Annotated in this window: 37 protein-coding genes and 1 pseudogene (1 of these 38 only partly in view); 23 read left to right on the forward strand and 15 right to left on the reverse strand. The window is 67.7% G+C overall.

What is annotated here, in order from left to right:
- The 3 genes from ASE63_RS13640 to ASE63_RS13650 all read left to right on the forward strand — a co-directional run.
- A protein-coding gene (locus tag ASE63_RS13640) for a globin-coupled sensor protein (protein ID WP_056801896.1) crosses the window boundary here: on the forward strand, positions 1–730 show its final stretch. The gene continues 737 nt to the left of window position 1, outside the view; 730 of the gene's 1,467 nt are visible here — the last part of the coding sequence; its start codon lies off the left edge, out of view; it ends in the stop codon at positions 728–730.
- Positions 731–841: 111 nt separating this feature from the next.
- Positions 842–1,843, forward strand: coding sequence for a D-cysteine desulfhydrase family protein (locus tag ASE63_RS13645; protein WP_056801898.1), 1,002 nt, complete (start codon positions 842–844; stop codon positions 1,841–1,843).
- Between the two features lie 105 nt (positions 1,844–1,948).
- A complete protein-coding gene (locus tag ASE63_RS13650; RefSeq protein ID WP_056801901.1) occupies positions 1,949–2,650 on the forward strand; it encodes an SDR family oxidoreductase in 702 nt (233 codons plus the stop codon).
- 7 nt (positions 2,651–2,657) lie between these two features.
- Here the strand turns inward: ASE63_RS13650 and ASE63_RS13655 are convergent, their stop codons facing one another.
- Positions 2,658–3,446, reverse strand: a complete 789-nt coding sequence (locus ASE63_RS13655; protein ID WP_056801904.1) for a class I SAM-dependent methyltransferase — start codon at positions 3,444–3,446, stop codon at positions 2,658–2,660.
- A 206-nt stretch (positions 3,447–3,652) separates the two neighbouring features.
- Between ASE63_RS13655 and ASE63_RS13660 the strand changes: the two genes are divergently transcribed.
- The 4 genes from ASE63_RS13660 (at position 3,653) to ASE63_RS13675 (ending at position 8,096) form a co-directional block, all read left to right on the forward strand.
- Positions 3,653–4,792, forward strand: coding sequence for an ABC transporter substrate-binding protein (locus ASE63_RS13660; protein WP_056801905.1), 1,140 nt, complete (start codon positions 3,653–3,655; stop codon positions 4,790–4,792).
- A gap of 7 nt (positions 4,793–4,799) precedes the next feature.
- Positions 4,800–5,864 (forward strand): iron ABC transporter permease, encoded by a 1,065-nt coding sequence (locus tag ASE63_RS13665; RefSeq protein ID WP_056801906.1) that lies wholly within the window; start codon positions 4,800–4,802, stop codon positions 5,862–5,864.
- Positions 5,858–6,634, forward strand: a complete 777-nt coding sequence (locus ASE63_RS13670; RefSeq protein ID WP_056801907.1) for an ABC transporter ATP-binding protein — start codon at positions 5,858–5,860, stop codon at positions 6,632–6,634. Before ASE63_RS13665 ends, ASE63_RS13670 begins: the two co-directional genes overlap by 7 nt.
- A gap of 79 nt (positions 6,635–6,713) precedes the next feature.
- Positions 6,714–8,096, forward strand: coding sequence for a PLP-dependent aminotransferase family protein (locus ASE63_RS13675; protein WP_056801908.1), 1,383 nt, complete (start codon positions 6,714–6,716; stop codon positions 8,094–8,096).
- 48 nt (positions 8,097–8,144) lie between these two features.
- Here ASE63_RS13675 and ASE63_RS13680 read toward each other — a convergent pair whose 3' ends face one another.
- The 5 genes from ASE63_RS13680 to ASE63_RS13700 form a co-directional block, all read right to left on the reverse strand.
- Positions 8,145–8,546: a DUF983 domain-containing protein gene (locus ASE63_RS13680; RefSeq protein ID WP_056801969.1), complete on the reverse strand. Its 402-nt coding sequence runs from the start codon at positions 8,544–8,546 to the stop codon at positions 8,145–8,147.
- Between the two features lie 107 nt (positions 8,547–8,653).
- Positions 8,654–10,051: a dihydrolipoyl dehydrogenase gene (lpdA, locus tag ASE63_RS13685; RefSeq protein WP_056801910.1), complete on the reverse strand. Its 1,398-nt coding sequence runs from the start codon at positions 10,049–10,051 to the stop codon at positions 8,654–8,656.
- A 165-nt stretch (positions 10,052–10,216) separates the two neighbouring features.
- A complete protein-coding gene (locus ASE63_RS13690) occupies positions 10,217–11,548 on the reverse strand; it encodes a dihydrolipoamide acetyltransferase family protein (protein WP_056801920.1) in 1,332 nt (443 codons plus the stop codon).
- Positions 11,548–12,564, reverse strand: coding sequence for an alpha-ketoacid dehydrogenase subunit beta (locus tag ASE63_RS13695; RefSeq protein ID WP_056801922.1), 1,017 nt, complete (start codon positions 12,562–12,564; stop codon positions 11,548–11,550). The genes ASE63_RS13690 and ASE63_RS13695 overlap by 1 nt, the downstream gene beginning before the upstream one ends.
- Before the next feature lie 3 nt (positions 12,565–12,567).
- Entirely contained in the window at positions 12,568–13,800 is a 1,233-nt protein-coding gene (locus ASE63_RS13700; RefSeq protein ID WP_056801924.1) for a 3-methyl-2-oxobutanoate dehydrogenase (2-methylpropanoyl-transferring) subunit alpha, read from the reverse strand.
- A gap of 199 nt (positions 13,801–13,999) precedes the next feature.
- Between ASE63_RS13700 and ASE63_RS13705 the strand changes: the two genes are divergently transcribed.
- On the forward strand, positions 14,000–14,500 hold the full coding sequence (locus tag ASE63_RS13705; protein ID WP_156410344.1) for an Lrp/AsnC family transcriptional regulator: 501 nt from the start codon (positions 14,000–14,002) through the stop codon (positions 14,498–14,500).
- Positions 14,501–14,515: 15 nt separating this feature from the next.
- On the opposite strand, the gene phnN is transcribed toward ASE63_RS13705, so the two are convergent.
- Both phnN and nadC read right to left on the reverse strand, forming a co-directional pair.
- A complete protein-coding gene (phnN, locus tag ASE63_RS13710) occupies positions 14,516–16,570 on the reverse strand; it encodes a phosphonate metabolism protein/1,5-bisphosphokinase (PRPP-forming) PhnN (protein ID WP_056801926.1) in 2,055 nt (684 codons plus the stop codon).
- A 16-nt stretch (positions 16,571–16,586) separates the two neighbouring features.
- On the reverse strand, positions 16,587–17,420 hold the full coding sequence (gene nadC / locus ASE63_RS13715) for a carboxylating nicotinate-nucleotide diphosphorylase (RefSeq protein ID WP_056801928.1): 834 nt from the start codon (positions 17,418–17,420) through the stop codon (positions 16,587–16,589).
- 348 nt (positions 17,421–17,768) lie between these two features.
- On the opposite strand from nadC, the gene ASE63_RS13720 reads away from it, so the two are divergent.
- From ASE63_RS13720 to ASE63_RS13765, 10 genes are all read left to right on the forward strand, one after another.
- On the forward strand, positions 17,769–18,746 hold the full coding sequence (locus ASE63_RS13720; protein ID WP_082609928.1) for a TAXI family TRAP transporter solute-binding subunit: 978 nt from the start codon (positions 17,769–17,771) through the stop codon (positions 18,744–18,746).
- Positions 18,747–18,750: 4 nt separating this feature from the next.
- Complete coding sequence (locus ASE63_RS13725; protein WP_056801932.1) at positions 18,751–20,688, forward strand: TRAP transporter fused permease subunit; 1,938 nt, start codon at positions 18,751–18,753, stop codon at positions 20,686–20,688.
- 278 nt (positions 20,689–20,966) lie between these two features.
- Positions 20,967–21,797 carry an alpha/beta fold hydrolase gene (locus tag ASE63_RS13730; protein WP_056801935.1) on the forward strand — a complete coding sequence of 277 codons (831 nt, stop codon included), beginning with the start codon at positions 20,967–20,969 and terminating at the stop codon, positions 21,795–21,797.
- 116 nt (positions 21,798–21,913) lie between these two features.
- On the forward strand, positions 21,914–22,300 hold the full coding sequence (locus ASE63_RS13735) for a cytochrome c family protein (RefSeq protein WP_056801936.1): 387 nt from the start codon (positions 21,914–21,916) through the stop codon (positions 22,298–22,300).
- Between the two features lie 488 nt (positions 22,301–22,788).
- Complete coding sequence (locus ASE63_RS13740; protein WP_056801937.1) at positions 22,789–24,378, forward strand: ABC transporter substrate-binding protein; 1,590 nt, start codon at positions 22,789–22,791, stop codon at positions 24,376–24,378.
- Positions 24,379–24,544: 166 nt separating this feature from the next.
- Complete coding sequence (locus ASE63_RS13745) at positions 24,545–25,516, forward strand: ABC transporter permease (RefSeq protein ID WP_200962565.1); 972 nt, start codon at positions 24,545–24,547, stop codon at positions 25,514–25,516.
- Complete coding sequence (locus ASE63_RS13750; RefSeq protein WP_056801940.1) at positions 25,513–26,349, forward strand: ABC transporter permease; 837 nt, start codon at positions 25,513–25,515, stop codon at positions 26,347–26,349. Before ASE63_RS13745 ends, ASE63_RS13750 begins: the two co-directional genes overlap by 4 nt.
- Entirely contained in the window at positions 26,346–27,986 is a 1,641-nt protein-coding gene (locus ASE63_RS13755) for an ABC transporter ATP-binding protein (RefSeq protein WP_056801941.1), read from the forward strand. Before ASE63_RS13750 ends, ASE63_RS13755 begins: the two co-directional genes overlap by 4 nt.
- A gap of 125 nt (positions 27,987–28,111) precedes the next feature.
- Positions 28,112–29,401 carry an ArgE/DapE family deacylase gene (locus ASE63_RS13760; protein ID WP_056801943.1) on the forward strand — a complete coding sequence of 430 codons (1,290 nt, stop codon included), beginning with the start codon at positions 28,112–28,114 and terminating at the stop codon, positions 29,399–29,401.
- 285 nt (positions 29,402–29,686) lie between these two features.
- Complete coding sequence (locus tag ASE63_RS13765; RefSeq protein WP_244491404.1) at positions 29,687–30,115, forward strand: NUDIX hydrolase; 429 nt, start codon at positions 29,687–29,689, stop codon at positions 30,113–30,115.
- Here the strand turns inward: ASE63_RS13765 and ASE63_RS13770 are convergent.
- From ASE63_RS13770 to ASE63_RS13800, 7 genes are all read right to left on the reverse strand, one after another.
- On the reverse strand, positions 30,087–31,811 hold the full coding sequence (locus tag ASE63_RS13770; RefSeq protein WP_056801945.1) for a Na/Pi cotransporter family protein: 1,725 nt from the start codon (positions 31,809–31,811) through the stop codon (positions 30,087–30,089). The two genes, ASE63_RS13765 and ASE63_RS13770, sit on opposite strands and share 29 nt — an antisense overlap.
- A gap of 148 nt (positions 31,812–31,959) precedes the next feature.
- Entirely contained in the window at positions 31,960–32,982 is a 1,023-nt protein-coding gene (locus ASE63_RS13775; protein ID WP_056801973.1) for an ABC transporter ATP-binding protein, read from the reverse strand.
- Between the two features lie 41 nt (positions 32,983–33,023).
- Entirely contained in the window at positions 33,024–35,240 is a 2,217-nt protein-coding gene (locus ASE63_RS13780; RefSeq protein WP_056801947.1) for an iron ABC transporter permease, read from the reverse strand.
- Between the two features lie 145 nt (positions 35,241–35,385).
- The gene (locus tag ASE63_RS13785; RefSeq protein WP_244491405.1) at positions 35,386–36,327 is read right to left on the reverse strand and encodes an ABC transporter substrate-binding protein; all 942 of its coding nucleotides are present in this window, start codon (positions 36,325–36,327) and stop codon (positions 35,386–35,388) included.
- A 174-nt stretch (positions 36,328–36,501) separates the two neighbouring features.
- Positions 36,502–37,302 carry an inositol monophosphatase family protein gene (locus ASE63_RS13790; RefSeq protein WP_056801952.1) on the reverse strand — a complete coding sequence of 267 codons (801 nt, stop codon included), beginning with the start codon at positions 37,300–37,302 and terminating at the stop codon, positions 36,502–36,504.
- A 2-nt stretch (positions 37,303–37,304) separates the two neighbouring features.
- Positions 37,305–38,306, reverse strand: coding sequence for an inositol 2-dehydrogenase (gene iolG / locus ASE63_RS13795; protein WP_056801954.1), 1,002 nt, complete (start codon positions 38,304–38,306; stop codon positions 37,305–37,307).
- 40 nt (positions 38,307–38,346) lie between these two features.
- Entirely contained in the window at positions 38,347–39,129 is a 783-nt protein-coding gene (locus tag ASE63_RS13800) for an SDR family oxidoreductase (RefSeq protein WP_056801980.1), read from the reverse strand.
- 242 nt (positions 39,130–39,371) lie between these two features.
- Between ASE63_RS13800 and purU the strand changes: the two genes are divergently transcribed.
- The 5 genes and pseudogenes from purU to ASE63_RS13825 form a co-directional block, all read left to right on the forward strand.
- Complete coding sequence (purU, locus tag ASE63_RS13805; RefSeq protein ID WP_056801956.1) at positions 39,372–40,235, forward strand: formyltetrahydrofolate deformylase; 864 nt, start codon at positions 39,372–39,374, stop codon at positions 40,233–40,235.
- 203 nt (positions 40,236–40,438) lie between these two features.
- Complete coding sequence (locus ASE63_RS13810; RefSeq protein ID WP_056801958.1) at positions 40,439–42,199, forward strand: peptide ABC transporter substrate-binding protein; 1,761 nt, start codon at positions 40,439–40,441, stop codon at positions 42,197–42,199.
- Positions 42,200–42,360: 161 nt separating this feature from the next.
- Positions 42,361–43,320 carry an ABC transporter permease gene (locus tag ASE63_RS13815; protein WP_056801982.1) on the forward strand — a complete coding sequence of 320 codons (960 nt, stop codon included), beginning with the start codon at positions 42,361–42,363 and terminating at the stop codon, positions 43,318–43,320.
- Entirely contained in the window at positions 43,286–44,227 is a 942-nt protein-coding gene (locus ASE63_RS13820; protein ID WP_056801960.1) for an ABC transporter permease, read from the forward strand. Before ASE63_RS13815 ends, ASE63_RS13820 begins: the two co-directional genes overlap by 35 nt.
- 130 nt (positions 44,228–44,357) lie before the next feature.
- Positions 44,358–46,199 (forward strand): annotated as a pseudogene (locus ASE63_RS13825) (ABC transporter ATP-binding protein); the annotation flags it as partial.
- Positions 46,200–46,280: the final 81 nt, after the last annotated feature.

Consider the following 46,280-nt stretch of genomic DNA (forward strand, 5'->3'; position numbering starts at 1 on the left):
CTCCAGCGAAACCATGCACCGGGCCGATGCGGCCCTGACCCGCTCGCTGGATGCGACCGCGAACATCGAGGCGGTCGCGTCCGCCACCGACCAGCTGACGGAATCCCTGACAGGAGTGAGCGAGCGCATCGCCTCGTCCTCCAGAATCTCGACGCGAGCGGTCAAGGAGGCGCAGCACATCAACGAGCAGGTCAGCGAACTGACGCAGTCGGTCGACCGGATCGGCGGCATCGTCGACGTGATCCGCGAGATCGCCGGTGGGACCAAGCTCCTGGCCCTCAATGCGACCATCGAGGCGGCGCGCGCCGGCCAGACCAGTCGCGGCTTCTCCGTGGTCGCCAGCGAGATCAAGACCTTGGCCGTCCAGACGGCGGAGGCGACCGCCGAGATCGATTCCCAGATCGGGGCGATCCGCGAAGCGACCCGCAATGTCGCCGCCGCCGTCGGCGGCATCCGCCAGACGATCGCGGACATGAACGACATCGCCTCGCTCATCACGGCAGCGGTCGACCAGCAGGCCGAGGCGACCCGCAAGACCGCCTGCAAGCTGCAGCAGGCGTGGCTGGGCTCGGCCGAGGTGGCCAACAACGTCATGGGCGTCACCCGGCAGGCGTCGGAATCGAGCGGGGCCTCCGCTGCGGCCCTGTCGGCGACCACCGAACTCGCGCGCCAGGCGCAGAGCCTCACCGTCGATGTAGAACAGTTCCTGGAGACGGTCGGCGCGGCCTGAACGACCAGCGGCTTGAGCGGAACGACCATGCGTCGGCTCGCTGCGTGCGGCCCTTCCGGCCGCATCCCGTCACGGATACAGCTGGAACGCATTCGCCGGGAGCCTGATGGAATGAAGCCACGCGACACGATCTCACTCGCCAGCCTGCCGACGCCGTTCGAGCCGCTGCCGCGCCTGTCCCAGGCCCTCGGCCGGGACGGCCGGGTACCCTCGATCTGGATCAAGCGCGACGATTGCACGGGCTTCGCCGGCGGCGGCAACAAGGTGCGCAAGCTCGAATATCTGGTTGCGGACGCGTTGAGGGAAGGCGCCGATGTCCTGGTGACGATGGGTGCGCTGCAATCCAACCATGCCCGCCAGACCGCAGCCGCCGCCGCGCGAAGCGGGCTCGGCTGCGTCCTGCTGCTGGCCGACACGGTCGCGGCACGAGCCGATTCCTATCGCAGCAACGGCAACATGCTGCTCGACCGGATCTTTGGCGCGGAGCTTCGCCTGCTCGCGCCGGGGGCCGACGCCATGGCCGCGGCGGAGGAGATTCTGGCGCAGTTGGTCGCGCAGGGCCGGCGGCCCTATTTCATTCCGGTCGGCGGCTCGAACGCGCTCGGCAGCCTCGCCTATCGCGATGCCCTGGCGGAGCTTGCGGCGCAGGCCGGCGTGCTCGACCTGAAGGTCGAGCATATCGTGCTGCCGACGGGCAGCGGCGGAACCCATGCCGGCATCCTCGCTGGTGTCTCTCAGCTCGGCCTGCCCTGCCGCGTCCATGGCATCAGCGTCTCGCGCTCGCGGGAGCAGGCGAGCGAGATCGTGTCCGGGCTGGTTCGGGAGATCTTCGCCATCGAAGGCCGTGACGGCAGCGAGGCGATCGAGCCGCAGATCGACGAGGCGCAGATCGGGCCCGGCTATGGCCAGCCCACCGCGGCCATGGTCGAGGCCGTCGAGCTGACCGCACGCAGCGAAGGCATTCTTCTCGACCCGGTCTATACCGGCAAGGCCATGGCCGGCCTGATGGCGCTGGTCAGGTCCGGGGCCATCGCTCCGGAGGAAACGATCGTGTTCTGGCACACCGGCGGTGCGCCGGGCCTCTTCGCCTATCCCGAGGTGTTCAATCGCTGAGCCACCACGTCAGGCTCCAAGGCATGCCGGTTCCGTGAGAAGTCGGCTTGCTCTAGAAGCTGAGCGTTTCCAGCGATCCGACCCGCACATGACGAGGACCTGCAGATGACCCAGAAAGTAGCGATCGTCACCGCCGGCGGCAGCGGCATGGGGGCGGCCACGGCCCGCCGCCTCTCCAGGGACGGCTACCATGTCGCGATCCTGTCCTCCTCCGGCAAGGGCGAGGCGCTGGCGAAGGAGTTGGGCGGGATCGGCGTCACCGGTTCGAATCTCGTCCAGGACGACGTCAAGCGCCTGGTCGACCTGACGGTCGAGCGCTGGGGCCGCGTCGACGCGCTGGTCAACAGCGCCGGCCATGGGCCACGGGCCGCCATCCTCGACATCCCGGACGAGGACTGGCATCGCGGCCTCGACGTCTATTTCCTGAGCGCTGTCCGGGCGATCCGGCTGGTGACGCCGATCATGCAGGCGCAGAAATCCGGCGCCATCGTCAACATCTCGACCGCCTGGGCCTTCGAGCCGGACGCGATGTTCCCGACCTCGGCGATGGCGCGGGCCGGGCTCGCTGCCTTCACGAAAATCTTCGTCGACAAATACGCACCCGACAACATCCGCATGAACAACGTCCAGCCGGGCTGGATCGACAGCCTGCCGGCCACCGACGAGCGCCGCCAGCGTGTGCCGATGCAGCGCTACGGCACGAGCGACGAGATCGCGGGCACGATCGCTTTCCTGCTCTCTGCGGATGCCGGCTACATCACCGGCCAGAACATCCGCGTCGACGGCGGCGTCACGAAGTCGATCTGATCCGGGCTCAACCCGGCTTGCGCGCGCAGACCAGGAAGCGGTCCTGGCTGGCGCGCTCCAGCCGCTGGTAGAGCGGCATGAAGCGGCCCTGTGCGCGGTGGATGGCGCGCAGGTCGCGGTCGATCACGATATCGGCGAAGCCGGCCTCGGAGAGCAGCCGCGCGACCTCTTCCGGCCGGCAGCCGCCCGAGAAATAGACCCGCGAGACGATGTTCTCATGCGTCGCCATATAGGGCGCCGGCGGCCTCGGGTTCGAAAGGCGCTTCGCGAGGCGCGCCAGCAGCCGCAGCACCTTGCCGTTGCCGGGGCGCGGATTGGTCATGTCGGTATCGACGATGGCGACGCGCCCGCCAGGCTTCAGCACGCGGAACCATTCGCGGAAGGCGGAAGGCGGGTCCGGCAGCGTCCAGACCAGATGGCGGGTCGCCACGACATCGTAGCTGTCGCCTTCTTCCAGCGTGTCCTCGGCATCGCCGGCATAGAGCCTGATCGGCTTGCCGGCCGTCTTGGCGCGGGCGCGGGCGAGCATCGCCTCGGAAAGATCGAGCCCCGTGACGCCGTAGCCGAGTTCGGCCAGCAGCAGCGAGATCACCCCGGTGCCGCTGGCGAGATCGAGTGCTTTTGCGCCGCCGGCTTCGGCTCGGCCGATATGGCCGGCGAAGAGCGCGAGCCAGGCCTGCCGCTCCTCGGGCGAGAAGATCTCGTGGCCGGGCTGCGTGTCGAAGGTCTCCGAGCGCATCGACCAGAAGTCGCGGATCTCGTCCTTCAGGCTCATGTTGTGATGCAGCGTCGTCATGGCCGGGCGCTTTCTGGCTTGTCCGAGGCGGGAGCGAGAACCACGAAAGCCGGTGCCGAGGCAAGTGGCTTCGCAGCCCGCCGACGGCACCCCCCCGGAGGCCACCGTCATCTCTTTGTTTTGTTTAAATTAATTCTAAAACATAGTCCTTGACCCATCCGGGGGGCGGACCTAGGAGCCAGCGACTTCGCCCCGGAGGTCTCCTCATGCCAATCCTGCGCGCCGTCCTGGGGACGGTCCTGCTGGCGGGCTCGCTGCTCGCGGGCTCCATCCCTGCATTCGCCGAGAAGGTTTCGGTCACCGATGTGCTCGGGCGCAAGGTCGAGGTCGAGGCGCCTGTGCAGCGCGTCATCCTCGGCGAGGGCCGGCAGATGTATTTCGTTGCCGCGCTCGACAAGGAAGACCCGTTCAAGCGCGTCGTCGCCTGGCGCGACGACCTGCCCAAGGCCGACCCCGACAGCTACAAGCAGTATCTCGCGGGCTATCCCCAGATCGCCAAGCTGCCGAGCTTCGGCGGGATGAAGGAAGGCGCCTTCGACATCGAGCAGGCGATCGCGCTCAAGCCCGACGTGCTGTTCATGAATGTCGAGGCCAAGATCGCCAGCGACGAGGCCAGTCTGGTCGAGAAGCTCGCCGCCGTCGGCATCCCGGTGGTCTATGTCGATTTCCGCGAGAAGCCGTTCCAGAACACCGAGCCGTCGATGCGGCTGATCGGCAAGCTCTTCGGCAAGGAAAAGCTCGCCGAGGACTTCATAGCCTTCCGCGCCGCCGAGATCGCCCGCGTCACCGAAAGGATCGCCAAGACACAGAACCTCAGGCGCCCGCTGGTGATGGTCGAGCGCGCCGGCGGGTATTCCGACGATTGCTGCATGTCCTTCGGCAACGAGAATTTCGGCAAGATGGTCGAGATCGCCGGCGGCACGAATTTCGGCTCGACGCTGATCCCGGGCACCTTCGGCACGGTCAATCCCGAGGCGGTGGTCGCCGCCAACCCGGACGTCGTGATCGTCACCGGCGGCAACTGGGGCGCCTTCGTGCCGGGCGGCGCCTGGGTCGGGCTTGGGCCCGGCAGCGATCTGGTCGAGGCGCGCCGCAAGCTCGCGGCGCTGGCCGCCCGCCCCGCCTTCGGCCAGACCCAGGCCGTGAAGAACGGCCGCGTCCACGCGATCTGGCACCAGTTCTACAACAGCCCCTACCAGTTCGTGGCGATCCAGGAGATCGCGAAATGGCTGCATCCCGAGCTGTTCGCCGATCTCGATGCCGACGCCACGCTGAAGACGCTGCATGAGCGCTTCCTGCCCTTGCCCTACGAGCCCGGCTACTGGGTCACGGTCGAGCGCAAGTGAGCGGCCGATGACCGCGACCGCCGCCCGCGAGGCTCAATACGGGCACCAGGCCTATCGTGCGCTGACGTTGCGGCGGCGCCTTATCCTGCTCGGCATGGCGGTGGTGCTGCTGGCGAGCCTCGTCGTCGACCTGATGCTCGGCCCGGCGCGCTACGATGTCGGGCAGGTGCTCTCGACGCTGTTTGACCCGGCTTCCGCGCCGGCGGCACTGCGCGTGGTGATCTGGGACATCCGCCTGCCGGTGGCGCTGATGGCGGTCGTCACCGGCGCCTCGCTCGCGGTCGCCGGCGCGCAGATGCAGACGATCCTGAACAACCCGCTGGCGAGCCCCTTCACGCTCGGCATCTCGGCTGCGGCGAGCTTCGGGGCGGCGCTGGCGCTGGTCTTCGGCGTCGGCCTTCTGCCGCTCGCAGCGGACTACATCGTGCCGATCAACGCCTTCGTCATGGCGATGGGCGCTGCCCTCATCATCCACCTGCTGAGCCAGGCGCGCGGCGTCACCACCGAGACGGTGATCCTGCTCGGCATCGCGCTGGTCTTCACCTTCAACGCGCTGCTGGCGCTGCTGCAGTTCTTCGCTTCCGAGCAGGCGCTGGGAGCCGTGGTGTTCTGGACGCTGGGCTCGCTGACCAAGGCGAGCTGGCAGAAGCTCGCGATCACCACCGCGGTGCTGGCCTTCACCCTGCCCTTCTTCCTGCGCCGCGCCTGGGCGCTGACGACGCTGCGCCTCGGCGACGACAAGGCGGCGAGCTTCGGCATCAACGTCAGGCGGCTGCGGCTCGAGATCATGCTGCTGGTCGCCTTGCTCGCCGCGGTGCCGGTCTCCTTCGTCGGCACGATCGGCTTCATCGGCCTCGTCGGCCCGCATATCGCGCGCATGGTCATCGGCGAGGACCAGCGCTTCTTCCTGCCAGCCTCGGCGCTGGCGGGAGCTGCGATCCTTTCCGCCTCCTCGGTGGTCTCGAAATCGCTGATCCCGGGGCTGATCTTCCCGATCAGCATCGTCACCTCGCTGATCGGCGTGCCCTTCTTCTTCAGCCTGATCATGACCAGCCGGAAGCGCTCATGGTGAAGCTCGCGCTGAGCGGCGTCGGCGTTGCCTATGGGCGGCGGCGCGTGCTGCAGGACATCGACGCGCAGGAGCTCCGGGGCGGCGAGGTCGTCGCCGTGATCGGCGCCAACGCGGCCGGCAAGTCGAGCCTATTCCGCCGCATCGCGGGCCTGGCCTCCGGCGAGGGCGAGGTCAGAATCAGCGGCCAGAGCCGCGTCCAGGGACGGCCTGCGCCGAGCACCTGCTACCTGCCGCAGGACACGGCCGTGAATGCCGTGCTCACCGTCTATGAATCGATCCTGCTGGCGCTCAAGCAGGGCGGTTCCTGGGCGGTCAGCGACGACGAGCTGCACCGCATCGACCGCGTGCTGCGCGAGCTCGAGATCGAGGAGCTCGCCTTCCGCGGCCTCGGCGAATTGTCCGGTGGTCAGCGCCAGCTCGTCTCGATCGCCCAGACGCTGGCGCGGGAGCCCGATATCCTGCTGCTCGACGAGCCGACCAGCGCGCTCGACCTGCACCGCCAGTTCGAGGTGCTCTCGCTGGTCCGCCGGCTGGCGCATGAGCGCGGCATGCTGGTGCTGGTCTCGATCCACGACCTCAACCAGGCGCTGCGCTTCGCCGACCGGGTGATGGTGCTGGCGCATGCGCGCCTCGTGGCGCTGGGTGACCCGCGCACGATCGTGACGCCGGCCCTGCTCGACGATGTCTATGGCGTCCGTGCCCGCGTCGAGACGCTCGCCAGCGGCGAACCCTATGTGCTGGTCGAGGGTTCGAGCCGGCACGCCGTCTAGGCCTCCCCGACCGGCTTGCCTGCCGCCCTGATCCAGACAATATAGCGCTTTGTATGGCTGTGGCGCTGGAGCACCGGAAATGGCGCAGGACGAGGCTGTTGCGGGCTGGATCGGGCGCCTCGATCCTCTGGCCGGACCGCGCTATCTCCAGATCGCCGACCGCATCACCGAGGCTGTCGCGGCAGGGACGCTGCGCCCGGGCGACCGGCTGCCGCCGCAGCGCCGGCTGGCGGAACTGCTCGACCTCGACCTGACGACGATCACCCGCGCCTATGCCGAGGCACGCCAGCGCAACCTGATCGACGCCGTGACCGGGCGCGGCTCCTTCATCGCCTCACGCCCCGAGGCCTCCGGGCCGCCCGTCGATCTCAGCATGAACATCCCGCCGGCGCCCAAGGGTGTGCGGCTGACGGAACTGATGCAGCGGGGGATCGCCGAGGTGCTGGCGCGTTCCAGCGCCGACCTGCTGATGACCTATCATGTCGGCCCGGGCGCGCTCGCCGACCGGGCGGCGGGCTGCACCTGGCTCGCCCCCGTGCTGGGGCGCTTCGATCCCGGGCGGTTCCTCGTCGCGCCGGGTGCCCAGACAGCGCTGGTCGCGCTGCTGAGCGCCTTGTCTCGGCCGGGCGATGCGCTGCTCTGCGAGGCGCTGACCTATCCCGGCTTGCTCTCCGCGGCGCGGCTTCGGGGCCTGAAGCCCGTGCCGGTCGCGGGCGACGAGGAGGGCTTGCGCCCCGATGCACTCGCGGATGCGGCGCGTACCCATGGCGCGAGGCTGCTCTGCCTGACGCCGACGATCCAGAACCCGACCGCGACCACCATGCCGGAAGCGCGCCGGCGCGAAATTGTGCGGGTGGCGCGGGCGCTGGACCTGACCATCATCGAGGACGATCCCTACAGCCTGCTCGCGGGCGACGCCCCGCCGGCGATCGCGGCGCTGGCCCCGGAACGGAGCTGGCATGTGGCGACGCTTTCGAAGGCGCTGACGCCTGGGCTGCGTACCGCTTTCGTTGTCGCTCCCGAGGGTGGCAGCCCCGATGTGCTGATCGAGGCGCTGCGCGCGATCGCGCTGATGCCGGCCCCGCTAATGACGGCGCTGGCGACGCATTGGATCAGGATCGGCGCCGCCGCCGACCTGCTCGACGGCGTGCGCCGGGAGGCGGCCGCTCGGCAGGCGCTGGCGCGCAGTATCCTGCCGGCATCCGGCCGGAGCCATCCGAACGGGCTGCATATCTGGCAGCCCTTGCCGGCGCATTGGGATCGCCACCGGCTGATCGAGGCAGCCCGCGCCGAGGGGCTGGGCGTGACGCCGTCGGATACGTTCAGCGCCGGCGGGGCATCGCCCGATGCAGTGCGCATCTCGCTTGGCGGCGTGCCCGACCGGGCGCGGCTAGGCGACGCGCTGAAGACGCTGGCAGCGATCATTGGCCATGAGCGGGCTCCTGCGCCGCAGGCCGTCTGACGGCTTAGCCGTCATCAACTCACGCAAGTGAGGTGATGACGGGGAGGCTCAGCCTTCCGGCGTCTCCCGGGGTTTCGGCTTGGCCAGCCTGCCCTCCTCGGCCTTGTGGAAGAACTGCGCGGCCACCAGCCAGCCCTTCAGGGGCTGCAGCGGCGGGATGCAGGTCAGCAGGATCAGCGGCAGCGTGGTGACGAAATGCACCCAGGTCGGCGGGTCATAGGTCAGTTCCATCCAGAGCGGGAAAGCGGCCGCCGGCACGCAGACGAACATCATCACGAAGAAGGCCGGGCCGTCCGCCGGGTCTGCGAAGGAGTAGTCGAGGCCACATGCTTCGCAGGAGGGTCGCAGCTTCAGGAAGCCGTCGAACAGCTTGCCCTCGCCGCAGCGCGGGCAGCGGCCGCGCAGGCCGGTCTTCAGCGGCGACAGGGGCGGCCATTGCTCGCCGGACATCACGATCTCCCGAAAGCGCGCCGTTGCGGCACGCGCTTTCACATGGGAGTCATAAAAGACAATGTCAACATTGTATGCATGCAAGCGGCGCACCTGCGACAATCCGCTCAGATATGGATGGCGTGCCCGAGCGCCTTGAGCGCCGCCTCCTGGAAGCCCTCGCCCAGCGTCGGATGGGCGTGGATCGTGCCGGCGACATCCTCCAGCGTCGCGCCCATCTCGATGGCGAGGCCGAAGGCCGTCGAGAGCTCGGAGACGCCCGAACCGACCGCCTGGATGCCGAGGACGAGCTGCGTCTGCGCCTGCGCGACGATGCGCACGAAGCCTTGCTCGCCGTCCTTGGTCATGGCGCGGCCATTGGCGGCGAAGGGGAACTGCCCGACCTTGATCTCCTGGCCGGTGCGGCGCGCCTCCTCCGGCGAGAGGCCGACCGAGACGATCTCGGGATCGGTGAAGCAGATCGCCGGGATGCCGCGCTTGTCCCAGGCGCGCGGCAGCCCGGCGGCGATCTCCGCCACCATCTCGCCTTGCGCCATGGCGCGATGCGCCAGCATCGGCTCGCCGGTGACGTCACCGATGGCGTGGATGCCGCGCATCGAGGTCTCGCAGCGCTCGCCGATGCGGATGAAGCGGCCGTCCATGTCGAGCACCAGCTCCTCAAGGCCGAGCCCGGCCGTGGCAGGCGCGCGCCCGACCGTGACGAGGATCCTGTCGGCAGCGATGCGGCGCTCCTGGCCCTCGGCCGTCTCGATCAGCAGGGCATCGCCCTTGGGCGCGAGGCCGCGTGCCTTGGCACCGAGCAGGACGTCGACGCCGAGCGCCGTCAGCCGCTTGGCGACGGGTGCGGTCAGCTCGGCATCGTAGAGCGGCAGGATGCGCGATTGCGCCTCCACCACCGTGACCTGGCTGCCGAGCTTGGCGAAGGCGATGCCGAGTTCGAGCCCGATATAACCGCCGCCGACCACGGCGAGCTTCTTCGGCACCTCTGCGAGCGCGAGCGCTTCCGTCGAGGAGATCACATTGCCGCCGAAGGGCAGGAAAGGCAGTTCGACCGGCACCGAGCCGGTGGCGATCACGATCCGCTCGGCCCGGATCACCCGCGGTCCGGTCTCGGTCTCGACGACCACGGTCTTGCCGTCGCGGAAGCGGGCGCGGCCATTGACGATCTTGACCTTGGCCTTGCGCAGCAGAGCGCCGACGCCATTGTTGAGGCGCTGGACGATGCCGTCCTTCCAGGCCACGGCCTTGCCGAAATCGAGCGCCGGCGTACCGGCCGTCAGTCCGAAGGGCGTCTTGCCGGCGGCGGCATGGGATGCCTTCTCGAACTCCTCGGCGACATGGATCATCGCCTTGGAGGGGATGCAGCCGACATTCAGGCAGGTGCCCCCGAGCTTGCCGCCCTCGACGATGACGGTGTCGATGCCGAGCTGCCCGGCGCGGATGGCGCAGACATAGCCGCCGGGCCCGGCGCCGATGACGAGCAGCTTGCAGGTGATCTCGGTCATGGGCGGGTTCTCCGGTGCCTGCTGCCGTCGTAGTTCGATGCTCCACCCGTCATTGCGAGCGAAGCGAAGCAATCCAGAAGGCCGTAGAGCCCTGCCGCCCCGTCATTGCTTCGCTGACGCTCGCAATGACGGGGAGCGGATTGCAGGACAAGAAGCTCCATCACCTCACCCATCGATGAACAGCGTCGCCGGGTTCTCCAGCAGCTCCTTGAGGCGCTGCACGAAGACGGCCGCATCCCAGCCGTCGACGACGCGATGGTCGAAGCTGGAGGAGAGGTTCATCATCTTGCGCGGCACGAAGGTCGTGCCGTCCCAGACCGGGCGCACCACCATCTTGTTGACGCCGACGATGGCGACCTCGGGGTGGTTGATCACCGGCGTCGTGGCGATGCCGCCGAGCGCGCCCAGCGAAGTGATGGTGATGGTCGAGCCGGTCAGCTCGTCGCGGGTCGCGATGCCGTCGCGGGCGCGCTCGGCGATGCGGTTGAGTTCCAGCGCGCAGCCGAAGATGTCGCGCGCCTCGGCATGCTTCACCACGGGCACCATCAGCCCGCCCGGCGTCTGCGTTGCGATGCCGAGATGGATGCCGGCATGCTGGCGGACGATGCCGGCCTCGTCGTCATAAAGCGCGTTGAGGTTCGGCTGCTCGGCCAGCGCCTTGACCATGGCGCGCATCAGGAAGGGCAGCAGCGTCAGCTTCGGCCGCTCGGCTGTAGGCTTCCGGTTCAGCGTCGCACGCAGATCCTCGAGCGGGGAGACGTTCACCTCCTCGACGATGGTGATATGCGGAATGCGCGCCTTGGACAGCGCCATCTTCTCGGCGATCCTGCGCCGGAGGCCGACGATCTTGACCTCGGTGACGGCGCTCTTCTGGCTGAGGCCCGGCGCATGGCCGGGCTCCGGACCGCGCAGCAGGAAGGCATCGAGATCCTCGTGCAGGATGCGCCCGGCCGGGCCTGTGCCGGCGGCCTGGCGCAGGTCGATGCCGGCCTCGCGCGCCCTGAGGCGCACCGCCGGCGAGGCCAGCGGCTTGTCGCCCGGCGCGCGACGCGGTGCGGCCAGAGCTTGCGGGGTCGCAGCCGCGATCGCCCGAACCGGCTTCGGCACCGTCATGGCGCGCGGCGGTTCGGAATTATCGGCCTCGGCGGTTGGTTTTGCGACGGGTTTGACCGGCTCTGCGGCAGCTTCAGGGGCGTCGCTCCCTGTAGCCTCGCCCGGCTCCGGCTCTTCTGCCACCTCCGCGGCTGCTCCCTCGCCCGCGACCTTCAGCTTCACCAGCGCCGAGCCGATCGCGACCGTGTCGCCGATCTCGGCACCGATCCAGGTGACCTCGCCATCGACGGGTGCCGGAATCTCGACGGTTGCCTTGTCGGTCATCACGGCGGCGAGCAGGTCGTCCTCGCGGATGATGTCGCCGACCTTGACGTGCCACTCGACCAGCTCGGCCTCGGCGATGCCTTCGCCGACATCGGGAAGCTTGATGATGCGCTCGGCCATCAGCGGCTCTCCACGATCTCGGCAAGCGCCCGGCCGACGCGGGCCGGGCCGGGGAAATAGGCCCATTCCTGGGCATGCGGATAGGGCGTGTCCCAGCCCGCCACGCGCCGGACCGGCGCCTCGAGATGGTAGAAGCAGGTCTCCTGCACCAGCGCGGCCAGCTCCGCGCCGAAGCCGGAGGTCAGCGTCGCCTCGTGCAGCACCATGCAGCGGCCGGTCTTGGCGACGGAGGCGGTGATCGTGTCGAGATCCAGCGGCACCAGGCTGCGCAGGTCGATCACCTCCGCATCGATGCCGGTCTCCTGCGCCACGGCCTCCGCGACATGCACCATGGTGCCGTAGGTGACGATGGTGCAGGCCGATCCCTCGCGGCGGATCGCCGCCTTGCCGAGCGGCAGGGCAAAATGGCCCTCGGGCACCTCGCCGAGCTCATGCTTCGACCAGGGCGTCACCGGCCGGTCGTGATGGCCGTCGAAGGGGCCGTTATAGAGCCGCTTCGGCTCGAGGAAGATCACCGGGTCCGGGTCCTCGATCGCGGCGATCAGCAGGCCCTTGGCGTCGTAGGGGTTGGACGGCACCACCGTCTTCAGGCCGGAGACATGGGTGAAGAGGGCTTCCGGGCTCTGGCTGTGGGTCTGGCCGCCGAAGATGCCGCCGCCGGTCGGCATGCGGATCACGATCGGGCAGGTGAAGTCGCCGTTCGAGCGATAGCGCAGCCGCGCGGCTTCGGAGACGATCTGGTCATAGGCCGGATACATGTAGTCGGCGAACTGGATCTCGATGCAGGGCCGCAAGCCATAGGCCGCCATGCCGATCGCCGTGCCGACGATGCCGGCCTCGCTGATCGGGGCGTCGAAGCAGCGCGTCACGCCATATTTCTGCTGGAGGCCGTGGGTGCAGCGGAAGACGCCGCCGAAGAAGCCGACATCCTCGCCGAAGACCACGACATTCTCGTCCCGGCCCATCGAGACGTCCATGGCGGAGCGGATGGCCTCGATCATCGTCATGCGCGGCATGGATCAGACTCCAAGCTGCTGGCGCTGGCGGCGCAGATGCGGCGGCAGCTCGGCATAGACGCCCTCGAACATGTCGCGGGCCGAGGGCTTGCCGCCGGCATGCAGCGTGCCGAAGCTCTCGGCCTCCTTCTGGGCCGCGATGACGGTCGCCATGACCTCGGCCTCGGCCTGCTTGTGGCGCTCCTCGGTCCACGCGCCGATGGCAATGAGGTGTTCCTTCAGACGGTGCAGCGGGTCGCCCAGCGGCCAGCCGTCGGATTCGTGCTTGGGGCGGTAGGCGGAAGGGTCGTCCGAGGTCGAGTGCGCGCCGGCGCGGTAGGTAACGTATTCGATCAGTGTGGGACCCAGATTGCGGCGGGCGCGCTCGATCGCCCATTGCGCCACCGCATAGGTCGCGAGGTAGTCGTTGCCGTCGACCCTGAGCGCCGGGATGCCGAAGCCGAGCCCGCGCGCCGCGAAGGTGCCGGAGCCGCCCCGCGCGATGCCTTGGAAGGTCGAGATCGCCCACTGGTTGTTGACGACGTTCAGCACCACGGGGGCCTTGTAGGTCGAGGCGAAGACGAGCGCAGCGTGGAAATCCGATTCAGCCGTCGAGCCGTCGCCGACCCAGGCGGCGGCGATGCGCGTGTCCTGCTTGATCGCCGAGGCCATGGCCCAGCCGACGGCCTGGACGAACTGCGTCGCGAGATTGCCGGAGATCGAGAAGAAGCCGTGCTGCTTCGAGGAATACATCACCGGGAGCTGGCGACCCTTCAGCGGGTCGCGCTCGTTGGAATAGATCTGGCACATCATGTCGACGAGCGGATAGTCGTCGGCGATCAAGAGCCCGGCCTGGCGATAGGTCGGGAAGTTCATGTCGCCGGGCTCGAGCGCGATCCGGAAGGCGCAGCTCACCGCCTCCTCACCGGTGTGCTGCATGTAGAACGAGGTCTTGCCCTGACGCTGGGCCATCTGCATGCGGGCGTCGAAGGAGCGCAGCGTCATCATGTGGCGCAGCCCCCGGATCAGGTCCTCCTTGGAGAGATCCGGGACCCAGGGGCCGACGGCCTCGCCCTCGCGGTTCAGCACGCGGATGATCGAATAGGCGAGATCGCGGATCTCTTTCGGATCGACATCGACCGGCGGGCGGGCGACGGAGCCGGCCTTCGGGATCACGACATTGGAGAAGTCCGGCCGGTCGCCCGGCCGGCTCGCCGGCTCCGGCACGTGAAAGCGAAGACGGGTTTCAGACGTCATGATCGCGCTCCATCCCTATCCATCGCAGCATTCCGCCGTCCGTCGCGGACGGCAAGCCGTATCCTGTCGCGGAGCTTTCCACCCGCTTGCCGGCAGGCTAGCCCGGCTCGGGACAACAGTTCTTCTCGAAAATGGTTGCGCGACGAACCATTCGCGGAAATAGATTCTGCGTTATCGCATCAAGACAGGATGATTTTCCGTGATACCGCGCAACAGGCGATCGGACGAGCCGGATCAGACCGATCTACGGATTCTCTCCGCGCTGCAGGAGGACGGCCGGCTGACCACGAACGCGCTGGCCGAGAAGGTCGGGCTCTCGCCCTCGCCCTGCTGGACGCGGGTCAAGCGGCTGGAGGAGAGCGGCGCAATCGAGAAATATGTCGCGGTGCTCGACCACAAGGTGCTGGGCTACGACAACATCGTATTCGTCGAGATCACGCTCGACAAGCATGACGACAAGATCCTCGACCAGTTCGGCGAGGCGCTGACGCGTATCCCCGAGATCGTCGAGGCCCATCTGGTCACCGGCGAATACGACTACCTGATCAAGGTCGTGGTCAGCGGCACGGCGCATTACGAGCGCTTCCTGCGCGAGACGCTCCACCGCATCCGCGGCATCCGGCAGACGCGCACCAATTTCGGGCTCAGGACGCTGAAGCGCGCGATCTCGATCGACCCGCTCAAGATGCCGAGACCCTGAGGCCGGGCGGGTCGCTCAGCCGAGCACGAACCCGTCATCGGCGGCTGCCATCGCGACTGCAGCCTCGAGGTCCGGCGCCGCCGAGGCGTGGATCACGAAGAGCGCCTCGCCGGCCGCGACCTCGTCGCCGACGCGGCGCAGCAGGTCGATGCCGGCGCCCTTGTCGAAGGGGGCGCCGGCGCGGCGCGCGATGCCGCCGATGCGCCAGCCGTCGATCTCGCCGATCCGCCCCGGGCGCGGGGCCCTGACCGGATGCATCAACGCGGCCGGCTTCGGCATCGGGTCGCGGCGGCCCTGCGCCGTCACGATCCGGTCCAGTGCGGCGCGCGCCGCACCCGAGGACAACAGCGCCGCGGCCCGCGCACGGCTGTGCGCCAGCGTCCCGACCGCAGGGTCCCAGGACAGGATGCGCCCGGCGAAGTCGAGCGCCTTCTCGCGCAGGTCGGGCGGCGCCTCGGCATCGCCTTCCAGCACGCGGAGCACGTCGCGGACCTCGAGCGCCGGGCCGATGCCGCGCCCGATCGGGGCCGCGCCGCAGGTCGCGACGGCCTCGACATGCAGGCCGACATCGCGGCCGACCGTCTCGAACAGCCGGCCGAGTTCCTCGGCCTCCTCCCGGCTGCGCAGCTTGGCCCGCGGGCCATAGGGCAGGTCGACCGCGACATGGGTCGCGCCGGCGGTGAGCTTCTTCGAGATGATCGAGGCCACCGACCAGCGGTTCGAGTCGATGCCGAGCGGCCGGGTGATCGCGTTCATCACGTCGTCGACCGCGGAATGGTTGAGCCGGCCGTTCCAGGCGATGCAGGCGCGTGCCTGCTCGACAGTGCGGCGAACCTCGTCCGCGGTGAGATCGACCCGCGCCAGCACCTCCATCGCATCGGCCGTTCCGGCGGCCGAGGTGATGGCGCGCGAGGAGGTCTTCGGCATGGCGAGGCCATGGGCGGCGACAATGGGCGCGACGATCAGCGTGATGCGACTGCCGGGGATGCCGCCCATCGAATGCTTGTCGACGACGATCGGCTCGTCCCAGCGCAGGGGCGTCGAGAACGAGGCGCGGACGCGCGCCAGCGCACCGACCTCGGCATCGCTGAGCGAGCGGGTGGCGGCGACGAGAAAAGCGGCGATCTCGCTGTCGGGATAGCGGCCCTCGGCGATGTCGCGCAGCAGCGTGGCATAGTCGTTGCGGCCGAGTTCGCGGCCCTGGATCTTCGCCCGCAGCGCGTCGCGGCTGTGCTGCGGCGGCGTCCGCGTCAGCTCGATCTCGCTGCCAGCCGGCAAGCCGAGTTCCGCGAAGGCCTCACGCGACAGGCCAATCTCGCCGGGTTCCAGCAGCCAGCCGGAATCGACGACATTGATCCGCGCGCGGATGCTGCGAGGTTGCCCCTCCCCCGCGAGCCGCCCGGCGACATCGACCTTGCCCGGCCCGTCGAAATCCGCGACGCCGAGGATGCTGTCACCAGGCAGATAGGCGATGTTGTCGCGCCAAGCATCGATCGGGACGGGCTTGAGCGTGAGGCGCCGCGTCGCCGCATCGATCGCGGCGAGGAAGTGCTCGACGCCCTCCTCGACCGCACCGTTGTTCTCGACGACCAGCGTTTCGATCCCATCAGGCAGGTCCGGCGTCCGGCGTGCGAGGCGGGCCGCGATGTCCTCCGGCGTCTCCCGGCCGCGCGAGGCGAGCCGCCGCGCCAGCACCTCGGGCGAGGCCGTGACGTTGATGATGATCAGCCGCGGCACTGCGCCGGCCAGCGCCTTCAGCACGCCGCGCGAGCCGTTGGCGACGATGTGCCGGCCGCGCAGGAGCTCGTCGCGCAGCGAGGCACGCAGGCCATAATGCAGGCCATGCGCGTTCCACGATGCGAGTAGCCCGCCCGCCGCCTGCAGGGCCGCGAACTCCACCTCGCCGATCGCCTCGTGATCCTCGCCGCCGGCATCGGCCGGGCGGGTGATCAAGCGCCGCGCGAAGGCGAAGCGGCCGCTATCGGCCAGCGCCTTGCGGGCGCCGTCCATCAGCGTGTCCTTGCCGGCGCCGCTGGGGCCGACGACGATGAAGAGGATACCTGGCCGCATGGTCTGCAAGATCGCTTCAGGCCTCGTCGAGGCCGATATCGACCGCAGGGGCCGACTGGGTGATCTTGCTGGTCGAGATATAGTCCACGCCGGTCTCCGCAACGGCTCGTATGGTCTCAAGGCGGATGCCGCCGGAGGCTTCGAGCTTGGCCCGGCCGGCGATATACGCGACCGCCTCTTTCATCTCCGGGATCGGCATGTTGTCGAGCATGATCACGTCGGCCCCGGCCGCGACGGCCTCGCGCACCTGTTCCAGCCGGTCGCATTCGACCTCGATTTTCGTCAGCACCGGCAGCCGGCGGCGGGCGCGCTCGACCGCCTGGGCGATGCCGCCGCAGACGGCGATGTGGTTATCCTTGATCATCACGCCGTTATCGAGGCCGAGGCGATGGTTGAGGCCGCCGCCGCAGGCGACGGCATGCTTCTCGAGCATGCGCAGGCCCGGCGTCGTCTTGCGGGTGTCGAGCAACCGCGCCCGGGTCCCGGCGATGATGTCGACATAGCGCGCCGTCTCGGTCGCGATCGCGGAGAGGCGCTGGACGATGTTGAGCGCCGTGCGCTCGGCGGTGAGGATGCCGCCCGCCGGCCCCTCGACATGCAGCAGCGTCGCGCCCTTCGAGACGCGCTCGCCATCGGCCGCCTCCAGCCTGATCGACAGGGCCGGCTCGTAGCGGCGGAAGACGGCGGCGGCGACCTCGATTCCGGCCAGCACCAGCGGCTCGCGGGCGTTCATGCGAAAGGCGCCGGTCTCGCCGGGTTCAATCATCAGCTGGACGGTGAGGTCGCAGGCGCCGATGTCCTCACGCAACCAGAGATCGATCAGTCGCTCGGTGGAGAAGCGGTCGTACATTCGCTCAGCCCTTGGCTTCAGCCTCTGAAACGCTCCGCCCTGGCGCGGGCGTCGCCCGGAGCGAATAGCACGAGAGCGAAAGGCTTGAATGGCTGATTTTCATGACTGTTTGCATACAAACCGGCCGACGCTGCGGACGGCGAAGTGACTGAGCGTCGGGAGGTTCGAATCCACGCCTTTCGGGTATCGCTGCGCCGGCACCGGCGGGTCCCGGCATTGACAAGCCATATGCACACCAACGAGCCTCCCCTCGCCCGGCGCAGGACATGCAGACCGGCAGGCGGGTTGAACCTCATGGCGGCATGCAGCTAGGCCGGGGCGTCAGGCGCGCCGCGCCGGGAGGAATCCATGAAGAGACTGGCTATCGCGTCGATGGCGGCGGCGGCTTTCATGCTCGCGGCGGGCCTAGCCGCCGCGCAGGCGACCCGGAAGATCACCCTGACCGGCGGCTCGGTCGGCGGCGCCTGGAGCGCCATCGGCAACGCCATCGGAGAAACGATCCGGCGCGAGGCGCCGGGCGCGGCCTTCAGCTACGAACCCGGCCGTGAGGCCGCCAACATCCTGCTGGTCTCGCAGGGCAAGGTCGAACTCGGCATCGCCCATGCGCAGCTGATCAAGCGGGCGCAGGCCGGCGAGGACCCGTTCAGGGCGCCGGTCGGCAATCTGCGGGCGCTGGCGCTGATCGACCCGCAGGCGGCCGTCCAGATCCTGGTGCGCGAGGATTCCGGCATCGAGAGCCTCAATGGCATCCTCGCCGCGAAAAAGCCGGTGCGCATCGCGCTCAACCAGCGCGGCACGCTGATGGCAGTGACCGGCGAGGAGGTGTTCCGGGCCTATGGCATTACGGCCAGGGACATCGAGGGCTGGGGCGGGCGCATCCACCATGTCGATTACAATGCCGGTCTCGAGATGATGAAGAACGGCCAGGTCGACATCATCATCAACATGCTCGCCTTCCCCTCGGGCCAGATCAGCAGCGCGACCCGCGAGATGAAGGTCAGGATGCTCGGCATCGGGCCGGAGGTCGCGGCGAGGCTCGGCAGCCAGCTCGGGACGGCGCCGATCACGATCCCGGCCGCGACCTATCCCTTCCAGCCGCAGGCCGTTCCGACGATCACCGGCAGCGTCGTGCTCTTCGCCGCCGCCGAGATGAAGGACGCGGATGCGGCCGCGATCGTCACCGGCATGCTCAGGCATTTCGACTATCTCAAGCAGGCCCATGCGACGCCGGCGCGGCTGGAGCCGACCGACCTCGCCACTGTCGCACCGCTCAAGCTCCATCCCGGCGCCGAAGCCGCCTATCGGCAGGCCGGCGTGCTGAAGTGATGCGATGCGCTTCCTGCTGAAGCTCCTGGCAACCGGCCAGCCGCGCAAGCTCGGCGCCGCCGAGCAATGGACCGTCCATGGCATCGGCGTCGCGACGGGCCTGCTGCTGCTGGCGATCGCCTTCGGCTGGTACGTCAAGCGCGAGATCGCGCTGTTTCTCTTCCTCGGCGCCGTGCTGGCGCTCGCCTTCCTGACCACGACCGGCAACCCGGCGCGCCCGACCGGGCGATCCTGGCCGGCCTTAGGGCTCGCGGCGCTGTCGCTTATCGCCTGCGGCTATTTCGTCGTCATGCAGCCCGTGCACGAATTGCGGCTGCCGATGATCGACGAGCTGTCGGGAGCCGACATCGCTGCTTCCATCGTGCTTGTCGCGCTGGTGATGGAGGCGACGCGGCGCTGCATAGGCATGATCCTGGTCGTGCTGGTGACGGGCTTCCTGGCCTATGCCGTCTTCGGCGACCGGCTCGGCGGCTCCTTCGCGCATCGCGGCTTCAGCGCGCAGGAGATCGTCGACCATCTCGTCTTCTCGACCAACGGCCTGTTCGGCCCGGCGCTCGAGGTCGCGGCCTTCCTCGTCTTCGTCTTCGTGGTCTTCGGCTCGCTGCTCGACCGGGTCGGCGGGGCCGATTTCTTCTACGACGTCGCCAACAGTATGGTCGGCCGGCAGGTCGGTGGCGCGAGCAAGGTCGCCGTCGTCTCGACCGGGCTCTACGGCTCGATCTCGGGCTCGCCCACCGCAGACGTCGTCACCACCGGCTCGTTCAGCATCCCGCTGATGATCAAGACCGGGATGAGCCGCACCCATGCGGGAGCGATCGAATCCGCGGCGTCGGCCGGCGGCGGGCTGCTGCCGCCGATCATGGGCTCGGCCGCCTTCCTGATGACCGACTTCACCGGCATCCCCTATGCAACGATCGCGCTGGCCGCGCTGCTGCCTGCGCTGCTGTTCTACCAGTCGGTTTTCCTCGCCGTGCATTTCAAGGCGCATCGCGACGGCATGAAGCCGATGTCCGAGGCGCCGCCGCCGTCGCTCCTCGCGATCCTGCAGCGCAACTGGGCCTATCTCGTGCCGATCGGCCTGCTGGTCTGGGGCGTGCTGAGCCTGAACCGGCCCGCCTTCGCCGGCGCCATCGCCGTCGCCGCGCTGCTGCCGGCGGCGCTCTGGCGCGACCGCAGCCCGCGCCAGCTGCTGCGCACGATCTTCTTCGGACTGAGCGACGGCATGCGCGGCATGATCGGCGTCGGCGTCGCCTGCGCCATCGCCGGCCTCGTCGTCGGCACGCTCTCGATGACCGACCTGACCGGCAAGATCAGCTCCGGCCTGTTCCACATGGCCGGCGGCAGCCCGCTGCTGACCATCATCGTCGCGGCATTCGTGATCATCGTGCTCGGCATGGGCATGCCGACGGCCGCGGTCTACGCTCTCTCGGCGGTGCTGGCGGCGCCGGCCCTGATCACGCTCGGCCTCGAAGTGCTGCCGGCGCATCTCTTCATCGTCTACATCGCCTCGATGTCGGCGATCACGCCACCGGTCGCGGTCGCGGCCTTCGCCGCAGCCTCGATCGCCAAGGCCAATCCGGTGTCCATAGCGCTGGTCGCCTGCCGGATCGCGATGGTCGCCTTCATCCTGCCCTTCGTCTTCATGTACCAGCCGGCACTGCTGCTGATCGGCACGGGCTGGGAGATCGTGCTCGCCGCCGGCGCGGCGGCGCTCGGCGTGCTGGCGCTCAACGCGGCGATCGAGGGCTACTACATCGCCCGGCTCAACCTTCCGAAGCGCTGCCTCCTCTTCGCCGCCGGCATCGCGCTGTTCCTGCCGCTGGAGGCTGCGCATATCGCGGGCGCGTCGCTGCTCGCGGCGGTGACGGCCTGGCTCCGGATCGCACGCGGAACCGGGAATACCCTCCCGGAACCGGCAAAAGCCGCCGCGCCTCCTCTGTAACGTCAGGCAGCCCGCGCATCATCCCTTCGACGGATAACCAAAGGTCAAACCGCGTCGCGTTCCGAGCCACCGGCCCCGGGAATGCAGGAATAATGGCGAAAGCGCGACAACCGGCCGCACGCCGCCAGCCCTGCGCCAATTGCGTCTCGCCCCCGCCATCGCGAGCATGGCGGCGGCGGGCCGGCTGCGTCATCTTCCGCGGTTCCGGCAGGCCCGTGCGGGCCACGGCCGGCAAGTCGCGACAAGCGCAGCGCATGCGCCGTACAGGGAGCCCTTCCATGGCCCAAGACGAAAACGACCTTCCCGGTCCGGCGAGTTTCGAGGTGCCTCTCGCGGACGGCGCCATCCTGCGGGCCGTCACGCAAGGCAAGGGGCGCCCCCTGCTGCTCGTCACCGGCCTCAGCGGCACCGCCGCCTTCTGGGAAAGCACCGCCGCGACGCTGGCGCGATCCTTCCGGGTCATCCGCTTCGACCAGCGCGGCATCGCACCGAGCACGCGCGGCGCGGCGGCCTGCACCATCGACGAACTCGCACGCGACTGCCTTGCCGTGCTCGACAAGGCGCGCATCGACAGCGCCGTCGTGCTGGGCCATTCGACCGGGGGCTGCATCGCGCAATCCCTGGCCAGGCAGGCACCGCGGCGCATCGACGGGCTGATCCTGAGCGGGAGCTGGCTGAAGCCGAGCCACTACATGGCCGGCTATTTCGGCGCCCGCCGCGCCATCCTCGGCACCCACCCGGAAGCCTATGCCGCGACCTCCGTGCTCTGCACCTATCCGCCGGCCTGGATCGAGGCGAACTGGCATGTCTACGAGGCGGCGCTCGCCGCCGCGCCGGCCACGGCCGAGGCGCAGGGGGTGATGCGCGAGCGCATCGATGCGCTGCTTGCCTTCGACGGCTCGGCCGGGGCGGCCGAGCTCACCATGCCGGTGCTGGTGCTGGGCGCGCGCGACGACATGGTCGTGCCGGCCTTCCTGCAGGAGGAACTCGCGGCCGCCCTGCCGGGTTGCGGCAAGACGATGCTCGACAGCGGCGGCCATCTCTTCCCGGCCTCGCGGCCGGACGCCTTCACCTCCACCATCGCCGACTGGATCGGCCGGCTCGGCTGACCGCGGCGGGGGCACCGCGTCGAATTGGCGTATAGGCACGGTGGCTTTACTTTGGATTATTCCAGGTCGAAGCTCACCGGCGTGCCGTCCGGTCCACGCAGCAGCAAGGACATCCCATGAAGACCATTGCCCGCATCGCGCTCCTGGCAGTCCTGATCGCCCCGCTGCCGGCAGCCGCACAGGACATCGCCGCCGGCGAACGCTCCTGGAACAAGTGCCGCGCCTGCCACCAGATCGGCGAAACCGCGAAGAACCTGGTCGGCCCGCAGCTGAACGGGCTGTTCGGCCGCCATTCCGGCGCCGTCGAGGGCTACAGCTATTCGGCCGCCAACAAGAACTCCGGCATCACCTGGGATGAGGCCGTCTTCGCCGAATACATCAAGGACCCCCGCGCGAAGATCCCGGGCACCAAGATGGTCTTCGCCGGGATCAAGAACGAGAAGGAGATCCAGGACCTGACCGCCTTCCTCAAGCAGTTCGACAAGGACGGCAAGAAGCTCTGAGCAGCCGTCTCGAGATCATCCTCGCCGCCATTCCGCATCGGCGCCGCTGGTGCGGCTTTCCCGGAATGACGGCGAGGGATGAGGACAGGCACTCGCAGAATCTTGAGATCCGTCGCTTTTTTCGAGTGAGCCTCTCAGGATGAGGCCTCGGGATTGCCATGCCGATTGCGGTCACCGCATCTGCGCCTGCGCTGCCTATCCTTGACATAGCCACAGCCTATTGGACCGGCCGGGCGCTTCGTTCCTATCCTGCGGCAGGCATTGCCCCGCACCATCTGCGTGAGGCCATGACAACGACGCGGCCGTATGGCCCGAAACTTGCGGTCGCGAACTTTGCCGCTTCGGACTGGCCGCTGCGAACTCGCCGTTGCACGGCAGCCTCCCCGCAACGGCTATGGCCTGTGCGGCGGCGCCAAGCTGTGATCTATTCGCCGGGCGGCGAAGCCTGAGGGGGCACGCCGGCCAGACGACTACGAGGGAGAATGACGATGACTTCAACGATCCGCCGGCGCCTCGCCCGGACGACGGCCATCTGTGCGCTCGGCCTGGCCGCGCTCGGCTTTGCACCGCTTTCCGTCTCGGCGCAGGCGCCGAAAACGGGCGGCACCGTCCATGTCGTCGTCCAGCCCGAACCTCCGATGCTGATGCAGGGCCTCAACCAGAACGGCCCGACCAACATGGTCGCCGGCAACATCTACGAGTCGCTTCTGCGCTATGACGAGAAGCTGCAGCCGCAGCCCTCGCTGGCCAAGAGCTGGGAGATCTCGCCCGACGCGAAGGTCTACACCTTCAAGTTGCAGGAGGGCGTGAAGTGGCATGACGGCAAGCCCTTCACCGCCGACGACGTGGTGTTCAGCCTCGACAAGTTCCACCGCGAGGTGCATCCGCGCTGGCGCCCGGTGGTCAGCGCCCAGGTCGAGAAGATCGAGAAGGTCGACGACCTCACCGTCAGGATCACGCTGAAGCAGCCCTTCGGCCCGATGATCACGACGCAGGAGGTCGCCTCCGCGCCAATGATCCCGAAGCACATCTATGACGGCACGGATTACCGCGCCAACCCGGCCAACAACACGCCGATCGGCACCGGGCCCTTCAAGCTCAAGGAGTGGAAGAAGGGCGCCTATATCCACCTCGTGAAGAACGAGGACTACTGGGCCAAGGGCAAGCCGGCGCTCGACGAGATCTACTGGCAGATCATCCCCGACGCCGCCGCGCGCGCCGTCGCCTACGAGACCGGCAAGGTCGACGTGCTGACAGGCGGCTCGGTCGACGTCTACGACGTGCAGCGCCTGGCCAAGCTGCCGAACAGCTGCATGACCACCAAGGGCTGGGAGATGTTCGCGCCCCATGCCTGGCTGACGGTCAACATCGCCAAGGGCGGCCCGCTCGCGAACAAGCAGTTCCGCCAGGGCCTGATGTACGCGATCGACCGCGAATTCGGGAAGGACGTGGTCTGGGATGGGCTCGGCAAGCTGCCGACCGGCCCGATCTCGTCGAAGACCAAGTTCTACTCGGCCGACGTGCCGAAATACACCTACGACGTCGCCAAGGCCAAGGAACTGATCAAGGCGTCGGGCTACAAGGGCGAGCCGCTCAAGATCCTGGCCCTGCCCTATGGCGAGGTCTGGAGCCGCTGGGCCGAGTCGATCAAGCAGAACTTCGCGGATGCCGGCGTCAACGTCTCGATCGAGACCACCGACGTGCCGGGCTGGACGCAGAAGGCCTCGAACGGCGATTTCGACCTGACCTTCAACTTCCTCTACCAGCTCGGCGACCCCGCGATCGGCGTGGCGCGCAACTACATCTCGACCAACATCGTCAAGGGCAATCCCTTCGGCAACCAGGGCGCCTATGTGAACCCGGAGGTCGACAAGCTCTTCGCCGACGCCGCGGTCGCGCCGAACGACGCCGCGCGCCAGGAGCTCTACACCAAGGTCCAGCAGGTCCTGGCCGAGGACCTGCCGGTGCTCTGGCTGCTCGAGATGGAGTTCCCGACGATCTATCGCTGCAACATCAAGAACCTCGTCACCACCGCGATCGGCGTGAACGACGGCTTCCGGGACGCGACGAAGGATTGACCGGGCGGCCCCTTGCCGGGCGGCCATATGCGTTTCGTCATGGTCGGGCTTGTCCCGACCATCCTCGTCTTCGCTGGTCGCGTTTTGTGTTCAAGACGTGGATGCTCGCCACAAGGGGCGAGCATGACGGGCAGAGCCCGTCTTTCCGGATGCTGACTTCATGAATCTGCTTCAATTCCTCTCCGGCCGGCTGGCGAAGGGCGTGCTCACGCTCCTCGCCATCGCCGTGCTGAACTTTTTCCTGATCCGCGCTGCGCCGGGCGACCCGGCGCAGGTGCTGGCGGGCGAGGCCGGCGCGGCGGATGCGGTGCTGCTCGAGCAGTTGCGCGAGCGCTTCGGGCTGAACGAGCCGCTGCTGACCCAGCTCTGGATCTATCTCAAGGGCTACATGACGCTGGATCTCGGCTTCAGCTACCGGCAGCAGCAGCCCGTGCTCGCCCTGGTGCTGGACCGGCTGCCCGCGACGCTGCTGCTGACGGGCGCCGCCTTCCTGATCTCGCTGGTGCTCGGCACGGCGATGGGCGCGCTCGCGGCGCGGCGGGCGGGCAAATGGTCGGACAGCCTGATCACCGCGCTCGCCCTGATTTTCTATGCGACGCCGCTGTTCTGGGTGGCGCTGATGAGCCAGATCGTCTTCGCGCTGAAGCTTGGGATCGTGCCGAATGTCGGCTACGAGACTATCGGTGCGAACTATACCGGCCTCGCCCGCGCGCTAGACATCGGCCGCCACCTCGTCCTGCCGGCGCTGACGCTCGGCCTGTTCTTCACCGCGCTCTATGCGCGAATGATGCGGGCCTCGATGCTCGAGGTCGCGGGGGCGGACTTCGTCAAGACGGCGCGTGCCAAGGGTGTCTCGCCGCCCCGGGTATGGCGCCGGCACGTCGCCCGCAACGCGATCCTCCCGGTGGTGACGCTGGCCGGCCTGCAGGCGGGCCAGCTCGTCGGCGGCGCCGTGCTGACCGAGACCGTCTTCGCCTGGCCCGGCATCGGGCGGCTGATGTTCGATGCGCTGGTGCAGCGCGACTATTCGGTGCTGCTCGGCGTGTTCTTCGTCTCTTCGGCGATGGTGGTGGGCTTCAACATCCTCACCGATCTGATCTACCGGATCGCCGATCCGCGCATCGAGGCCGGGGCATGAACTTCCTCAAACGCTTCTGCCGCAATCGCGGTGCCGTGCTCGGCCTCGTCATCCTGCTCGCGGTCGTCGTCTTCGCGCTGCTGGCGCCGACGCTGTTCCCGCAATCGCCCTGGCGGCCGGTCGGGCGCCCCTTCCTCGCGCCCTTCACGATCGAGCGCTTCCCGCTCGGCACCGACACGCTCGGCCGCAATCTCGCGGCAGGGCTCGTCCATGGCGCGCGGGTCTCGCTGATGATCGGCGTGGTCTCGACGCTGGTCGCCCTGCTGATCGGCGTGCCGCTCGGCGCCATCGCCGGCTATGCCGGTGGCTTCGTCGACGACGCGCTCATGCGCTTCACCGAGTTCTTCCAGACGATCCCCTCCTTCGCGCTGGCGATCGTGCTGGTCGCGATCCTGCAGCCGCAGCTGGGCTCGATCGTGCTCGCCATCGGCGTCGTCTCCTGGCCGCCGATCGCGCGGCTGGTGCGCGGCGAGGTGCTCTCGCTGCGAACGCGGGAATATGTCCAGGCGGCGGTGACGATCGGCCAGTCGACGCCGCGGATCATCTTCAGCCAGGTCCTGCCGAACACCATCGCACCCATCATCGTGATGGGCTCGCTGATGATCGGCTCGGCGATCCTGCTCGAATCCTCGCTCTCCTTCCTCGGCCTCGGCGACCCGAACCTGATGAGCTGGGGCTATATGGTCGGCGCCGGGCGCACCCGCCTGCTCGACGCCTGGTGGATCTCCTTCTTCCCGGGGCTCGCGATCTTCCTGACCGTGCTCGCCCTCAATCTGGCGGGCGAGGGCCTCAACGACGCGCTGAACCCGCGCCTGGCGAGGGGGCGCGAATGAGCGAGGCTCCCACCAAAACCATGCCCGTGCTCGCGATCGAGACGCTGACGCTGGCCCTGCCGGCGATGGCAGACCGCGCCCATGCAGTCGAAAACGTCACGCTCACGATCGCGTCAGGCGAGACGCTCTGCATCGTCGGCGAATCCGGCTCGGGCAAGTCGATGATCGCGCATGCGGTGATGGGGCTGCTGCCGAAGGCGGTGAAGCCGGCCGGCGGCGCCATTCGCCTCGCGGGGCGGGACCTGCTCGCCCTCGACGAGGATGCGATGCAGGATGTGCGCGGCCGCGAGGTCGGCATGATCTTCCAGGAACCGATGACATCGCTCAATCCGGTGATGCGGGTCGCGGACCAGATCGTCGAGACCTTCGAGGCGCATGGGCTCTTCGGCAAATCCGAGCGCTACAGGCGCGCGGTCGACCTCCTGACCGAGGTCGGCCTGCCCGATCCGCCGCGCCTCGCCAAGGCCTATCCGCACGAGCTTTCCGGCGGCCAGCGCCAGCGCGTGATGATCGCGATGGCGCTCGCGCTCGAGCCCAAGCTCCTGATCGCCGACGAGCCGACGACGGCGCTGGACGTCACCACGCAGGCGCAGATCCTGAAGCTCATCGACAATCTGCGCCACAAGCACGGCACGGCGGTGCTCTTCATCACCCATGACATGGGCGTCGTCGCAGAGATCGCCGACCGGATCGCGGTGCTGGAAAAGGGCGTGCTGGTCGAGGAAGGCACCGCCGACCAGGTGCTCGGTGCACCGCGCCACGCCTATACGCAAAAGCTGCTCGCCGCCGTGCCCTCGCTGACCCCGCCGGAGCGGCCGGCCTTGCCGGACAGCAGGCCCGTGCTCAAGGTGGAAAAGCTCGGCAAGGTCTATCGCAAGCGGACGCTCTTCGGCGTGGCGCGCGAGGTGAAGGCGGCCGACGATGTCTCCTTCTCGCTGGTCCGCGGCGAGACGCTCGGCCTCGTCGGCGAATCCGGCTCGGGGAAATCCACTGTCGGGCGCTGCTGCCTGCGATTGATCGAGCCCGATTCCGGGCGCATCACGCTGAGCGGCGAGCGCTCGGGCGATCTCGTGCTCAGCGAGCTCAAGCCCGCGGCCCTGCGCGCCCAGCGCAAGCGCATCCAGATGGTGTTCCAGGATCCCTTCGCCTCGCTCAATCCGCGCCAGACTGTCGGCCGCATCATCTCGGACGGGCCGGTGGCGCATGGCGTGGCGCGCAAGGACGCTCTCGCCAAGGCGCGCGAACTGCTTGAGCTAGTCGGCCTCTCCGCGAACGCGATCGACCGCTACCCGCATGAGTTCTCGGGCGGCCAGCGCCAGCGCGTCGGCATCGCGCGGGCACTGGCGCTCGAACCCGACGTGCTGGTGGCCGACGAGGCCGTCTCGGCGCTCGACGTCTCCGTGCAGGCGCAGATCCTGACGCTGATCAAGGACGTCCAGCAGCGGCTCGGCCTCGCCATCCTGTTCGTGACGCACGACCTGCGCGTCGCCGCCCAGATCTGCGACAAGATCGCGGTGATGCAGCGTGGCCGGATCGTCGAGGCCGGCCCAACGGCCGCGCTCTTCGCCAATCCGCAGCACGCCTATACGCAGCAATTGCTCGCGGCGGTGCCGGGTGGCGGGCGTTTCGGGACGTGAGCGATCGTCATTCTCGGGCGGAGCGGAGCGAAGACCCGAGAATCCCGTGACGAGCAGACACTGGTTTTCAAGATGGTCGGGTCAGGCCCGACCATGACGCTACCGATGCCCCAGGAGACCCGACCATGCCGCTCGACCCCGCCCTTCGCGACAAGATCCTCGCCTCCGTCGAGGCCGGCTTCGCCGAACAAGTCGCCTTCACGCAGGAGCTGATCCGCTTTCCCTCGCTACGCGGCGAGGAGCATGCCTGCCAGGACTTCGTCTACCGGGCGATGAAGGAGCGCGGCTTCACCATCGATCGCTTCAAGATGGACGAGGCGGCGATCAAGGCCCATCCCGGCGGCGGGCCGTTCTCCGAATTCCACTCCGACGCGCCAATCGTCGTCGGCATCCACCATCCCCGCGAGGAGAAGGGTCGCTCGCTGATCCTGCAGGCGCATGTCGACGTGGTGCCGACCGGACCGGCCGACCAGTGGACCTATCCGCCCTTCGATCCCGTCATCGACGGCGACTGGCTCTACGGCCGTGGCGGCGCCGACATGAAGGCCGGGGCCGGCGCCAATTTCGCCTGCCTCGACGCGCTGAAGAGGATCGGCCTGCAGCCGGCGGCGACGCTCTATCTGGAATCGGTGGTCGAGGAGGAATCGACCGGAAACGGCGCGGTGATGACGCATCTGCGCGGCTATCGCGCCGAGGCGGCGCTGATTCCCGAGCCGGAATACGAGATGCTGGCACGGGCCAATGCCGGCGTGATCTGGTTCCAGTTCGAGGTGCGGGGCGTGCCGGCACATGTCCGCGAGATGGGCACAGGCGCCAACGCCATCGACGCTGCCTATCGCGTCATCGCGGCGCTGCGCAAGCTCGAGGAGGAGTTCAACGCCGAGAAGGCCGGCCGCGAACATTTCGAGGACCAGGAGCATCCGATCAACCTGAACATCGGCAAGATCGAGGGCGGCGACTGGGCCTCCTCGGTGCCGTGCTGGTGCCGGGTCGATTGCCGCGTCGGGCTCTATCCGGGCGTGACGGCCAAGGAGATCGCCCAGCGCATCGAGGACTGCATCCGCACCGCCTCGCGAAGCGACGCCTTCCTCGCCAACAACCCGCCCAAGGTGACGTTCAACGGCTTCTGGGCCGAGGGCTATGTGCTGGAACCCGGCAGCGAAGCGGAAGCCGTGCTCGGCCGCGCGCATGAGGCCGCGCTCGGCAAGCCGCTGAAGAGCTTCATGACAGCGGCGTATCTCGATACCCGCGTGCATGCGCTCTACGACAAGATCCCGGCGCTCTGCTACGGCCCGATGGGCGAGAACATCCATGCCTTCGACGAGCGCGTCAGCCTGGCCTCGCTGAAGCGGATCACCGGCTCCATGGCGCTGTTCGTCGCCGAATGGTGCGGCGTGGAGCCTCTGAAGGCCTGAGCACCGAAACACCGGCGTCGCAGGCCCTCTCCAGCGGCCGCGCCGTCATGCTCTGTCAACGCCATTCGCGCGCAGCCTGCGGTGACGCAACGTCCACCAACGCTCATTCCAGAATTCGACAGATTTAGCGTCAGCGCATCTGGAATTTTCTGGCCACCCTCCCCATATTCTGCAATGTTTGTTCCGTTCGCATGAATCGAATCATGCGACGAGAGGGGGTGGGTTCCGAAGCGGATGAAGAAGGCGGGCAAGAAGGGGGGGCGGACACGGGCGCAGATCGCTGCGATGCCCGTTCGCCTCGGGGTGGACGGCTCGCCCGAAATCCTGCTCGTGACCTCGCGCACGACCCGCCGCTGGATCGTCCCGAAGGGCTGGCGGATGAAGGATCGCAAGGACGCCGAGGCCGCCGCCATCGAGGCCTTCGAGGAAGCCGGCGTTGTCGGCCGCGTCAGCGACACTCCGGCAGGGAGCTACAGCTACTGGAAGCGGATGGCCGACCATTTCGTCCTGTGCGAGGTCACGCTCTATCTGCTTGAGGTCGAGCGCCAACTCGACAGCTGGGCTGAGAAGGACGAGCGCCGCAGCCAGTGGTTCAAGCTGGCTGACGCCGCCGATCTCGTCGACGAGCCGGAACTGCGCAGCGCGATCCGCAATCTCTCAGCCGAAGGGCTCGACCGCGCCGCGCTCAGTGCCCGGATTGCGGCGCCGGTATGAGCATCTCGCGCTCCTGACGCGCCCGCGCCTCCTTGGTCTCCATCAACCGGCTCTCGCGCAGGGCATTCGCACTCTCCAGGATCGGATAGCCGATCGAGGCGATATGGCCGTGTATCCGCTTGAGATCGCGGATGATGTCGAGATGGATGGCGCTGGTCTCGATCGATTCCGGCCGGCCGCTGCGCAGCCTCTGGAAATGGCTCTCCGCCGCCCGGCGCTCGGCGTCGCGGATCACCGCCTTGTCCGAAAAGAGCTGGCGCGCCAAGGCAAGATCCCGCGTGGCGAAGACGTTGAGCGCGAGTGCCAGCGCCGCCGCGACCTTGTGGTGGAACTCGCGGATCTCGGCCAGCCCCTCCGGCGAGAAGCTGTAGCGCTTGCGGATCTTCTTTTCGGCCAGCTCGCGCAGGTTCTTGTCGATGATGTCGCCGATATGCTCGAGATTGGTGATCAGCGTGATGATCTCGAAGAGCCGACGGCTCTCCTCCTCGCTCAGCTCGTTGCGCGAGACCTTGACCAGATAGAGCTTGATCGACTCGTGGATGGTGTCGACGCCGTCATCGGCCTGGGCGATGGCGCGGGAGAGCTTGAGCTCGTCCTTCTCCAGAAGGGTCATGGTGTCGCGCAGCATCACCTCGACACGGTCGCCCAGCCGCAGCGCCTCGCGCATGGCGCCGGCCAGCGCCTCGGTCGGGCTGTCGAGGGCGTTCGGGTCGAGATAGCGCGGCGCCACCGCCTCGGCGGTCGCGTCCTTGCCCGGCATGAAGCGCTCGACCAGCTTCGAGACCGGCCCGACGAAGGGCAGGAAGATCAGTGCGCCGATCAGGTTCAGCGCGACGTGGAACTCGATGGCGAGGCGGGCATCGGCCGAGGGCATCGCCATCAGCCAGGCCGATAGCGGGCCGACAAAGGGCAGCACTGCGAGCGCCAGCAAGAGCCGGGTCAGCAGGTTGCCGACAGCGGCGCGGCGCTGGCCGGCCGGCGAGCCGAGCTGGTCCAGCACCGGGATCAGCGCATTGCCGAGATTGGCGCCGATCACGAGCGTAAGCGCCGTGGATGGTGGGAACAGGCCGGAGGCGGCGAAGGTCGCGATCAGCAGGATCACGGCGATGCTGGAATGGGTCAGCCAGGTCGCGGCGACGGCGACGAGCACGGCGAGCAGCGGCTCGCTGGCGATGGCGCCAAGCAGCACCCGGAAGGTATCGGACCGGGCCAGCGGGGCTGCGGCCGCGTTCAGCTCGATCAGGGACAGCAGGATCAGGCCGATGCCGACCATGACGCGGCCGATATTGCGCGCACGGTCCATCGCCTCGTTCGAGAGATAGAGCGCGACGCCGATCGCCAGGCACAGCCCCCAGAGCCAGCCGAGATCGAGCGAGATGAGGAACGCCGCGAGCGAGGTGCCGAAATTGGCGCCGAGCAGCACGGCGAGCGCCATGGCGGGCGCGATCAGGTTCTGCCCGGCGAAGGAGGAGACCAGCAGGGTCGTCGCGGTCGAGCTCTGCAGCACCATGGTGACCGCCGCGCCACTGCCGAAAGCTGCGAAGCGGTTCTTGGTAAAGGCCTGGAGCGCCTTGCGCAGGGACGAGCCGAAGGCCCGCATCGCCCCGGTCCGAACCAGCCGGACCGCCCAGATCAGCAGCGCTACACCGCCCGCGAGATGGATCAGGATCAGGGTCGCGCTGTCGCTCGTGTTCATCGCTGCTGGGGCTTTCTTCGGATCAGGGTGGCACCGTACCCCCAAATCGTCGCTTTTTCATTAGCCAACTTATCACTTCTGCCTGCAAAAGATGCTGATTTTGCGGCAAGTTCTGCGGATTTCTGCGGCGAAATGCGGCTGTTCCGGCTCAAGCCGGCGGAATCAACGTCACGCCCGATCCGGCAAAGCCGAGATTGACGGCGGTGCCAGGCTCCAACATGGCGCGGTGGCCGTACTGGATGACGAAAAGCTCGCCGACGGGTGTCTCGATCATGATGTCGAGATGGTTGCCGAGATAGGCGCATTTGCGGACCGTTCCGGGCAGGGAGGCTGAGCCCCCGGCCTCCAACAGCAGCAGGCTCTCGGGACGTATCGCGACCTTTGCCGGGCCGGGCGCCAGCCCGCGCGCCGGCAGCGAAACCCGGGCGGGGCCGATCGCGACATCGGCGCGGCCATCGGCCACGGCCTCGACCGTGACGTCGATCAGGTTGGCGTCGCCGATGAAGTCAGCGACGAAGGCGTTCGCCGGCTCCTCATAGAGCGCGCGCGGCGCCCCCTGCTGCGCGATCTTGGCGTTCGACATCACGATGATCTTGTCGGAAACGGCAAGCGCCTCCTCCTGGTCATGGGTAACATAGGCGACGGTGAGGTTCAGGTTCTGCTGGAGTTCGCGGATCTCCTCGCGGACGCGGCGGCGGAGTTTCGCGTCGAGATTGGACAGCGGCTCGTCGAAGAGCAGGACCTGCGGCTCCAGCACGAGGGCGCGCGCCACGGCGACGCGCTGCTGCTGGCCGCCTGAGAGCTCCGAAGGATAGCGGTTCTCGAAGCCCTTCAGCCCGACCAGCGCGAGCTTCTCCAGCGCCATCTCGCGGGCACGCTCCTTGCCCAGCCCCTTGACGGTCGGGCCATAGGCCGCGTTCTCCAGCACGCTCATATGCGGGAACAGCGCATAGGACTGGAAAACCATGCTGACGTCGCGATCGGCCGCCGACAGCCTCGTGACGTCCTGCCCGCCGATCAGGATCTGGCCTTCGCTGGCGATCTCGAGGCCGGCGATCATGCGCAAGGTCGTGGTCTTGCCGCAGCCGGAGGGGCCGAGCAGCGTCACCAGCTTGCCGGCCTCGACCGTGAAGCTGACATTGTCGACGGCCGTGACGGCGCCGTAGCGCATCGAGACGTTGCGGAATTCGACGGATGCGGGGCCGGCCTTGGTCAACTCGCTGCTCCCTGGCTGATCGGGTCGGAAACGGAACTGGAGAGCGCGACCACCTTGCGCCGGCCGAGCCTGCGCTCGCCCACACCGAGCTGGATCAGGCCGATGCCGAGCGCCATGAAGACGATCAGCACCGAGGAATAGGCGATGGCGAGGCCGAACTCGCCGGCCTCGACGCGGCCGACGATATAGGCGGTCGCGAGGTTGTACTCGGCCGAGACCAGGAAGATCACCGCGCTGACCGCCGTCATCGAGCGCACGAAGGAATAGACCAGCGCCGAGACCAGCGCCGGCCGCAGCAGCGGCAGCACGACACGCCAGAGCGTGGTGAAGCTGCGGGCGCGCAGCGTGGTCGAGGCCTCATCCAGGCTCTTGTCGATCTGCGAGAGGCCGGCGATGCCGGAGCGCACGCCGACCGGCATGTTGCGGAAGACGAAGGCGACGACGAGGATCAGGCCGGTGCCGGTGATCTCGATCGGCGGCACGTTGAAGGCGAGGATATAGGCGACGCCGAGCACCGTGCCGGGAATGGCGAAGGAGAGCATCGTCGCGAATTCGAGCGTGCCGCGGCCGGCGAATTTCTGGCGCGTCAGCAGATAGGCGGTCAGCAGGCCGATGATCGCCGTCAGCGGCGCCGAGATCGCCGCGACCTTCACCGTGGTGAAGAAGGAGTTCCAGGCCGAGCCCTGGAAATAGATGCCGTTGCTGAAATCGATCGCGAAGCCGGTGAGGTAGTGCTCCAGCGTCGGCGTATGGTTGCGGCCCATCGACTTGACGAAGCCACCGACCAGGATGACGAGGTAGATCACGAAGGTCAGCGCGACCCAGGGCACGATCGCGGCGGCCGCGAGCCAGGTGATGCGGCGCGGCAGCGGCGTCGGCAGGCCGGAATCGCCCTTGCCGGTCACGGTCGTGTAGGACTTGCCGCCGAGCCAGCGCTGCTGCACCCAGAAGGCGCCGAGCGTAAAGGCGAGCAGGATGATGGCGAGCACCGCCGCCTGCCCCTGGTTATAGGCCGCCCCGACCACGGCGAAGAAGATTTTTGTCGAAAGCACTTCGAAATTGCCGCCGAGAACCAGCGGGTTGCCGAAATCGGCCATGCTCTCGACGAAGCCGAGCAGGAAGGCATTGGCGATGCCGGGCTTGAGCAGCGGCCAGGTCACGGTGCGGAAAGTCTGCCAGCGCTTGGCGCCGAGCGTCTGCGAGGCCTCCTCCAGCGCCGGCGAGATGCCCTGCACGACACCGATCAGCACGAGGAAGGCGATCGGCGCGAAGGCGAGCACCTGTGCCAGCAGCACGCCGGGAAGGCCATAGAGCCAGCGCGAGCGCGGCACGTCGAACCATTCATAGAGGAAGGTCGAGACCACGCCGGCGCGGCCGAAGAGCAGGATCAGCGCCAGCCCGATGACGAAGGGCGGGGTGATGATCGGCAGGATCGTCAGCGCCCGCATCACCTTCTTGCCGGGCATGCCGGTGCGCAGGATCAGGAGCGCGCAGGCAAGCCCGAGCAGAGTGGTGATGACGCCGCAGAGCACGGCCAGCACCAGCGTGTTCCAGGCGACGCCGCAATTGACGTTGGCGGTGAGGCAGCCCAGCCCCCAAATCGAGGAATCGAAGAAGCGAGCGATGAAGGCCGCGGGCGCGAAAGCGCCGTCCTGGTCGACCAGCGCGCTCTTCAGGATGGTCGCGACGGGGTAGAAGATGAAAAGCCCGATCAGCAGGATGACGATGCCGATAGAGGAGGTCGTGAACAGGTCGCCCCGGCAGATGCCGCGATAGGCGAGGCCATGGCAGAGCAACAGCAGCAGCGCGAAAATCGTCAGGAAAGCGCCGCCGCCCATGCCGCGCTGCACGCCGCCGCTGCCGCCGAGCAGCGCCGCCAGCCAGGGAATGCCCTGGCCCTCGAGCGCGATGGCGAAGCCCTGGGCGAAGAGCAGAAGCAGGCCGAGCGCTCCCGACCAGATCAGCACCGTCGCGACGCGAGCGGCGTCGCGGCTGCCGAGATAGGCCGTCGCCGCCGTCAGCGCGACGCCGACCGGCAGCAGCCAGGGTGCCTGGCCGGACAAAGCGAGCGCCAGCGCGCTGCCGGCCTTGCCGAGCGGATAGCCTTCGAGCCAGCCCAGCCGCGTCAGGGCCATGCCCTCGACGAAATACCAGGGCAGCACGGCATAACCGAGCCAGCCGAGCAGCAGCACCAGCCTTGTCGCGGAGCGCATCCTTGCCCTGTCCCCTCAATTCACTTGCCGGCCGGTTCACCGGCTCTTCGTGGCCTGCTGATCGTTCCGCTCCCTCGCCGTCATCCCGGGCAAGCCGGGGATGACGGCGAGGTTCAGCAGAAATACTGCGGCGGACCATTGCGCCCTATTTCGGCAGCGCCTTCACTTCCTTGTCCCACTTGGCGAGCAGGCGGGTGCGCTCGGCGGAGGAGCCGTATTTCACGAAGTCGTAGTTGATCAGCTTCATCTGATCCATTTTGGGTGACTGCGCCGGCACAGGCGCCGCCTTGTTCGACGGCACCTGATAGGACTTGGCCGGCGCCGCCAGCGCCTGGGCCGCGGGCGTCAGGGCCCAGTCGTAGAACTTCTTGGCGTTGTCGAGATTGCGCGCGCCCTTGACGATCGACATCGAGCCGATCTCGTAGCCCGTGCCCTCGCAGGGCGCGACCGGCTTGATCGGATCGCCCTGCACGGCGAAGACCACCGCGTCATGGATGAAGACGATGCCGACGGCGGTCTCGCCGAGGCTCGCCGCCTTGGCGGGCGCGGCGCCCGACTTGGTGTACTGGCTGACGTTCTTGTGCAGCGCCTTGAGATAGTCGAAACCCTTCTCCTCGCCCATGAGCTGCACGACGGTCGCGAGCAGGTTGTAGGCGGTGCCGGACGAGTTCGGATCGGCGACCTGCACGTCGTCCTTCAGCTTGGGGTTGAGCAGGTCGGCCCAGCATTTCGGCTCGGGGATACCCTTCGACTTGATCTGCTCGGTGTTGAAGCCGAAGCCGAGCGCGCCGGCATAGATGCCGATCGAGCGCTGCTTGGCGGCCTTCCACTGGTCGATGGCCCAGCTGTTGAGCTCGGCGTTCTTCGGCGATTCATATTCCTGCGTCAGCCCCTCCTCCGCCGCCTGGAGATGCGGATCGCCGGTGCCGCCCCACCAGATGTCGCCGCGCGGGTTGGAGGATTCCGCCTTGAGCTGGGCGTAGATCTCGCCGGCCGACTTGCGGGTCATCGCGACCTTGATACCGGTCTCCTTCTCGAAGGCGTTGGACATGGCGCGGCACCATTCCTCCTGGACGCCGCAATACATCACCAGCGAACCCTGGGCGCTGGCGGAACCGGTCGAGAAAGCGCTGGCGGCGGTCGCGGCGAGGGCGAAGAGCCCTGCCTTGAGCCCGGAACTGATCTGCATGATGACCTCCCTGATGAGAACCTTCGGTTCTTCTGTGATTGTTATGAAGCTGAGACGACTTTCCCCCAAAGATCAACGGATATCGCGCTGGCTAACGATGCCGGTGATGGCTTCGAGCTCGGCAGCGAGCGCCGGCGTGCAGCAGAGCACCGGGTTACCCGTCGAAATGCCGTCCCCGGCGAAGAAATCATTCACCGCCGCGCCCGCTTCGCTGGCGATCAGCAGCCCCGCCGCGACGTCCCAGGCATTGATGTGGAGCTCGGCATAGGCGTCGGTGCGGCCGTTGGCGACGTGGCAGATGCCGAGCGCGCCCGAGCCCGCGCGCCTGACCGCCGCGCCGGCCGTATAACCGCGTTCGACCATCGCGAGATAGTTCTGCACCGGAATGCGGGTCGACCAGCCGAGTTCAATACAGGCGCGGCCGATCTCGCCGCCGCCGGAAACCGCGATCGTCTGGCCGTTCATGGTGGCGCCCTGCCCGCGCCGCGCGCAGTAGAGCTCCTCCAGCGCAGGCGCCGCGATGACGCCGATCTCGGGCCTGCCGTTCAGCAGAAAGCCGATCGAGATGCACCAGTTGCGGTCGTTGCGCGCGAAATTCGCGGTCCCGTCGATCGGATCGATGATCCAGACCGCATCGGAGGCCTCGCCGCCGCCCTCCTCGCCGATCACCGCATCAGTGGGGAAGAGCGTCGAGAGACGCTCACGCAGGAAGCTCTCGACCGCGCCATCGGCGATGGTGAGCCAGTCCTGCGCGCCCTTCATGGTCACGCCCAGGCTGTCATTCCTATTGAAATAGTCGAGCGCCATGCGGCTCGCCTCCCCGACGAGGCCGAGCACGGCATAATAGCGCAGTTCAAGTTCCGCTGGCGTCACGCTTAGCCCTCCGCCAGCGAGACAGCGACCGGCTTGCCGGTCCGCGCCGATTCCGCCGCGGCATCGGCGAGGATCTGCGCCTTCAGCCCGTCGAGCCCGGACGGCGTCGGCGCCTTGCCGCCCTTGCAGGCGGCGAAGAAGGCGTCGAGCTCGGCGCGATAGGCAGCCGCGTAGCGCTCAAGGAAGAAGTTCTGCACCGGATCGGCGCGGAAGCCGGAGGCGGTGGCGCTCTCGACCGTCGTCTCGTGGACGTTGCCGGCGCGCAGCATGCCCTTCGAGCCATGCACCTCGATGCGCTGGTCGTAGCCGTAGGTTGCGCGGCGCGAGTTCGAGATCTGGGCGATCTTGCCGGAAGCCGTCTTCATCAGCACGGCGGCGGTATCGACGTCGCCGGCCTGCCCGATCGCCGGATCGACCAGCGCGGAGCCGAGCGCGAAGACCTCGACCGGTTCCTCGGCGAGGAGGAATCGGGCCATGTCGAAGTCGTGGATCATCATGTCGCGGAAGAGCCCGCCCGAGCGCTTCACATAGTCGACCGGCGGCGGCGAAGGGTCGCGCGAGATCACGCTGACGATCTCGATCGCGCCGGCCTCGCCCGCGCGCAGCCGGCTTTCGAGCGCCGCGAAATTCGGGTCGAAGCGCCGGTTGAAGCCGATCATCAGCGGCCGACCGGAGTTTTCCACAGTGGCGAGGCAGCAGCGAATCCGCGCAGCGTCGAGATCGACCGGCTTCTCGCAGAACACGGCCTTGCCGGCCGAGACCGCCTGCTCGATCAGGTCGGCATGAGTATCGGTCGGCGTGCAGATCAGCACGGCGTCGATGGTGGAATCCGACAGGATCGCCTCGGCGCTCGCGGCCTTGGCGCCGCTGGCGGCAGCAAGCGAGGCGGCGGCATCCGCCATCGCATCGGCGACGGCAACGAGCTCGGCGTCGGCCCGCGCCACCACGTTCAGCCCATGGATGCGGCCGATCCGGCCCGCTCCCAGCAATCCAACCCGCATCATCTTAAGTCCGTCCTCACTTCACCGCCGCAATGACGGCACTCTAGTCATGCGCGCCCAGAATCGTCTGGTCGAAATCAATGTTGGAACCCGTCATCAGGCCGGATTCGTCCGACGCCAGATAGGCAACGGCGCGGCCGACCTCGCGCGGGTCGAGCAGGCGGCCGAAAGGCTGGCCGGCCGCAGCCTCCGCGAGCCAGCCATCCTGCGCGCCATGGCGGCGGCGCATGATCGCATCCTCGCCCGGCGTCGCCATCCAGCCGATATTCAGGCCGTTGACGCGGATTTTGTGTGCCAGAAGCCCGAAGGCCGCGTTCTTCGTCAGCGTCGCCAGTGCGCCCTTGGAGACGCTGTAGGCGGAGAGGAAGGGCTGGCCGCCATGGGCCGACATCGACTGGATGTTGACGATGGTGCCGGCGATGCCGAGGCGGCGCATCAGTTCGGCAGCATCCTGGATCAGGAAGAAGGGTGCGCGCAGATTGATCGCCATGATGCGCTCATAGAGCTCGGGCGAAGTGTCGAGGATCGTGCCGCGGTCAGTGTCTCCGGCGGCGTTGACGAGACTATCGAGGCGCCCGAAGGCGGCCTCCGCCGCCGGCACGATCGTCCGCACCGCGGCGAGGTCGGCGAGATCGACGCTGTGGAAGCGCGCATCGCAGCCATCGCTGCGCAGGCTCGCAGCCACGGCTTCGCCGCGCTCGCGGTTGCGCCCCGTCAGGGGCAGGCCGGCGGCGCCGGCTGCGGCAAATTCGCGCGCCACGGCTTCGCCGAGTCCCTGGCTCGCACCGGTGACGACGGCCACCTTGCCGGCGAGATTCCGGCCGATCGACGCAGCTTCCGACAACGGACGTCCCTCTCCCCAAGCCGAGACGGCATGATTTGTTGATTTTTATCAGACTTGGAATATCCATTCCATTCTTCGCGCAGGCGAGTCAAGGCGCCCGAACGGCCTTGCGGCAGCGCTGCCCGGCCAGCGCCGCACGCCGCGCTTGAGCCCGGCGTCGCGCCCGCCTACCACGCGCGAAACCATCCTTCGACGCAAAGGGCCGCCACGCCGCGGCATGGATCATGTCCGACAGCACCGCCATCCTCACCCTGTCCTGCCCCGACCGACCGGGCATCGTCGCGGCCGTCTCGACGCTTCTGTTCGAGGCTGGCTGCAACATCCTCGACGCCCAGCAGTTCGACGACGTCGAGACCGGCCGCTTCTTCATGCGGGTCGTCTTCGCACGGCTCGACGCAGCGCGCCCGCACGTGGCCATCGCCGCGGCCGTCGGCGATCTCGCGCAGCGCTTCGAAATGAGCTTCACCCTGCGCGAGAATGCGGCAAAGAAGCGCGCCTTGCTGCTGGTCTCCAAGTTCGATCACTGCCTCAGCGACCTGCTCTATCGCTGGCGCATCGGCGAACTGCCGATGGAGGTGGCGGGCATCGTCTCCAATCATGGCCGCGAGCATATCGCCTCGACCGACCTCGGCGACCTGCCCTTTCACCACCTGCCGGTGACGCGACAGACCAAGATGGAGCAGGAGGCGGAGATCTGGCGGCTGGTTCAAGAGACGAAGACCGACCTCGTCGTGCTGGCGCGCTACATGCAGATCCTGTCGGACGGGCTCTCCGCCAAGCTGCTCGGCCGCTGCATCAATATTCATCACTCCTTCCTGCCCGGTTTCAAGGGCGCCAAACCCTATCATCAGGCGCATGAGCGCGGCGTGAAGCTGATCGGCGCGACGGCCCACTACGTCACCTCCGACCTGGACGAGGGCCCGATTATCGAGCAGGACGTCGAGCGGATCTCGCATCGCGACACGCCCGACGACCTCGTTCGCAGGGGTCGCGACATCGAACGGCGCGTCCTGGCCCGGGCCGTGCTCAATCATCTCGAGGATCGCGTCGTTCTGAACGGAAAGAAAACTGTCGTCTTCGCGGCCTAGTCGGCACGAAATTGTGATTCGCGGTTCCTGGTCGGCAGATTCTGCAAATACGACGGATTGGAGGCGGCCACCCCTGCGGTTCACGCGGAGTTGCCCTGCGCTGCACAGTTGACGCCTTCGTTGGCACATGCCTTGCTGGAGCACCAACCAGAAGAACGGCGCACAAGCGCCGGCAACGGCTATTGATCAAAGTGGAGGCATTTATGAACGAGCAGGAAATCCGCGGTCTCGTCGCGGATGTGAAGGAAGGCGCGCTGTCGCGGCGGTCCTTCATCAAGAGAATGGCTGCAGTCGGCATCGCCGCGCCGATCGCGAGCCAGATCCTCGCGTGGAACGATGTCGCGATGGCGAACGCCACGCTGCAGTACAAGCCGACCAAGGCCGGCGGCGGCGGGCCGCTGAAGATGCTGCTCTGGCAGGCTCCGACGCTGCTGAACCCGCATTTCGCCTCGGGCACCAAGGACCAGATCGCCTCGCGCATCTTCTACGAGCCGCTCGCCGGCTGGGACAAGGAAGGCAACCTGATCCCGCAGCTTGCCGCCGAGGCGCCGAGCAAGGCCAATGGCGGCCTGTCGGCCGACGGCACGACCGTCACCTGGAAGCTGAAGCCGGGCGTCAAATGGCATGACGGCAAGCCGTTCACCGCCGACGACGTCGTCTTCACCTGGGAATACGCTGCCGATCCGGCGACCGCCGCCTACACCACGGGCGCCTACAAGGACATCAAGGTCGAGAAGGTCGACGACCTGACGGTTAAGGTGATCTTCGCCCAGCCGACGCCGTTCTGGGCCGACCCCTTCGTCGGCGTCGCCGGCATGATCCTGCCGAAGCACCATTTCGGCGAGTACAAGGGCGCCAAGTCGCGCGAGGCTCCGGCCAACCTGAAGCCCGTCGGCACCGGCCCCTACAAGTTCGCCGACTTCAAGCCGGGCGACATCCTCACCGGCACCCGCAACGAGACCTACCACATCGCCAACCAGCCGCAGTTCGACACGCTCGAGGTCAAGGGCGGCGGTGACGCGGTCTCGGCGGCGCGCGCCGTGCTGCAGACCGGCGAATACGACTATGCCTGGAACCTGCAAGTCGAGGACGAAGTCCTCAAGCGCATGGAAACCGGCGGCCGCGGCAAGATCTCGGCGGTGGCATCGGGCGACATCGAGTTCATCATCCTGAACACGACCGATCCGTGGACCGAGGTCGATGGCGAGCGTTCGAGCGTCAAGACCAAGCACCCGACGCTGTCGGATCCGAAGGTCCGAGAGGCATTCAACCTGCTGATCGACCGCGACTCGATCCAGAAGTTCATCTATGGCCGCGGCGGCACCGCGACGGCGAGCTTCGTCAACGAGCCGAAGCAGTTCAAGTCGTCCAAGCTCAAATATGAGTTCAACATCGACAAGGCCAACAAGATCCTCGACGACGCCGGCTGGAAAAAGGGCTCGGACGGCATTCGTGAGAAGGACGGCAAGAAGCTCAAATACGTCTACCAGACCTCGATCAACGCGCCGCGCCAGAAGACCCAGGCCATCATCAAGCAGGCCGCCCAGCGCGCGGGTATCGACCTGGAACTGAAGTCGGTCACGGCCTCGGTGTTCTTCTCGTCGGACGTCGCGAACCCCGACACCTACACCAAGCTCTACACCGACATCGAGATGTACACGACGACGCAGCCGCAGCCTGATCCGGAGCGTTTCCTCAACCAGTTCGTCTCCTGGGAAATCGCCACGAAGGAGAACAAGTGGCTCGGACGCAACGTCTCGCGCTACTCGGACCCGGCTGCCGACGAAGCCTACAGGGCCGCCCAGAAGGAGCTCGATCCGGCCAAGCGCGCCGCGCTGCTGATCAAGGTCAWCCTGCCGATCCTGTCGCGCACCCGCGTCGCCGCGTCGGTGACCAATTTGTCGCATGATCACTCGGGCTGGGACGTCGATACCTGGAACATCGCGGCCTGGTATCGCAGCTGAGCTAGCCTAAACGGCTCCGCGCGGCCTCCCGGCCGCGCGGAGCCGTTCTTGATTTTATTGCGGTCCGCTGGCAAGTCGCCTTCGACGCTGCGGCCTTGGCCAAAAGCGGCGTGCTCCCGTACCCCACGGCCGACGGCCGTGCGCTCAAAGAGAAATTGTTCATGGCCAGCTACCTGCTGCGGCGACTGTTGATCGCTATCCCGAGCTTGCTCGGCATCAGCCTGATCCTGTTCACCGTGCTCGCGATGGCGCCCGGCGACCCGTTCTCCGAAATGGCGACCAATCCCAACGTTCCGCCCGAGGTCCGCGAGGCGCTGCGCGCCAGCTTCGGCCTCAACGACCCGATCATGGTGCGCTATCTGCGCTGGCTGGCCGCGATGGTGCAGGGCGACTGGGGCTTCTCCTTCGCCAGCCGCATCGATGTCGACGACCTGATCCTGCAGCGGGTGCCGACCACCCTCTTCATTGTGGGCTCGTCGCAGATTCTGGCGCTGTGCATCGCGCTGCCGGTGGGCATTTTCGCGGCGACGCGGCCCTATTCGATCTTTGACCAGGTCGCCAACACGCTCGCCTTCGTCGGCTTCTCGCTGCCGACCTTCTTCACCGGCCTGCTGCTGATCCTGATCTTCTCGGTCACGCTCGACTGGTTCCCCTTCGTCTATCGCTCCGACCTCGCGGCGACGGGCTGGCGCTGGTACTGGGAGATGTTCCGCCAGGCGATCATGCCGATCACCGTGCTCGGCCTGTTCCAGGCGGCCTCCTATACGCGCTATGTGCGTTCGGCCGTGCTCGACGTCATCCGCCTCGACTACGTCACGACCGCCCGGGCCAAGGGTCTCAACGAGAAGACCGTGACGCTGCGCCACATCACGCGCAACGCCCTGATACCGGTCGTCACGCTGATCGCGCTGCAGATGCCGGCGGTGTTCGGCGGCGCCATCGTCACCGAGCAGATCTTCCGGATTCCCGGAATCGGCTCCCTCCTCATCGACGCGATCCTCGCCAACGATACTCCGGTCATCATGGCCGTGACCTTCGTCTTCGCCTGCCTCGTCGTCCTTTTCAATCTCATCGCGGATTTGCTTTATGGCTGGCTCGACCCTCGCATCTCCTTCGGCTGATCCCGTGGCTGGCATCGTTCAGACCAGCGCCGCGGTCTCGCCCGGACGCGAGACCTGGAAGCGCTTCCGCCGCCACAAGCTGGCCATGACGAGCGCCGTGGTGCTCTCGCTCCTGATCCTCGGCGTCGTCGTCGGCCCCTGGATCTGGGCCGTGCCGATCAACGAGATCGACTTCTCGGCGCAGCTCCAGAGCCCCTCCCTGAGGCACCCCTTCGGCACCGACGACCTCGGCCAGGACATCCTGGCCCGGATGATGTACGGCGGCCGGATCTCGCTCGCCGTCGGGCTGGCGGCGATGGTGGTGGCGACGATCGTCGGCGTTCTCATCGGCGCGTTCGCCGGCATGTCGCGCAAATACGCCGACCCCGTCCTGATGTGGGTGACGGACCTGTTCCTGTCGCTGCCGCAGCTGCCGCTGCTGCTGCTGGTGATCTACTTCTTCCGCGAGCAGCTCAAGGCGGTGTTCGGCGTCGAGGGCGGCGTCTTTGTGCTGATCGTCGTCGTCATCGGCGGCCTGCGCTGGATGCCGGTGGCCCGGCTGGTGCGGGCGCAGTTCTTCTCGCTGCGCGAGAAGGAGTTCGTCGAGGCGGCCCGGGCCCAGGGCGCCACCAAGTTCCGGCAGATGGTCCATCACATCCTGCCGAACGCGCTCGGCCCGGTCATCGTCGCCTCGACGATTGAGGTCTCATCGGCGATCATCGCCGAATCGACGCTGTCCTTCCTCGGCCTCGGCTTCCCGCCGGACATCCCGACCTGGGGGCGGCTCCTGTTCGACGCGAAGGACCACCTCGACTCGGCACCGCATTGGGCGCTCTTCCCCGGCGCGGCGATCTTCCTTACGGTGCTCTCGATCAATTTCATCGGTGACGGCCTGCGCGATGCGCTCGACCCGCGCCGCGTCATCTGACCCAACTTCGGAAGGCAATCGCATGACCACACCCATCCTCTCCGTCAGCAACCTGAGCACGTCGTTTCGCGTCGAGGGTGCGTGGCGGCAGGTCGTCCGCGACGTGTCCTTCGACATCAAGCCGAAGGANCCCATCCTCTCCGTCAGCAACCTGAGCACGTCGTTTCGCGTCGAGGGTGCGTGGCGGCAGGTCGTCCGCGACGTGTCCTTCGACATCAAGCCGAAGGAGACGGTGGCGGTCGTCGGCGAATCCGGTTCGGGCAAGAGCGTGACGGCACTGTCGATCATGCGGCTGACGCCTCCGGGCTCGAGCAAGATCGAGGGCTCGATCAAGCTCGCCGGCCAGGAGCTGCTGACGCTGCCCGAGCCGCAGATGCGCAAGATCCGCGGCAACGACGTCGCGATGATTTTCCAGGAGCCGATGACCTCGCTGAACCCGGTGCTGACCATCGGCTTCCAGATCGCCGAGGCGCTGATCCTGCATCGCAACATGTCGCGCTCGGAGGCCGAGGCCGAGACGATCCGCCTGCTCGAAAAGGTCCGCATCCCGGCGGCCAAGTCGCGCTTCCACGAATATCCGCATCGCTTCTCGGGCGGCATGCGTCAGCGCGTGATGATCGCGATGGCGCTGGCCTGCAAGCCCAAGCTCCTGATCGCCGACGAGCCGACGACCGCGCTCGACGTGACCATCCAGGCGCAGATCCTGCAGCTGATCAAGCTGCTGCAGGAGGAAGAGGGCATGTCGGTGCTCTTCATCACCCACGACATGGGCGTCGTCGCCGAAATCGCCGACCGCACGGTGGTGATGTATAACGGCCAGGCGGTGGAGACCGGCGTGACGGAGGACATCTTCGCCCGCGCCCAGCACCCCTATACCCGCTCGCTGCTCTCGGCCGTGCCGAAGCTCGGCTCGATGGAAGGCCGCAAGCGGCCGATGCGCTTCCCGGTCGTCGACCGCGCCACGGGCGAGTCCGACGTGCCGACCGAGACGCCCGACACCGTCAAGGCGGCCGAGCGGCCGGTGCTCGAGGTCTCCAACCTGACCACCCGCTTCGAGATCCGCTCCGGCCTGCTCGGCTCGGTGCAGGGTCGCGTGCATGCGGTCGAGAACGTCTCGTTCAGCGTCCAGGCCGGCGAGACGCTGGCGCTGGTCGGCGAGTCCGGCTGCGGCAAGTCGACGACCGGCCGCTCGGTGATGCGCCTGATCGAGCCGCTCTCCGGCTCGGTGCTGCTCGACGGCACCGACGTGCTGAAGCTCAACCAGCATGACCTGCGCGAGCAGCGCAAGCGCATGCAGATGATCTTCCAGGACCCCTTCGCCTCGCTGAACCCGCGCATGAATGTCGGGGCCGCGATCGCCGAGCCGCTGCTGATCAACAAGCTCGCGACCCGCTCGGAGGCGCGCGACCAGACCGCCGAGCTGCTGCGCCGCGTCGGCCTGCAGCCTGACATGGCGAACCGCTTCCCGCACGAGTTCTCGGGCGGCCAGCGCCAGCGCATCTGCATCGCCCGCGCGCTCGCGGTCGAGCCCCGGCTGATCGTGGCGGACGAGGCGGTCTCGGCGCTCGACGTCTCGGTCAAGGCGCAGGTGGTGAACCTGATGCTCGAGCTGCAGGCGCGCATGGGCCTGGCCTATCTCTTCATCTCGCACGACATGGCGGTGGTGGAGCGCGTCAGCCACCGGGTCGCGGTGATGTATCTCGGCGAGATCGTCGAGATCGGCCCGCGCGAGGCGATCTTCGGCAATCCGCAGCACCCCTACACCAAGCGCCTGCTGGCGGCGGTTCCGATCGCCGACCCGACGCGGCGTCACGAGCGCACCCCGCCCTCGAACGACGAGATCAAGAGCCCGGTGCGTGCGCCGGACTTCGTCCCGCCGGTCCGCCAGTTCCGCGAAGTCTCGCCGGGCCATGCCGTCATGATCTGGGGCGAGGAGTGGGAGAAGAAGACCATCGAGGCCGTCGCCGCCTAAGCGATCGCACCGTCCTCACCATCGAAGCGACCGCCGCACCCCGGCGGTCGCTTTTTTGTAGCTGCAAGCCGCGGATCGCCG

Origin of the sequence: Allobosea sp. Root381 (assembly GCF_001429395.1) — a bacterium.
GTDB lineage: Bacteria > Pseudomonadota > Alphaproteobacteria > Rhizobiales > Beijerinckiaceae > Allobosea.

Coding starts and splice junctions, on each gene's coding strand:
- ASE63_RS13660 (WP_056801905.1), top strand. CDS start 3,653: ATGCCAATCCTGCGCGCCGTCCTGGGGACGGTCCTGCTGGCGGGCTCG.
- ASE63_RS13720 (WP_082609928.1), top strand. CDS start 17,769: ATGAAGAGACTGGCTATCGCGTCGATGGCGGCGGCGGCTTTCATGCTC.
- ASE63_RS13735 (WP_056801936.1), top strand. CDS start 21,914: ATGAAGACCATTGCCCGCATCGCGCTCCTGGCAGTCCTGATCGCCCCG.
- ASE63_RS13725 (WP_056801932.1), top strand. CDS start 18,751: ATGCGCTTCCTGCTGAAGCTCCTGGCAACCGGCCAGCCGCGCAAGCTC.
- ASE63_RS13760 (WP_056801943.1), top strand. CDS start 28,112: ATGCCGCTCGACCCCGCCCTTCGCGACAAGATCCTCGCCTCCGTCGAG.
- lpdA (WP_056801910.1), bottom strand. CDS start 10,051: ATGACCGAGATCACCTGCAAGCTGCTCGTCATCGGCGCCGGGCCCGGC.
- nadC (WP_056801928.1), bottom strand. CDS start 17,420: ATGTACGACCGCTTCTCCACCGAGCGACTGATCGATCTCTGGTTGCGT.
- ASE63_RS13755 (WP_056801941.1), top strand. CDS start 26,346: ATGAGCGAGGCTCCCACCAAAACCATGCCCGTGCTCGCGATCGAGACG.
- ASE63_RS13750 (WP_056801940.1), top strand. CDS start 25,513: ATGAACTTCCTCAAACGCTTCTGCCGCAATCGCGGTGCCGTGCTCGGC.
- phnN (WP_056801926.1), bottom strand. CDS start 16,570: ATGCGGCCAGGTATCCTCTTCATCGTCGTCGGCCCCAGCGGCGCCGGC.
- ASE63_RS13730 (WP_056801935.1), top strand. CDS start 20,967: ATGGCCCAAGACGAAAACGACCTTCCCGGTCCGGCGAGTTTCGAGGTG.
- ASE63_RS13770 (WP_056801945.1), bottom strand. CDS start 31,811: ATGAACACGAGCGACAGCGCGACCCTGATCCTGATCCATCTCGCGGGC.
- purU (WP_056801956.1), top strand. CDS start 39,372: ATGTCCGACAGCACCGCCATCCTCACCCTGTCCTGCCCCGACCGACCG.
- ASE63_RS13740 (WP_056801937.1), top strand. CDS start 22,789: ATGACTTCAACGATCCGCCGGCGCCTCGCCCGGACGACGGCCATCTGT.
- ASE63_RS13765 (WP_244491404.1), top strand. CDS start 29,687: ATGCCCGTTCGCCTCGGGGTGGACGGCTCGCCCGAAATCCTGCTCGTG.
- ASE63_RS13670 (WP_056801907.1), top strand. CDS start 5,858: ATGGTGAAGCTCGCGCTGAGCGGCGTCGGCGTTGCCTATGGGCGGCGG.
- ASE63_RS13680 (WP_056801969.1), bottom strand. CDS start 8,546: ATGTCCGGCGAGCAATGGCCGCCCCTGTCGCCGCTGAAGACCGGCCTG.
- ASE63_RS13815 (WP_056801982.1), top strand. CDS start 42,361: ATGGCCAGCTACCTGCTGCGGCGACTGTTGATCGCTATCCCGAGCTTG.
- ASE63_RS13775 (WP_056801973.1), bottom strand. CDS start 32,982: ATGCGCTACGGCGCCGTCACGGCCGTCGACAATGTCAGCTTCACGGTC.
- ASE63_RS13695 (WP_056801922.1), bottom strand. CDS start 12,564: ATGCCGCGCATGACGATGATCGAGGCCATCCGCTCCGCCATGGACGTC.
- ASE63_RS13785 (WP_244491405.1), bottom strand. CDS start 36,327: ATGTATTGCGGCGTCCAGGAGGAATGGTGCCGCGCCATGTCCAACGCC.
- iolG (WP_056801954.1), bottom strand. CDS start 38,306: ATGATGCGGGTTGGATTGCTGGGAGCGGGCCGGATCGGCCGCATCCAT.
- ASE63_RS13645 (WP_056801898.1), top strand. CDS start 842: ATGAAGCCACGCGACACGATCTCACTCGCCAGCCTGCCGACGCCGTTC.
- ASE63_RS13650 (WP_056801901.1), top strand. CDS start 1,949: ATGACCCAGAAAGTAGCGATCGTCACCGCCGGCGGCAGCGGCATGGGG.
- ASE63_RS13820 (WP_056801960.1), top strand. CDS start 43,286: ATGGCTGGCTCGACCCTCGCATCTCCTTCGGCTGATCCCGTGGCTGGC.
- ASE63_RS13700 (WP_056801924.1), bottom strand. CDS start 13,800: ATGACGTCTGAAACCCGTCTTCGCTTTCACGTGCCGGAGCCGGCGAGC.
- ASE63_RS13675 (WP_056801908.1), top strand. CDS start 6,714: ATGGCGCAGGACGAGGCTGTTGCGGGCTGGATCGGGCGCCTCGATCCT.
- ASE63_RS13665 (WP_056801906.1), top strand. CDS start 4,800: ATGACCGCGACCGCCGCCCGCGAGGCTCAATACGGGCACCAGGCCTAT.
- ASE63_RS13690 (WP_056801920.1), bottom strand. CDS start 11,548: ATGGCCGAGCGCATCATCAAGCTTCCCGATGTCGGCGAAGGCATCGCC.
- ASE63_RS13780 (WP_056801947.1), bottom strand. CDS start 35,240: ATGCGCTCCGCGACAAGGCTGGTGCTGCTGCTCGGCTGGCTCGGTTAT.
- ASE63_RS13655 (WP_056801904.1), bottom strand. CDS start 3,446: ATGACGACGCTGCATCACAACATGAGCCTGAAGGACGAGATCCGCGAC.